The 57,671-nt window shown below is 70.7% G+C and carries 48 protein-coding genes and 1 pseudogene (1 of these 49 only partly in view); 30 read left to right on the plus strand and 19 right to left on the minus strand.

Going from position 1 to position 57,671, the window contains the following annotated elements:
- From glgA to ADL25_RS07220, 6 genes are all read left to right on the plus strand, one after another.
- On the plus strand, positions 1–273 hold the 3' portion of the coding sequence (glgA, locus tag ADL25_RS07195; protein ID WP_059126796.1) for a glycogen synthase. It extends 879 nt beyond the left edge of the window; 273 of the gene's 1,152 nt are visible here — the last part of the coding sequence; its start codon lies beyond the left edge, outside the window; it ends in the stop codon at positions 271–273.
- Positions 274–318: 45 nt separating this feature from the next.
- Positions 319–1,539, plus strand: a complete 1,221-nt coding sequence (gene glgC, locus ADL25_RS07200) for a glucose-1-phosphate adenylyltransferase (protein ID WP_059126797.1) — start codon at positions 319–321, stop codon at positions 1,537–1,539.
- A 617-nt stretch (positions 1,540–2,156) separates the two neighbouring features.
- On the plus strand, positions 2,157–4,487 hold the full coding sequence (locus ADL25_RS07205; protein WP_059126798.1) for a GH92 family glycosyl hydrolase: 2,331 nt from the start codon (positions 2,157–2,159) through the stop codon (positions 4,485–4,487).
- A 145-nt stretch (positions 4,488–4,632) separates the two neighbouring features.
- Positions 4,633–5,994: a wax ester/triacylglycerol synthase family O-acyltransferase gene (locus ADL25_RS07210; RefSeq protein WP_059126799.1), complete on the plus strand. Its 1,362-nt coding sequence runs from the start codon at positions 4,633–4,635 to the stop codon at positions 5,992–5,994.
- Positions 5,995–6,222: 228 nt separating this feature from the next.
- Complete coding sequence (locus tag ADL25_RS07215; protein WP_059126800.1) at positions 6,223–7,710, plus strand: SDR family NAD(P)-dependent oxidoreductase; 1,488 nt, start codon at positions 6,223–6,225, stop codon at positions 7,708–7,710.
- Between the two features lie 100 nt (positions 7,711–7,810).
- Positions 7,811–8,044, plus strand: a complete 234-nt coding sequence (locus ADL25_RS07220; RefSeq protein WP_059126801.1) for a hypothetical protein — start codon at positions 7,811–7,813, stop codon at positions 8,042–8,044.
- Between the two features lie 52 nt (positions 8,045–8,096).
- Here the strand turns inward: ADL25_RS07220 and ADL25_RS51800 are convergent.
- Positions 8,097–8,537: pseudogene (locus tag ADL25_RS51800) on the minus strand (hypothetical protein).
- 173 nt (positions 8,538–8,710) lie between these two features.
- On the opposite strand from ADL25_RS51800, the gene ADL25_RS07230 reads away from it, so the two are divergent.
- Positions 8,711–9,415 (plus strand): DNA polymerase beta superfamily protein, encoded by a 705-nt coding sequence (locus ADL25_RS07230; protein ID WP_059126803.1) that lies wholly within the window; start codon positions 8,711–8,713, stop codon positions 9,413–9,415.
- Here the strand turns inward: ADL25_RS07230 and ADL25_RS07235 are convergent.
- Both ADL25_RS07235 and ADL25_RS07240 read right to left on the minus strand, forming a co-directional pair.
- Positions 9,385–10,584, minus strand: a complete 1,200-nt coding sequence (locus ADL25_RS07235) for a glycosyltransferase 87 family protein (protein ID WP_063805582.1) — start codon at positions 10,582–10,584, stop codon at positions 9,385–9,387. The two genes, ADL25_RS07230 and ADL25_RS07235, sit on opposite strands and share 31 nt — an antisense overlap.
- Positions 10,585–10,846: 262 nt before the next feature.
- Positions 10,847–11,407, minus strand: coding sequence for an HD domain-containing protein (locus tag ADL25_RS07240; RefSeq protein WP_059126805.1), 561 nt, complete (start codon positions 11,405–11,407; stop codon positions 10,847–10,849).
- A gap of 513 nt (positions 11,408–11,920) precedes the next feature.
- Here ADL25_RS07240 and ADL25_RS49680 point away from each other — a divergent pair.
- Positions 11,921–12,097 (plus strand): hypothetical protein, encoded by a 177-nt coding sequence (locus ADL25_RS49680; protein WP_181923006.1) that lies wholly within the window; start codon positions 11,921–11,923, stop codon positions 12,095–12,097.
- Positions 12,098–12,151: 54 nt separating this feature from the next.
- A complete protein-coding gene (locus ADL25_RS07245) occupies positions 12,152–12,634 on the plus strand; it encodes a GNAT family N-acetyltransferase (protein ID WP_059126806.1) in 483 nt (160 codons plus the stop codon).
- 153 nt (positions 12,635–12,787) lie between these two features.
- Here ADL25_RS07245 and ADL25_RS07250 read toward each other — a convergent pair whose 3' ends face one another.
- From ADL25_RS07250 to ADL25_RS07265, 4 genes are all read right to left on the minus strand, one after another.
- Positions 12,788–13,153, minus strand: a complete 366-nt coding sequence (locus ADL25_RS07250) for a TraR/DksA family transcriptional regulator (RefSeq protein WP_059126807.1) — start codon at positions 13,151–13,153, stop codon at positions 12,788–12,790.
- A 34-nt stretch (positions 13,154–13,187) separates the two neighbouring features.
- Complete coding sequence (locus ADL25_RS07255; RefSeq protein ID WP_059126808.1) at positions 13,188–14,372, minus strand: alcohol dehydrogenase catalytic domain-containing protein; 1,185 nt, start codon at positions 14,370–14,372, stop codon at positions 13,188–13,190.
- An 813-nt stretch (positions 14,373–15,185) separates the two neighbouring features.
- On the minus strand, positions 15,186–15,491 hold the full coding sequence (locus ADL25_RS07260; RefSeq protein ID WP_059126809.1) for a hypothetical protein: 306 nt from the start codon (positions 15,489–15,491) through the stop codon (positions 15,186–15,188).
- A 44-nt stretch (positions 15,492–15,535) separates the two neighbouring features.
- A complete protein-coding gene (locus ADL25_RS07265) occupies positions 15,536–16,879 on the minus strand; it encodes an amidase (protein ID WP_059126810.1) in 1,344 nt (447 codons plus the stop codon).
- A gap of 269 nt (positions 16,880–17,148) precedes the next feature.
- Between ADL25_RS07265 and ADL25_RS07270 the strand changes: the two genes are divergently transcribed.
- Positions 17,149–19,494, plus strand: a complete 2,346-nt coding sequence (locus ADL25_RS07270) for an alpha-L-fucosidase (protein ID WP_059126871.1) — start codon at positions 17,149–17,151, stop codon at positions 19,492–19,494.
- Between the two features lie 151 nt (positions 19,495–19,645).
- Here the strand turns inward: ADL25_RS07270 and ADL25_RS07275 are convergent, their stop codons facing one another.
- Positions 19,646–20,725 (minus strand): LacI family DNA-binding transcriptional regulator, encoded by a 1,080-nt coding sequence (locus ADL25_RS07275; protein WP_059126811.1) that lies wholly within the window; start codon positions 20,723–20,725, stop codon positions 19,646–19,648.
- A 216-nt stretch (positions 20,726–20,941) separates the two neighbouring features.
- Here ADL25_RS07275 and ADL25_RS07280 point away from each other — a divergent pair, with 216 nt between their 5' ends.
- From ADL25_RS07280 to ADL25_RS07305, 6 genes are read left to right on the plus strand one after another with little or no spacing between them, the layout of a single operon-like run.
- Positions 20,942–22,237, plus strand: a complete 1,296-nt coding sequence (locus ADL25_RS07280) for an ABC transporter substrate-binding protein (RefSeq protein ID WP_059126812.1) — start codon at positions 20,942–20,944, stop codon at positions 22,235–22,237.
- 6 nt (positions 22,238–22,243) lie between these two features.
- Positions 22,244–23,137 (plus strand): carbohydrate ABC transporter permease, encoded by an 894-nt coding sequence (locus ADL25_RS07285; protein WP_059126813.1) that lies wholly within the window; start codon positions 22,244–22,246, stop codon positions 23,135–23,137.
- On the plus strand, positions 23,134–24,039 hold the full coding sequence (locus tag ADL25_RS07290) for a carbohydrate ABC transporter permease (protein ID WP_059126814.1): 906 nt from the start codon (positions 23,134–23,136) through the stop codon (positions 24,037–24,039). Before ADL25_RS07285 ends, ADL25_RS07290 begins: the two co-directional genes overlap by 4 nt.
- 36 nt (positions 24,040–24,075) lie before the next feature.
- A complete protein-coding gene (locus tag ADL25_RS07295) occupies positions 24,076–25,308 on the plus strand; it encodes a glycoside hydrolase 5 family protein (RefSeq protein WP_059126815.1) in 1,233 nt (410 codons plus the stop codon).
- 40 nt (positions 25,309–25,348) lie between these two features.
- Complete coding sequence (locus tag ADL25_RS07300; RefSeq protein WP_059126816.1) at positions 25,349–27,367, plus strand: endo-beta-N-acetylglucosaminidase; 2,019 nt, start codon at positions 25,349–25,351, stop codon at positions 27,365–27,367.
- 30 nt (positions 27,368–27,397) lie between these two features.
- Positions 27,398–30,415, plus strand: a complete 3,018-nt coding sequence (locus ADL25_RS07305) for an alpha-mannosidase (RefSeq protein ID WP_059126817.1) — start codon at positions 27,398–27,400, stop codon at positions 30,413–30,415.
- 123 nt (positions 30,416–30,538) lie between these two features.
- Here the strand turns inward: ADL25_RS07305 and ADL25_RS07310 are convergent, their stop codons facing one another.
- Positions 30,539–31,276: a FadR/GntR family transcriptional regulator gene (locus ADL25_RS07310; protein WP_059126818.1), complete on the minus strand. Its 738-nt coding sequence runs from the start codon at positions 31,274–31,276 to the stop codon at positions 30,539–30,541.
- Positions 31,277–31,439: 163 nt separating this feature from the next.
- Here ADL25_RS07310 and ADL25_RS07315 point away from each other — a divergent pair, with 163 nt between their 5' ends.
- The 8 genes from ADL25_RS07315 (at position 31,440) to ADL25_RS07350 (ending at position 39,346) form a co-directional block, all read left to right on the plus strand.
- Positions 31,440–32,525 carry a sugar ABC transporter substrate-binding protein gene (locus tag ADL25_RS07315; RefSeq protein ID WP_059126819.1) on the plus strand — a complete coding sequence of 362 codons (1,086 nt, stop codon included), beginning with the start codon at positions 31,440–31,442 and terminating at the stop codon, positions 32,523–32,525.
- Entirely contained in the window at positions 32,522–34,030 is a 1,509-nt protein-coding gene (locus ADL25_RS07320) for a sugar ABC transporter ATP-binding protein (RefSeq protein ID WP_059126820.1), read from the plus strand. Before ADL25_RS07315 ends, ADL25_RS07320 begins: the two co-directional genes overlap by 4 nt.
- On the plus strand, positions 34,023–35,048 hold the full coding sequence (locus tag ADL25_RS07325) for an ABC transporter permease (RefSeq protein WP_059126821.1): 1,026 nt from the start codon (positions 34,023–34,025) through the stop codon (positions 35,046–35,048). The genes ADL25_RS07320 and ADL25_RS07325 overlap by 8 nt, the downstream gene beginning before the upstream one ends.
- 75 nt (positions 35,049–35,123) lie before the next feature.
- Positions 35,124–36,464: an L-fuconate dehydratase gene (locus ADL25_RS07330; RefSeq protein WP_059126822.1), complete on the plus strand. Its 1,341-nt coding sequence runs from the start codon at positions 35,124–35,126 to the stop codon at positions 36,462–36,464.
- A complete protein-coding gene (locus ADL25_RS07335) occupies positions 36,461–37,216 on the plus strand; it encodes an SDR family NAD(P)-dependent oxidoreductase (RefSeq protein WP_059126823.1) in 756 nt (251 codons plus the stop codon). The genes ADL25_RS07330 and ADL25_RS07335 overlap by 4 nt, the downstream gene beginning before the upstream one ends.
- Positions 37,213–38,199, plus strand: coding sequence for an aldo/keto reductase (locus ADL25_RS07340; protein ID WP_059126824.1), 987 nt, complete (start codon positions 37,213–37,215; stop codon positions 38,197–38,199). Before ADL25_RS07335 ends, ADL25_RS07340 begins: the two co-directional genes overlap by 4 nt.
- Positions 38,196–38,510: an L-rhamnose mutarotase gene (locus ADL25_RS07345; protein WP_059126825.1), complete on the plus strand. Its 315-nt coding sequence runs from the start codon at positions 38,196–38,198 to the stop codon at positions 38,508–38,510. The genes ADL25_RS07340 and ADL25_RS07345 overlap by 4 nt, the downstream gene beginning before the upstream one ends.
- Positions 38,507–39,346: an amidohydrolase family protein gene (locus tag ADL25_RS07350; protein ID WP_059126826.1), complete on the plus strand. Its 840-nt coding sequence runs from the start codon at positions 38,507–38,509 to the stop codon at positions 39,344–39,346. Before ADL25_RS07345 ends, ADL25_RS07350 begins: the two co-directional genes overlap by 4 nt.
- Here ADL25_RS07350 and ADL25_RS07355 read toward each other — a convergent pair.
- Positions 39,334–40,758 carry a lipase maturation factor family protein gene (locus ADL25_RS07355; protein WP_059126827.1) on the minus strand — a complete coding sequence of 475 codons (1,425 nt, stop codon included), beginning with the start codon at positions 40,756–40,758 and terminating at the stop codon, positions 39,334–39,336. The genes ADL25_RS07350 and ADL25_RS07355 overlap by 13 nt on opposite strands.
- Positions 40,759–40,973: 215 nt before the next feature.
- On the opposite strand from ADL25_RS07355, the gene ADL25_RS07360 reads away from it, so the two are divergent.
- The 3 genes from ADL25_RS07360 to ADL25_RS07370 all read left to right on the plus strand — a co-directional run bounded on the left by ADL25_RS07360 (position 40,974) and on the right by ADL25_RS07370 (position 45,293).
- The gene (locus ADL25_RS07360) at positions 40,974–42,233 is read left to right on the plus strand and encodes a DUF6777 domain-containing protein (protein WP_059126828.1); all 1,260 of its coding nucleotides are present in this window, start codon (positions 40,974–40,976) and stop codon (positions 42,231–42,233) included.
- A 78-nt stretch (positions 42,234–42,311) separates the two neighbouring features.
- Positions 42,312–44,384 carry a SpoIIE family protein phosphatase gene (locus ADL25_RS07365; protein WP_059126829.1) on the plus strand — a complete coding sequence of 691 codons (2,073 nt, stop codon included), beginning with the start codon at positions 42,312–42,314 and terminating at the stop codon, positions 44,382–44,384.
- Positions 44,385–44,432: 48 nt separating this feature from the next.
- Complete coding sequence (locus tag ADL25_RS07370; RefSeq protein WP_059126830.1) at positions 44,433–45,293, plus strand: Fpg/Nei family DNA glycosylase; 861 nt, start codon at positions 44,433–44,435, stop codon at positions 45,291–45,293.
- A 181-nt stretch (positions 45,294–45,474) separates the two neighbouring features.
- Here ADL25_RS07370 and ADL25_RS07375 read toward each other — a convergent pair whose 3' ends face one another.
- The 9 genes from ADL25_RS07375 to ADL25_RS51510 all read right to left on the minus strand — a co-directional run bounded on the left by ADL25_RS07375 (position 45,475) and on the right by ADL25_RS51510 (position 52,655).
- On the minus strand, positions 45,475–46,131 hold the full coding sequence (locus ADL25_RS07375) for a zf-HC2 domain-containing protein (protein WP_059126831.1): 657 nt from the start codon (positions 46,129–46,131) through the stop codon (positions 45,475–45,477).
- Between the two features lie 144 nt (positions 46,132–46,275).
- The gene (locus ADL25_RS07380) at positions 46,276–46,788 is read right to left on the minus strand and encodes a hypothetical protein (protein ID WP_059126832.1); all 513 of its coding nucleotides are present in this window, start codon (positions 46,786–46,788) and stop codon (positions 46,276–46,278) included.
- Positions 46,789–46,923: 135 nt separating this feature from the next.
- On the minus strand, positions 46,924–47,469 hold the full coding sequence (locus ADL25_RS07385; protein ID WP_059126833.1) for a sigma-70 family RNA polymerase sigma factor: 546 nt from the start codon (positions 47,467–47,469) through the stop codon (positions 46,924–46,926).
- Between the two features lie 168 nt (positions 47,470–47,637).
- Complete coding sequence (locus tag ADL25_RS07390) at positions 47,638–49,062, minus strand: amino acid permease (RefSeq protein WP_059126872.1); 1,425 nt, start codon at positions 49,060–49,062, stop codon at positions 47,638–47,640.
- Positions 49,063–49,212: 150 nt separating this feature from the next.
- Positions 49,213–49,674: a universal stress protein gene (locus ADL25_RS07395; RefSeq protein WP_059126834.1), complete on the minus strand. Its 462-nt coding sequence runs from the start codon at positions 49,672–49,674 to the stop codon at positions 49,213–49,215.
- Between the two features lie 129 nt (positions 49,675–49,803).
- Complete coding sequence (locus tag ADL25_RS07400; protein ID WP_059126835.1) at positions 49,804–50,463, minus strand: class F sortase; 660 nt, start codon at positions 50,461–50,463, stop codon at positions 49,804–49,806.
- Positions 50,464–50,687: 224 nt separating this feature from the next.
- Positions 50,688–51,479 carry a hypothetical protein gene (locus tag ADL25_RS49685; RefSeq protein ID WP_199839120.1) on the minus strand — a complete coding sequence of 264 codons (792 nt, stop codon included), beginning with the start codon at positions 51,477–51,479 and terminating at the stop codon, positions 50,688–50,690.
- A 266-nt stretch (positions 51,480–51,745) separates the two neighbouring features.
- Positions 51,746–52,510: a DUF4239 domain-containing protein gene (locus tag ADL25_RS07410; RefSeq protein WP_234380686.1), complete on the minus strand. Its 765-nt coding sequence runs from the start codon at positions 52,508–52,510 to the stop codon at positions 51,746–51,748.
- Between the two features lie 16 nt (positions 52,511–52,526).
- Positions 52,527–52,655, minus strand: a complete 129-nt coding sequence (locus tag ADL25_RS51510; RefSeq protein ID WP_267889234.1) for a hypothetical protein — start codon at positions 52,653–52,655, stop codon at positions 52,527–52,529.
- A 725-nt stretch (positions 52,656–53,380) separates the two neighbouring features.
- On the opposite strand from ADL25_RS51510, the gene ADL25_RS07415 reads away from it, so the two are divergent.
- The 3 genes from ADL25_RS07415 to ADL25_RS07425 all read left to right on the plus strand — a co-directional run bounded on the left by ADL25_RS07415 (position 53,381) and on the right by ADL25_RS07425 (position 57,635).
- A complete protein-coding gene (locus ADL25_RS07415; protein WP_059126836.1) occupies positions 53,381–54,316 on the plus strand; it encodes an SCO0930 family lipoprotein in 936 nt (311 codons plus the stop codon).
- A 362-nt stretch (positions 54,317–54,678) separates the two neighbouring features.
- Positions 54,679–55,491 (plus strand): SAM-dependent methyltransferase, encoded by an 813-nt coding sequence (locus ADL25_RS07420; RefSeq protein ID WP_059126837.1) that lies wholly within the window; start codon positions 54,679–54,681, stop codon positions 55,489–55,491.
- Entirely contained in the window at positions 55,488–57,635 is a 2,148-nt protein-coding gene (locus ADL25_RS07425; protein WP_059126838.1) for a putative bifunctional diguanylate cyclase/phosphodiesterase, read from the plus strand. Before ADL25_RS07420 ends, ADL25_RS07425 begins: the two co-directional genes overlap by 4 nt.
- Positions 57,636–57,671 lie beyond the last annotated feature (36 nt).

Raw genomic sequence — 57,671 nt, forward strand, 5'->3', positions numbered from 1 at the left:
CTCGAGGCCATGGCATGCGGTACGGCGGTCGTGGCCTCGCGCACCGGGGGCATCCCGGAGGTCGTCGACGACGGTCGCACGGGTCTGCTGGTCGACGTGGACGACGACTTCGAGGAGCACCTCGCCCGCGCCCTGGACTCGGTCCTCGCCGACCCGGTGGCGGCCGAGCGCCTCGGAGAGGCCGGCCGGGAGCGCGCGGTGAAGCAGTTCGGCTGGGACACGGTGGCCCGCCGCACGGTTCGCCTGTACGAGGAACTCCTCGAGCAGGGGTAGTCAGTGAACAGAGAGCGGCACAACCGGGCTTAGAGGGGCGGCGGCATGCGGCGCGGTGGACCTTCGGTGCTGGGAATCGTACTGGCCGGCGGGGAGGGGAAGCGGTTGATGCCGCTGACCACCGACCGCGCGAAACCGGCCGTGACCTTCGGCGGAACCTACCGCCTCGTCGACTTCGTCCTGTCCAACCTCGTGAACGGCGACATCCTGCGCATCTGCGTGCTGACGCAGTACAAGTCGCACTCGCTGGACCGGCACATCACCACCACCTGGCGGATGTCCAGTCTGCTCGGCAACTACGTCACCCCCGTCCCGGCCCAGCAGCGGCTCGGTCCGCGCTGGTACCTGGGCAGCGCGGACGCCATCCTGCAGTCGCTGAACCTGATATACGACGAACAGCCCGAGTACGTGGCGGTGTTCGGCGCCGACCACGTCTACCGGATGGACCCGCGGCAGATGCTCGCCCGGCACATCGACAGCGGAGCGGGCGTGACCGTCGCGGGGATACGGGTGCCGCGCGCCGAGTCCCCCTCCTTCGGCGTGATCAGCCCGGGCTCGGACGGCCTGACCGTGGAGCGCTTCCTGGAGAAGCCCGCCGACCCGCCCGGGCTGCCGGACGACCCCGAGTGCGTCTTCGCCTCGATGGGCAACTACATCTTCACCACCAAAGCGCTGATCGAGGCGTTGCAGCGGGACGCCGAGGACCCGAACTCCGTACACGACATGGGGGGTTCGATCCTGCCGGCCCTCACCGACCGCGGTGAGGCGCAGCTGTACGACTTCAGCGCCAACCACGTGCCGGGCGAGACCAGCCGCGACCGGGGGTACTGGCGGGACGTCGGCACGCTGGACGCGTACTACGACGCCCATATGGACCTGATCGCGGAGCGGCCGGCCTTCAATCTCTACAACCGCAGCTGGCCGATCTACACACACTCCGGTCAGCTGTCGCCCGCCCGCTTCAACGCCGGCGGCATCGCCAGCGAGTCGATCATCAGCGCGGGGTGCCTGATCCGGGGGCAGGTGACGCAGTCGGTGCTGTCTCCGGGCGTCGTCGTGGACCCCGGTGCCGTCGTGCAGGGTTCGGTCCTGCACGACAACGTCCACGTGGGACGGGGCGCGATCGTGCGCGGAGCCATCCTCGACAAGAACGTCGAAGTGCCGCCGGGCGCGACGATCGGTGTCAACCCGGACCGGGACACGGAGCTGTACACGGTGTCGAAGGGCGGGGTGATCGCGCTGGGGAAGGGGCAGCACGTGCCGTAGGCGCTCCGGACCGTGTGCCCCCGCGGCAGCCGGGGCACACGGTCCGGCCACCCGAATGACGCACCGGAGGGGCCCTCGGCAGGCAGGGCCCGTCACCGGCCGCCTATCGTCGCCCATGAGCACTTGCCGATCGGCCCGGGAGCGCGGGGACGCTCCGGCAACGGGCCTCGGGCACATGGCGGGGGGACGACGAAAGCGAGGTCGGACATGACCGACGCAGGCGTGCACCCGCCTCTCCGCGGGCGAGCGTGTCCCCGGACGCGCTCCTCGCGCGCGGCCCCCACGACGCCGTCGGCGGCGGCATCCTCTCCCGGACCCCGAACGGTCCACCTGTCCTGACATCCCCACGGCGGCCCCGCCACCGATCCGGCCCGCCCCGAACCGCTCCCCGCCGCGGGACGGGACATCCGGACCCCGGACGGTGAACTCTTCCCGGCTCCTTGGGCGTTCCACGGCGGCAGACCGTCCTTCGCCGACTCCCCGCACCCGTGCTGCCCCGCTGCCGGGCACCGGTCTTCCGCGACGCGCCCCAGGTCAACCGCTTCGGATGCTCCGGAATCCGACACGGCGCCACCACCATGTGGACAACGATGTCGATCCCCCGGAGGTCTTCCCAGATGAGATGGACCCGGCGCCTGCGCCTCGCCGCCGCGGGCGCGGTCGCGGCCTCTGCCCTGTGCTCCCCGCCGGCCACCCCGGCCGCCGATCCGCCCGACGGCAGACTCACCGACCTGGTCAACCCTTTCATCGGCACGCAGAACGAAGGCAACACCTTCCCCGGTGCCGCCGTTCCCTTCGGCATGGTCCAGCTCTCCCCGGACACCGGGCACAGAACCGGCTACGACTACACCCAGCAACGGATCCGCGGCTTCTCCCTCGTCCACCTCTCCGGCGTCGGCTGCGCCATCGGCGGGGATCTGCCCGTGCTGCCGACGACCGGTGACGTCACGGAGACGGACTACGCCAAGTACGCGGCCACGTTCAGCCACGCCGACGAGCAGGCGAGCCCCGGCTACTACCGGGTCCGACTCGGCGACGGCATCCAGGCCGAACTGACGGCGACCGCACGCACCGGAGTGCAGCGGTACACGTTCCCGGCCACCGGCAAGGCCAATGTGCTGCTCAACGCGGGCCAGGCGCTGCACAGGAACATCTCCTCCAACGTAGAGATCCTCGACGACCGCACCGTGCGCACCACGATCACGGGCAGCGGCTTCTGCCGCTCCACGCGCCCGTACACGGTCCACACGGTCACCCGCTTCAGCCGCCCCTTCACGGCACACGGAACCTGGTACCAGGACTCGATCACCCCGAAGGCGACGAAGTCCTCGGGCCCCGGGCGCAACGGCGCCTACGTCACGTTCGACACCACCAAGGACCGGACGGTGGAGGCGAGGACCGCGCTGTCGTATGTGGACGCACGCGGCGCCGAGGCCAATCTCGCGGCCGCGCAGGCCGGTTCGTTCGACGAGGTCCGGGAGGCAGCCCGTCGCGCCTGGGAGGACCGCCTGGACGACGTCCGGGTACAGGGAGGCGACCGCACCCTGCGGACCACCTTCTACTCGTCCCTGTACCGGTCGTTCCTCGCGCCGAACATCGGCAGTGACGCCGACGGCCGCTACAGAGGCTGGGACCAGCGGATCCACCGCGTCAACGGGTTCACGTACTACCAGAACTGGTCCCTGTGGGACACCTACCGCACCCAGGCCCAGCTACTGTCCCTGCTCGCCCCGCGCGAGGCCCGCGACATGGCGCTCTCCGTGCTCGAGATCGACGCGCAGGGCGGCTGGCTGCCCAAGTGGGGCTACGGCACGGTCGAGACGAACATCATGAGCGGCGACCCGGTGACCCCGTTCCTCACCCACGCCTACCAGCAGGGGCTGCTGAAGGGATACGAGGAGCGGGCCTACCGTGCGCTGAAGAAGAACGCGGACGGCGTTCCCCCCGCCAACACCATGTACGTGGGCCGGGAGTCGAACCGGGAGTACATCGCGAACGGCTTCGCGCCCTACATCAAGAACCGTCCGTACTCCAAGCCGGGCGACTCCGACTACCACTACGGCGCCTCGGTGACCCTGGAGTACGCGCTGTCCGACGCGATGCTCGCCCAGATGGCACGCGACCTGGGCCATGACGCGGACGCGGCGCGCTATGCCGCCCGCTCGCGGAACTACCGGAACGTCTTCGACCGGTCGACCGGCTTCTTCCGCGCCCGGGACGCGTCCGGCGCCTTCGCGGGGCCGGCCGACCCGGCCAAGAGCGTGGGCTTCCACGAGGGCACCGCCTGGCAGTACCAGTGGCTCGTGCCGCAGGACCTGCGTGGCATGGTCGGTCTCATCGGAGGCGACCGCGCGGCCAACGACCGGCTCGACGCCTTCTTCGCCTACGACCGACTGCTCAAGGACCCCGTGGGGACCGCGCGCGATGTCTGGGTGAACGGGCCGTACGCCTACTACAACGCGGACAAGTACAACCCGCAGAACGAGCCCGACCTCATCGCCCCGTACACGTACCTCTCCACCGGCCAGCCCTGGAAGACGACCGACGTGGTGCACGCGGCGCTGACCCTGTTCACCGACGGGCCGACGGGCATGACCGGCAACGACGACCTCGGCACCATGTCCGCCTGGAACGTGCTCTCGTCGATCGGGATCTTCCCCGTGCAGCCCGGATACCGCACCTGGGGGCTGACCACGCCCGTGTTCGACCGGGTCGACCTGGCGCTGGACCGGGCGTACTACCCGGGAGGGCGACTGACCGTCACCGCGCCCGGCACGTCCGGCAGCCAGCGGTACATCCAGGGGGTGCGCGTCGACGGAAAGGCCCACGAACGGACGTACATCACCACCGACACATTGCGCCGTCCGAGCACGCTGGAGTTCACGGTCGGCGCGCGGCCGTCCGGGTGGGGCACGGCACCGAAGGCGGCGCCACCCGCGCTGAAGTGACCTCACACGTCTCATAAAGTCCCGCCTCTCTCGGAGAGGCGGGACTTTATCTGCTGTTAACTGAGCGTAGCCTGATCGTACTTGACCGTAATCGCCAGTCGGAGGTTGACTTCGTGTTCTCCCATCGTCGACGCGAGGCAAGCCATTGACTTCCGACCTGCTCGCACCACTCGACCTGGCGTTCTGGAACATCGAATCCGCCCGCCATCCGATGCACCTGGGCGCCCTCGGGGTGTTCGCGTGCAACTCGCCCACCGCGGGTGCCCACGCCGCCGATCTGCTGGCGGGTCGTGCCGCCGCGGTGCCCGGGCTGCGCATGCGGATCCGCGACGTGTGGCTGCCGGACGGACGGCTGAGGCGGGCCCTCCCCGCGGCGCGCCTCCCGCTCGCCCTGGGCGGCGCGGCCCGCGAGCCCGCACCCGACTTCGACCCCCTCGACCACGTAAGGCTGCAGGCGCCCACCGCCGACTTCCACGCCGCCGCCGGACGGCTCATGGAGCGCCCGCTGGAGCGCGGCCGACCGCCGTGGGAGGCGCATGTGCTGCCGGGGGAGTCCGGCACCTCCTTCGCCGTCCTGTTCAAGTTCCACCACGCGCTCGCCGACGGACTGCGCGCCCTCACGCTGGCAGCCGCGGTCATGGACCCGATGGACATGCCCGCGCCCCGGCCGCGCCCCCAGGCTCCTGCCCGCGGCCTTCTGCCGGACATGCGCAGACTGCCGGGTCTGCTGCGCGGCACGCTCGCCGACGTGGGCCGCGCCCTCGACATCGGCGCCTCCGTCGCCGTGTCGACCCTCGGGACGCGCTCGTCGTCCGCGCTCATCTCCGAGCCCAGCGGCACCCGCCGCACCGCCGGCGTCGCCGTCGACCTCGACGACGTGCACCGGGTGCGCAAGTCGGCGGGCGGAACCGTCAACGACGTCTTGATCGCGGTCGTCGCGGGCGCACTGCGCCGATGGCTCGACGAGCGCGGCGACGGCAGCGCCGGCGTCGAGCCCCGAGCCCTGATCCCGGTCTCCAACCGCCGCCCGCGCACCGCGCAGCCGCAGGGCAACCGGCTCTCCGGCTATCTGATACGGCTTCCGGTGGGCGATCCGGACCCGTTGCAGCGGCTGCGGAGGGTCCGCACGGCCATGGACCGCAACAAGGACGCCGGGCCCAACCGGGGCGCGGGTGCCGTCGCGCTGCTCGCCGACCATGTGCCCGCGCTGGGCCACCGGCTGGGCGGACCGCTCGTCAGCCAGGCCGCCCGGCTGTGGTTCGACATCCTGGTCACCAGCGTCCCGCTGCCGAGTCTCGGCCTGAAGCTCGGCGGCAACCCGCTCGCCGAGATCTATCCGCTCGCCCCGCTGGCCCGTGGCCAGTCCCTGGCGGTGGCGATCTCGACCTACCGCGGCCGGGTCCACTACGGGTTCGTCGCGGACGCGCGCGCGGTGCCGGACCTGGCGCGCCTGGCGCGCGCGGTGCCGGACGAGGTGGAGACGCTGCTGGCGGCCTGCCGCGTCTGAGCGGTTCGTCACACCCGTCGAGGGCGGCCGTGCCGGTGCGCGGCCGCCCTCGACGCTGTCCGGCCGCGAGGCGTGCGCCGATGCGGAGAGCTCCCGGGCCCCCGACCGGACCTGCCGCTGTTCGCTGATCATCACGGGTTTGGAGACCCGGCCGTGCGCTCCGTAAAATTCGCTGTTCGAAGGCGAGCGCGGTCGGAGCGCTGCGCGGGAGCGAGGAACGGCAGCGCGATGACGGTGACAGAGGACGGCCTGGCAGCCGCCGGCCCGGCGGCCATGGACGACACGGCGTACGGGCGCGGCATCGACCCGGAGCGACTGGCCGTCTGCCTCGGCGTGCTCGCGGAACTCGACGACCTCGACGTGGACCACCCGGACGCGATCAGGGTGCGCCGGGCCACCTCGCACATCTACCGCTCGGTCAAGCAGCGCCGCCGCCAGGAACGCCGTGCTGCCAAGACCGCCCACGACAAGGCGGTCACCGAGGCCACGGCGACCGGGTCCGCGCAGCGCATCGACGACGAGACCGAGGGCATCCTGCCGTCCTCCGTCACCGAGTCCGGCCAGATCGCCGGCATACTCCAGCGCCCGCGCTCCTGCTATGTGTGCAAGTCCCGCTATGTCGAGGTCGACTACTTCTACCACCAGCTCTGCCCGAACTGCGCCGACGAGAACCGGTCCCGCCGCGAGGCCCGAGCCGACCTCACCGGCAAGCGCGCCCTGCTGACCGGCGGCCGCGCAAAGATCGGCATGTACATCGCGCTGCGGCTGCTGCGGGACGGTGCCCACACCACCATCACCACGCGCTTCCCGAACGACGCGATCCGCCGCTTCAAGGCGCAGCCGGACAGCGACGAGTGGATCCACCGGCTGAAGATCGTCGGTATCGACCTGCGCGACCCGGCCCAGGTGGTGGCGCTGGCCGACTCGGTGGCCGCCGAGGGTCCCCTGGACATCCTGATCAACAATGCGGCGCAGACCGTGCGCCGCTCCCCGCAGGCCTACAGCGAACTGGTCGCCGCCGAGTCCGCCCCGCTGCCCGCGGGTGAACTGCCGTCCGCCGAGGTCATCGGCGCCTTCGGCTCCGGAGCCGTGGCCGCGCTGCCGGTGGCCGGCGGCGCACTGACGGCGCAGGACGTCACCGGTCTCGCCCTGGTCTCGGGTTCCGCCTCCCTGGAGCGGATCGCGGCCGGCACGGCGATCGACGCGGGCGGGCTCGTACCCGACCTGCACGACACCAACAGCTGGATCCAGGCGGTCGAGGAGGTCACACCGGTCGAGCTGCTCGAGGTGCAACTGTGCAACTCGACGGCGCCGTTCATCCTGATCAGCCGACTGCGGGCGGCGCTGGCCGGCTCCGCGGCCCGGCGGACCTACATCGTGAACGTCTCCGCCATGGAGGGCGTCTTCAGCCGCGGCTACAAGGGCGCCGGCCACCCGCACACCAACATGGCCAAGGCCGCTCTGAACATGCTCACGCGCACGAGCGCCCAGGAGATGTTCGAGAAGGACCACATCCTGATGACCGCCGTCGACACCGGCTGGATCACCGACGAGCGCCCGCATCCGGACAAGGTGCGGCTGGCACAGGAGGGCTTCCACGCTCCGCTGGACCTCGTCGACGGAGCGGCCCGGGTATACGATCCGATTGTGCGCGGCGAGCAGGGCGAAGACCTGTACGGCGTCTTCCTGAAGGACTACGCCCCCGGGAAGTGGTGATCCGGAAGCGGTCCGCAGGGCGGCGACGCGCCGCCCCCGGCGTGTGGCCCGCCGCCAAGTGGGAACTCGACCTGTCGTGAGTACCGCGCAAGGAGTTCTCATGGCCATTCCACACGAGATCGATCCACGCGCCACCGGCGATCCGCGAAACGTCTACACGAGCGACGAGCAGTTCTACCGGTCCGACCGTCCGGAGCAGCCCGTCCTGCCCGAGGACCGGCCGCGTGGTGGCAGGCCGGCCGACCCGGTGAGGCACCGCAGCACCTGGGCGACCGTGGCGCTGGTCGCAGGGATCATCCTCTTGGTCCTCGTCGGGATCGCACTGTTCCCGTGAGCGATCGCCACCTTTCGAGTCAGTCGTCACGAACGAGGTGACGCCCGTGACATCAGATCTGATGCGGCGCACATGAGCGCAATCGATGCTGGATGGCGTACGTCCCGGAGGCGAAGGACTCCGGGACGTACGCGGGTCCGACCCGAGGTCCGCCGTCGGCCGGCAGGTCCGCGCCGGTGATCCGGCCGGTCGCGTCCGACGCCGGTCGGAGCACGGCGCGCGATGTCCTCGGGCTCACCGATGCGGCCCAGCGGCAGCCCCGCGGCGACGGCGTCCTCGGCGTGCTCGCCCATCCAGGCCCGCCAGACGCACTGGACGAGCCGCAGCGGTGCCTCCACGTTGACGGTGAACGGCACCGCCCGCGGGTCCCGCGGGCGGTGACGCACACCTGGGCGCCGACCGCGGCGAGCGCCCCCGCCACGGCCCTTCCGATCCCGCGTGACCCACCGGTGACGACGGCCACCCTGCCCTGGAGCCCGTACGGCGACTTCATCCGCGTGCCGTCTCATGATGCTCCGTCAGATGACTGACCGGCGAGGTACGTCAGGACGAAATTCGCTGGCCGTTCCGATGACCGGCCGCCTAGCCTCACGCACAGTCCTCGCCCCGCCGGGCCGGCCCGGAGCCGCCGCCCGTACCGTCCGACCCCGAGGAAGGCCGCCGACCGTGAACGTCCCTCACATCCTGCTGTCCGGCATCGTCGGCTCGACGGCGTACGGGCTCGCGCACGCCGGCTCCGACGTGGACCGGCTCGGCGTCTTCGCCGTGCCCACGCAGAAGCTGCACGGCTTGCACCCGCCGAAGGAGTCCCTCGTCGGTACCGATCCCGACCGGACCTTCCACGAGGCCGCGAAATGGTGTCGGCTCGCGCTCGGCGGCAACCCCAGCGCGACGGAAGTGGTGTGGCTGGCGGACGAGTTGTACGAGGTCCGCACCCCGCTCGGCGACGAGCTGATCGGCATCCGCGCGTCGTTCCTGTCCGCCCGGCGTGTTCGGGCCGCCTATCTGGGCTACGCCACCCAGCAGGTCAGGAGGCTGGAGTCGAAGGGCGACCGGGACCCGTCGGCGGACGTGCGCAGGCGCACCGCCAAACACGCACGCCATCTGAAGCGGCTGTGCCACCAGGGACTGGAGCTGTACTCCACCGGACAGCTGACCGTGCGTCTGGAGGACCCGCAGGACTACCGCGCGTTCGGCGAGCGCGTGGCCGAGGACGCCACGGTCGCGCGGTCCTTGCTGCGGCACTACGAGAACGCCTTCGACGAGGCGCGCTGCGTGCTGCCGCAGGAGCCGGACGAGGCGGCCGCCGAGTCCTGGCTGCACCGGGTCCGTGCCCACTTCTACGCACCGGAGGCGGCCCTCACCCGCTGAAGCCCGGGCCGGTCGGCCGCCGTCCGTCCCGAGGCGGCGACGGCGAGCAGGGACAGCACGGCACAGGCGGCGTAGGCCGTGCCCGGCCACGCCAGCGGAGCCGGGTACGGCGTGGGGTGCGGCAGCCCGTCTTCCATGCGGATCAGGAACGGCACCAGGCGGGTGGCCGTGGCGGCGAACCAGGCCGCGGTCACCACCCGGCCGAGCAGCCGATGGCGCTGCGGCCCGTGGGCCGCCCACATCATGGCCGGCAGGCACCAGATCCAGTGATGGCTCCACGAAATGGGGGACACCAGCAGCCCGTACAGCTCGGCGGTGACCAGGACACCCAGCGGGTCCCGGCGCCGCACGGCGTTCCACAGTGCGCACGCGGCCAGTGCGGTGGCCAGTGCCAGGGCCGTGCACCAGGCGAGTGCGAGCGGGGCGTCCGGTCCCAGGAGCCTGCCGGCCGCGCCGAGCAGGGACTGGTTGCGCACGGACCACGCAGGTCCGATGCGCTGAGTCTGGGTCACCAGGCCGGACCAGTAGCGCGCCGACTCCCGCGGGGCGACCATCCAGGCCAGGGCCGTGGCCGCGGCCGCGGCCGTGACAGCCCAGACGGTCGCCCGCCATTGCCGGGTCGCCAGCAGATACAGCCCGCCGAAGGCCGGAGTGAGCTTCACCGCGGTCGCCAGACCGAGGGCCGCGCCCCGGGTGGTCGCCGCGCGCGGCACCGCCACCGCCGCGAGGACCAGGGCCGCAAGGAGCAGATTGACCTGGCCCTGGTCCAGGGTGTGCCGCACGGGCTCGAGCCACAGGCCCCCCGCCGTCCAGAGCATGACACGGGGCATCCGGGGACGGCCGCGGCCGGCGGACCGCAGCCGCTCGGCGCAGTGGACGATCACCCCCAGGGCCGCCACGGAGGCCGTCTGCCACAGGACGACCACGACCGTCCAGGGCAGGTGCGACAGCGGCAGGAAGACCAGCGCGGCGAACGGGGGGTAGGTAAAGGGCAGCAGCGGGATGGGCGGGCCGGTGTGCAGCCGGTAGTCGTAGAGGTGACCAGAGAGCACCAGGGGCGAGGCGTCCCGGTAGACGCGCAGATCCAGCGGCCCGGGGGAGAAGCAGACGGCAGCCAGTACGTGAAGGGCCACGGACGCGGCCAGGCACCAGCCGGCATGGCCGGTCATCCACTTTCCGATCACGCGGAGCCGTGCCGGGGCGATTCCGTGTCGGCGGCACACTTCGCAGAGTCTGTCGCCGCCAAATCGTCCTGCTCGGCCATTACGCCGACGGCGGCATGTCGGAGCCGGCCGGGAGGCGGAGACGCTCCCCTCAATGGGGGCCGTCCGGGACCGCCGTCACACGGCAACGGCCGTCGGCCCCGCGTCGACGCGGGGCCGGGCGCCCGGGGGCAGAACCGCCAGGGTCCTGGAACGGCCCGCGGAGAGGTCAGTCCATGACCCCCAGCCGGACGCGTCCGGCCGCCACCAGCTCCAGAACCGTGCGCCAGTCCTCCAGCACGCCGGCGTTGAGACCCATGACCTTGGCCGCGTCATCCGCCTGACGCAGAGTGACCGCGTCCTCGGCCAACGGGTCCCGCTCGAACGCGAGGACTTCCCGATGCGTCATGGGCCCGCCCTGACGGCGCAGGGTGAGCGCGCTCTGCGGGGAAAGCCCGCGCTCCGGGGAGACCGCGGCCAGATAGCGCTTGGCGGCCACGTGCAGGCGCACGAGGCGGGAGACCCGCTCGCCGAGCAACGGCCGTATCGCGTCGGCCGCGAGGTCGGCGTGTCCGGCGTCGTCGCCCGGCCGCAGCAGATGGCCGATGTCGTGGACCAGTCCGGCCACCTGGAGTTCCTTGTCCGCAGGGCGACTTCGGCGCAGCAGTGCGGCGGTCTGCAGGGCGTGGTCGTGCAGATCGACCTGGTCGCCGCTGCGGTCCGGGGTGTCCCATGCGCCCCGGCAGGCGTGCAGCAGATCCATCAGCTCCTCGACGCTGCGCAGCTCCATGCGTCAGTCCTCTCGCGAGAAAAGCCGTTGCCGAGTGTCAGCAGATCATGGCGAGCTTGCGACTCGGCCAACGGGACTTGAACTGAGCACGAGCCGGGCCGCGCCGGGTAGAGCCACGCCGGGGAACGGTGATCCGTACATGTGAGGGAGCGATGAGCAGTTCGACGATTGCTCCGAACGGGTGTACCCAAACGGGATGACAGGCAACAGATTGGTTAATAATGAATGCGAATGGGTGCCCGACGACTCAAGACAGTTACCTGGTTGTTTCAGCCCCATCGAGCGGCAGGCCGCTCATTTGGTTAACCTGGACCGAGCGGACAGCCATTGGGGTCCCACCCACACCCACGGTCCGTCCCGGGACAAGCCGCCTACCACGGCCTGCTCTCGTACGAGTTGCCGGCGCCACCGCGTCCGAACAGATTCGACCCAGACCCGAGCGGACGCGCGGGGCCACGGCAGCAGGCCGGGGCGGCACGTCCCGAGGGTTACCCGACACATAAGGAGTGCGCGGTGACACCGGAGAAGACGCATCACGATGACCGCCCCAAGGAACGCGTGGAGCGCGGCGGCCTACGGACGGAGAAGAAGCTCGGCAGCCTGGACGTCTGGGCACACTCGGCCCCGATCCGACTGGCGGGCTACGAGGACGACCTTGCCGAACCCCACATCCTGCCGAGCGTCGACTGACCCTGCAGGATCCGTCGTGATCGCCTGCGGCATGGGCGTGTCGGACACGCGCCCATGCTGATCAGGGAAGCCGCGGCCGGCGACTGGCCGCGCATCTGGCCCTTCTGGCACCGGATCGTCGCCGCCGGCGAGACCTACACCTGGGACCCGGACACCGACGAGGAGGCGGCCCGCGCCCTGTGGATGGCGCCGGCCAAGCGTGTTTACGTGGCCGAGGACGACTCCGGAGGGATCGTCGGTTCCGCCTTCGTCACCCCGAACTACGGCGGCCCTGCCGCCCGTATCGCGAACGCCGGCTTCATGGTCGACCCGGACCGGGCCGGACGCGGTGTCGGGCGTGCCCTCGCCGAACACATCCTGGCCTCGGCCGAGGCCGAGGGCTATCGGGGGATGGTCTTCAACGCGGTCGTCGAGACCAACCCCGCGGTCCGGCTGTGGATGTCCCTGGGCTTCACGATCGTCGGCACGATCCCCGAGGCGTACGACCATCCACGGTTCGGTGCGGTGGGGCTGCATGTCATGTACCGGGCACTGTGAGGGGGCGTAGCCGGCACGGGGAGGAATCGGAGGGGGGACTCGGCGGTAGGCGTGCCCGGCGATCGTCGTCGCCGCGCTCTCCCCTGGCTCGGTGGTATGCGGTATTCCGGAGGTTCCGGTCACTGGGGGCCCAGAATGCGGACCGCTGTCGGGTCATGGCCGCGCGCCGGTCCCGGCGCGGGCGCACACGATGCACAGCTCCGTGTGCGGCACCGCCAGCAGTCGGTCCCGGCCGATGACGTCGCCGCACACCGCACACCGGCCGAATCCCGGCGTCCCCACCCGGGGCAGGGTGGCGACGACCCGGTCCAGCAGAATCCGTGCGCGATCGGCGTCGGCGCGCAGGGCGGCGAGCGCGCTCACCCGGGCACCCACGTCGGCGGGGTCGAGGTCGCAGTCCGCGTAAAGGGCGGGCATCTTCGACTCGGCGTCCGCGAGTTCCTCGCGCAGTACGTCGGCCTCGACGGTGAGCCGATCCGTGATCGCCTTCAGATCGTCGGCCGACAGTGTCGTGGGCATGAGAACTCCAGGTCGATCGGTGGGCAGCGGGGTCTCAGGGCTCGAGGAGGGTCTTGATCATCCCGTCCTCCTTGGCCTGGAACATCGCGTAGGCCTTGGGGCCGTCCTCCAGCGGCACGGCGTGGGTCTTGAAGCGGTCGACGCCGAGCGGATCCTCGTCCGTGAGCAGGGGGAGGATGTCCTCCACCCAGCGCCACACGTTCGCCTGCCCCATCCGCACCTGGATCTGCTTGTCGAACATCGTGAGCAGGGGCATGGGGCTCGCGGTCCCCCCGTAGACCCCGGAAACGGACAGTGTGCCGCCTCGCCGCACCAGGTCGATGCCCGAGTGCAGAGCCCCGAGGCGGTCCACTCCGGCGTGTTCCATCAGGGGCTGCGCCACGGCGTCGGGCAGATGGCCGGTGACCCACTGCGCCGCCTTGGCGAACGGCGCTCCGTGCGACTCCATGCCCACGGCGTCGATCACGGCGTCCGGTCCCCGTCCGTCGGTCAGGTCCCGCACGGCCTCGGTCAGGTCCCTGCCGTGTCGGCGGAGGTCGAAGCAGGTGAAGCCGTTCGCCGCTGCTCGCTCCAGGCGCTCGTCCACCAGATCCACGCCGATGACCAGTCCGGCGCCGCGGTGACGGGCGATACGGGCGGACATGTCGCCGATGGGGCCGAGCCCCAGTACGGCCACGCTCCCGCCCTGCGGAACGGCCGCGTACTCGACGGCCTGCCATGCGGTGGGCAGCACATCGCTCAGATATACGTAACGGTCGTCCGGTGGGCCCTCGGGCACCTTGATGGGCAGCTTGTTGCCGAACGGGACCCGCAGGAACTCGGCCTGTCCACCCGGCACCTGTCCGTACAGCTTGGTGTAGCCGAAGAGCGCGGCACCGGATCCCCGCTCCTTCACCTGGGTCGTCTCGCACTGCGAATGCAGGCCCTGGTCGCACATGAAGCAGTCGCAGCAGGAGACGTTGAACGGTATGACCACGCGGTCCCCCGGCGAGAGGGTGTGCACCTGGGGGCCGACCTCCTGCACGATGCCCATCGGCTCATGGCCCAGGATGTCGCCGGGGTCGAGATAGGGGCCGAAGAGTTCGTACAGATGAAGGTCCGAACCACAGATCCCGGTGGACGTGATCCGCACGATGATGTCGTCGGGCTTCTCGATCCGGGGGTCGGGGACGGTCTCCACACGGACGTCCCGCCGGCCCTGCCAGGTGAGTGCTCGCATCGTCTCGCTCCTCGGTCTCGCGTGCAGGGATCGGGCCGTTCTTCCGAGTCCCCTGCGGTGCTCGCCTCGACACACCGTTCCCCGGGCGAGCGGGCGTCCGTCACGGAGCGTGGCGGATCGGTCCCGGCGGCGGTCGCCGCCCGACCGTCGTCCCACGTACCGCCACGGCCGCGGACGCCCAGCCGTGCCGGGCGGCCCATGGCGGCATCAGCGGCACAAGCGAGTCCGCCGGGCCGCAGCTCACAGCCGCTCGGGGCCCGTCCGCAGTTCGTGCGGTGGCCGCGGCGTTCTGCCGTCGGCGGCATCGATGTGTCGTGCTCGGGCGGACCGCATGGCCGCGGGGCGCGCCGCGTTGCGACGGGCACGCCGGCCCCCTGGCACACTCTCCCGATTCACATCCTGTTCGGCGTTGCCGGCCGGTGGTCTGCGCCGTCGTCAGTCCTCGCCTCTGACGATGTTCGACTCCGGTCCACGGCACGTCCTGGGAACCGTCCGGTCCTCGACGGCCGGTATGCAGGTACGCAGGGTGTTCTCACGCGGGATCCGGGACTGGTCCCGGCCCGGCTGAGGCGGGCGGACGACGGGTGTCTCGCTCGGGTGTGCGGTCACAACGCTTCATCTTCCTTCTGCATCCGATGGCGGCGAGGGCTCTCCCCACTCCGGCCGCTCGGCGCCAGTCGGTCGGGTCCCCAGCGACGGCTGTCCCAAACAACCATCGCGCCGGTCGACGTCGTTCCGTGGCGAACAAGTCACCGTCCGTGCGCGTCGCTCGGACGCCCTCCACCCGGACCGGTGAGTGAGGGGAAGCGCTCGTCACAGCCACTCGTCGACGGCCGCGACCGGCACGGTCGCCTCCTGGGGGACGGCGGGTTCGTCGTAGCGTGTGGTGACTGCGGATTCGTCAGACCCGGCCTCTCGTACGTCGATCACACCGTGCGCGTCGATCCACGGGCGGTCGGGCCGGGTGAGGGTTCCCCCTTTGCAGGCGAAGAGGGTGTCGCGCGCGGGTGAGGCGATCGACGTGCCGGTGGAGGGGGCGGGTGATGAGGGTGCCGTCTCCCTCGACTCGCCGATGCCGTTGTTCGCGACCTCACCGTCCGGTCGGCGGCCCGTCGCCACCGTGGACGGCCGACCGGTCAGGCCACCGGCGTCTGAAACACCCTTCAGCCCAGGGGCGCCGTACGCCGCCAGGGCTGCAGCGACTCCAGCCTGCCCGCCACATCCAGCAGTGCCGCCTCCGAGCCGGGCCGTCCGACCAGCTGCACCGCGCACGGCGCGCCGTTGGGGAACGTACCGAAGGGGACCGACATCGCGGGCCAGCCCGTAAGGTTCCAGGGCGGCGTCATGGGGGAGTAGTTGGTGTTGACAAGGATGTTGCGCACCCAGCCCCGCTCGTGCCACGGCTCCGCGGCCGGACTGCGGCGGGCGAGCGCCGGCGTCAGCAGGATGTCGTGCTCGGAGAAGAACGGCTCCAGGATCCGGCGCAACTGCTCGCGGCGGGAGCCGGAACGTGCGCCATGGACGAAGCGGCGGCCCACCGAAGCGTGCACCCGGGTACGGCGCGCCAGTCGTCCCGTGTCCAGGCCCTCGGCGTCGACCGCCGTACCGGCCGTCCAGTGCGCAAGGGAGGTGGTGCCCAGCCACCACGGGTAGGGCGGGTCGGCCGGGTGTACGTCATGACCCGCCTCGGCGAGCAGGGTCGCCGCGGATCGGGCCGCCTCCGCGTACGGACGGCTCACCCGCACGCCGAGCACGGGGCTGCGCAGGGAGAGCGCGATCGTGTGTGCGGCGGGCTGCTTCGTGCTCGTCTCCCTTCGGCCGGCCAGGACTTGGAACATCAGCCGGGCGTCCTCGACGCTCGTCGCGAGCGGCCCGTTCTCGGACATGCCGAACCAGTCGCCGTTGCCGATGCCCGCGGGGACCGTGCCGTGTCCCGGCTTGATGGTGACGAGCCCGCAGTTGGCGGCGGGGATGCGCAGTGAGCCCATTCCGTCGTTGCCGAGCGCGATCGGCACCAGCCCGGCGGCCACCGCCGCCGCACTGCCCCCGGAGGAGCCGCCCGCCGTGCGCGAGGTGTCCCATGGGTTGCGGGCGGCCCCGAACACCCCCTCGGTGGTGCCGAAGACACACAGCTCGGGCACGTTCGTGAGCCCGACGACGACCGCCCCCGCCGCGCGCAGCCGGGCCACCGTGACATGGTCGTGGTCGGCAGGCGTGTCCGGTGTCGCGGCCGAGCCGTTTCGGGTGGACTCCCCGCGTACGGCCAGATTGTCCTTGACCGCCACCGGGACGCCGGCGAGGGGGAGTTCGGCCAGATCGGTACGGTCCGCGACCTCGTCGGCCTCGGCCGGCGCGGCGTTCGCGCGCACTCGGCGGAAGGCGCCGACTCGACCGTCGAGTTGCTCGATACGCGCGAGGTGTTCGGCCACGACCTCGCGCGGGGTGATCCGCTTCTCGCGTACGGCGGCGGCGATCTCTGCGGCGGTACGGCCGACCCAGCTGGTCACGGGCGCTCCCTGTCGGTGCTCGGCGCGGTCGAGGCGTGCACGTACTGGCGAGTACGTGCAGAACTGTGCCCTGCCGAGGGCGCCACGTCGAGGGTCTGGTCGCGCCCTTGCCGCACGCGCTCCCCGGGTCACCGCCGGGATGGCCGTCGCCACTCACCCGGGACGGAAAGGTCATCCGATCACTGGCTCAAGTCCTATCGTTACGCGCCCCATTGACAGTCTCCCGGAGACAGCTCAATCATCAGACCTCCGATGAATTGGAGGTGCTCATGAACGCGTATCCAAGACGTCAGGTTCTCGGAGCCGCCGCGGTGGTGGCCGCGGGGGCGGCGCTCCCCCTCGCCGTCCCGGCCTCGGCCGGGTCCGCCGGCTCACCCGGCGCGGACGCCCACTGGGTTCCGGTTCCCGATCCCGTTCCCGTCGCCCTCGACGGCTACTTCGACAACGATGCCATCGACACCGCCTCCGCCCGCGGCGGCAACTTCGACGGTTCCGGCTACACCTTCCCGGGTGAGGAACTGCCCGCAGGGCGCGTGGTCGTCGACGGCATCCTCTTCGACTTCCCGTCCTCCGCAGCGGGAGCCGCCAACAACATCGTGGCCCTCGGCCAGCGCGTCGACCTGCCCAAGGGGCGTTACCTCTCGGCCCTGTTCCTCACCTCGGGCAGCTACGGCAACGCCTCCGGCCAGGCCACCGTGCACTACGCGGACGGCACGACGACGACCGGCGGGCTCGGCGGGTCCGACTGGTACGCGGCGGGCGGTTCGCTGTCGGCCCCGTACCGCTACGCACCGGACGGCAGCAAGGACGAGCACACCGTCGGCATCGGCACGGCCGAGGTCTGGATCGATCCCGGGCGCGAGGCGGTCGGCCTCACCCTGCCGACCACCAACCCGGCCGAGGAGGGCAAGGCATCCCTGCACGTCTTCGCGCTCTCCCTGCAACCGGTCGCCGAGGGACGGGCGCTGGCGCTGCGCGACGCGCACTCCACGTTCTCCCTTCTCGAGGCCGGCGGTGCCCAGAGCGTGGAGGCGACCGTGGTCAACGCGGGCACGGTCGCCGTACTGGCCGCTGACGAGGTGGCCGTGAGCGTCGACGTCCCGGGTGCCCGTACCGTCGAACCGGGCCGGGTCAGCCGTCTCGACCCCGGCGAACAGGCCCGGGTGCGGATCGGCATCCGCAACCGCGGCGGCACGACCCCCGGCACGGTGCGGTCCGGCACGGTCGCCGTCCACAGCGGCCGCCGCCAGGTCGGCGCCCGGACGGCGGACCTCACCCTCGGCGTGCCCGACTACCGGCCCACCGACGCCTCGCTCGCCGGGCACCAGGCGCCCTACTGGTTCCACCGTGCGAAGTTCGGCATCTTCATCCACTGGGGTGTCTACTCCGTGCCCGCCTGGTCACCGGTCGGCCAGCAGTACGCCGAGTGGTACTGGAACAACCTGCAGAGCGCGGACAACGCGGTGTACGCATACCACGCGCAGACCTACGGCGAGGACTTCGCCTACGACGACTTCATCCCGATGTTCACCGCGGCCAGGTTCGACCCGCGGGCCTGGGTGGAACTGTTCCGGGACGCGGGCGCCCAGTACCACGTGCTCACCTCCAAGCACCATGAGGGCTTCGCCCTGTGGGACACCAAGCTCTCCGACCGCAACGCGGTGAAGATGGGCCCGAAGCGCGATCTGATCCGGGAACTCTTCGACGCCTCGGCGAAGTTCACACCGGAGCTGCACCGGGGCCTCTACTTCTCGATGCCCGAGTGGTTCAACCCCGACAACCCGTGGATGGGTCACGCGCCGCGCAATCCGTACACCCTGGAGCCGGTCCCGTACACCGGATACACGGCGGGCAAGGACTATGTGAAGGACTACCAGGCCCCCCAGATGCTGGAGCTGATCCACCGGTACGACCCGGCCGTCCTGTGGTGCGACATCGGCGGTGCCAACGACAGCCTCGACGTCGTCGCCGAGTATTTCAACCACGGCAAGAACCGGCCGAAGCCGTACGAGGTGGCCGTCAACGACCGCTCGGGCATCGCCTTCCACGACTTCACGACCCCCGAGTACACGACGTACGACAACACCGTCGTCGCCAAGTGGGAGGCGAGCCGGGGTCTCGACCCGTTCAGCTACGGCTACAACCGGGCGACCCCGGACGACCGTTACATGACGACCGAGGAGGTCGTGCACAGTCTGGTCGACATCGTGTCGAAGAACGGCAACTTCCTCCTGGACATCGGTCCTCGCGCCGACGGCACCATCCCGGAGATCATGCAGACCCGGCTGCGTGAGACCGGCCACTGGCTGAAGACCAACGGCGAGGCGATCTACGACACGACGTACTGGTCCCGTATGGCGCAACTCGGAGAGGACCTCCGCTTCACGGTCCGGCAGAACGAGGCGTTCTACATCCACTCGCTGACACAGCCGGGCAGCACCCTGACGGTGGAGGCGCCCGTGCCGATCCGCGGCGGGGACAAGGTGACGATGCTGGGCCACGACCGGCCACTGAACTGGCGGGTGCGCAACGGCTCGCTGGTGATCGACGTGCCCCAGGCGGCGCGCAGGGCGGGCCGCCACGTCTGGGTGTTCAAGGTGGAGTGGCACAGCTGAGCGAGAAGGGCCGTCGGCGGCGAACCCCCGGGCGTCGTGCCCGGAGCGGAGCCGGTTCGTCGACGTTCGACGGTCCGGGAGGGGGCGGGGGAGTCCGGTCGTCGTCCGGCCGGGGTGATCCCCGCCGCCTCCCGCATGTCCACCGCCGTTCTCACCCGGCGGACCCGCTCCCCCGGGGCCGGGGCTGAGAGTCGAGCGCCGCCCCGGTGCTCTCCCGCTCGATCAGCCGCGGCACGGGTACCTGCACCGTGCGGGCCGGGCCACCGTCCAGCAGCGCCGTCAGCTCTTCCGCCGCCTTGCGGCCGAACCCCACCGTGTCACGGGAGAGTGCGGACAGCCACGGCTTGACCATGCGGCACAGCGCCGAGTCCTCCCACGAGATCACCGAGACGTCGGCGGGTACCGCGAAGCCCAGCTCGGCCGCCGCCGTGACGCCGGCGAGCGCCATCACGTCGTTGTCGTAGACCAGCGCGGTCGGCGGTGCGTCCTCGGCCAGCACGCGGCGGGTGACGGCGGCGCCCTCCGCGTCCGAGTAGTCGGTGGTCACCGACCGCACTTCGCAAAGGCCCCGCCGTTCGGCCTCCGTGCGCAGCGTACGGATGCGGCGCTCCGTATGCGCGAGGCCCGGAAGTCCCGCGATGTGCACGATCCTGCGGTGGCCCAGCGCATACAACTGGCCGACCACCGCCGCCATCGCGCCCGCGTCGTCGGCCCAGACCGTGGACAGCCCGGGATGCCGCGCGTCAGGCACCCCGCCGATCACCACCGCGGGCAGGCCCAGTTCGTCGAGCAGATCGGGGCGCGGATCGTCCGTACGCGGATCGACCACCATCACGCCGTCCACCCGGTGCTCGGCCCACCAGCGCCGGTAGACGCCGCACTCCGCGTCCACGTCCTCCACCACCTGGAAGAGCAGGCCCAGGTGACGCTCCGCCAGTACCTCCTGGATGCCGGAGATGAGTTGGAGGAAGAAGGAGTCCACGCCCAGCGTGTCCGCCGGACGCGCCACGACCAGGCCCACCGTGGCCGCGCCCTCCCCCGAGAGCTGGCGCGCCGCGGTGCTCGGCCGCCAGCCCAGCTGCTCTGCGACCCGGCGTACCCGGTCGCGGGTGACCTCGGAGACACCCGGCCGCCCGTTGAGCGCGAAGGAGACGGCGCTCTCGGAGACCCCGGCGCGCCGGGCGATGTCCTTCATGGTCGGACGGCGTGCGGGGGACCGCTTGGCGGGCACGGCGGCCCCTTTCTTTGAGTGGACTAATGCGCTTGAGTACCTAGACCCTAAAGCGCATTAGTGGGAGCGTGCAAGTACTCCTTGAGGGGTGCTCTGACCTGGACTAATGAGGTACGTATTTCATTAGCTGAGGCGAATCCATTGACTTCTCTCGAACGTGCCGTGCATGGTCGCTGGCGACACCAGCCGCCGACGCCGCAAGGGAGCCGTGTCACCGTGCCCACTCCATCCCGCAGAACATTCGCCGTCGCCGCCCTCGCCGCCCTCGTCCTGCCGCTGAGCGCCTGCGGTTCCTCGGACGACGGCAGTGGATCCACCGACGCGTCCGGCAAGGTCGAGGGGGACATCACCTTCCAGACCTGGAACCTGCGCGCCAACTTCAAGCCGTACTTCGACGGCCTGATCGCCGACTTCGAGAAGAAGTACCCCGGCACCCACGTGAAGTGGATCGACCAGCCCGCCGAGGGCTACGCCGACAAGCTCAGCGCGGACGCGGCGGGCGGGACCCTGCCCGATGTGGTCAACGTCTCGCCCGACCTGCTCGCCCCCCTGGTCAAGGCGGGGCTCGCCCTCGACCTCGACAAGGCGGCGGCCAAGTACCGGCCCGAGTACCTCGACGGTGCCTGGACGGGGCAGCAGATACCGGGCGTAGGCGGTACCTACGCCTTCCCCTGGTACCTGAACACCGGCCCGATGTTCTACAACAAGGGCCTGTTCAAGAAGGCCGGACTCGACCCGGACTCGCCCCCGAAGACGTACGACGAACTCTTCACCGACGCCCTGCAGATGGCGCAGAAGAGCAACGGCAAGGTCGCCACCCTCGCCAATGTGCCCACCGTCGAGGACTTCGGTCGCTACGGCGTCGAGCTGATGAACAAGCAGGGCACCGGCTTCGCCTTCAACGACGCGAAGGGTGTCGAGCTCCTCACCAAGTACAAGGAGCTGTACGACGCCAAGGCGCTCGACCCGCAGGCCCTGACCGCCACGCCCGAGTCCTCCGGGAAGATGTTCCTCACCGAGGCCGTCGCCATGAACCCGGGCAGCGCGCTGGACCTGGAGAACTTCAAGAAGCAGGCGCCGAACCTGTACAAGAACATCGGGATCACCGACCAGATCACCAGCACCGGTCACGTCAACATGTACGTGATGGGCGTGATGGTCAACTCCCGTACCAAGCACACCCCGGCGGCCGTCGCCTTCGCGCACTACGTGACCGACGCGCAGAACCAGATGTCGTTCGCGAAGCAGGTGGCCATCTTCCCGAGCACCGCCGGCTCGCTCGACGACCCGTACTTCACCAAGGAGGACGGCACGGACGAGACGCGGGTGCGGATCGCGGCCGCCAAGTCCCTGAAGAACGCGGTCAACTACACGCCCGTACTCTTCAGCGACCAGATGAAGACAGCACTGCGCAACGAGGTCGCCAAGGCGCTCCAGGGCAAGGAGAGCCCCAAGGCGGCACTCGACAACGCTGTCAAGGCCTGCGACCAGCTTCTCCAGCAGCAGGGCTGAACCATCATGGCCACATCCACCGTGTCGCGGGTGCGGCGCCAACTCCCCACCAGTCCCTGGCTCTTCGCCGTGCCGGGGCTGGTGGTGACCGGCGTCTTCATCCTCTATCCGTTCGTCTCCACCGTGGTGAACGCCTTCACCGACCGCCGCACCCTGATCCCGGGCGAATTCGTCGGGCTCGCCAACTTCCGCGAGCTGCTCCATGACGACATGTTCTGGATCGGCCTGCGCAACAGCGCGCTCTACGTCCTCGGGGTGGTCCCCGCGCTCGTCCTGCTGCCTCTGCTGCTCGCCCTGCTGGTGCAGAAGAACATCCCCGGTATCGCGTTCTTCCGCTCCGCCTTCTACACCCCGGTGGTCGCCTCCATCGTCGTCGTGGGCCTGATCTGGGTGTGGCTGCTGGACGAGCGCGGTCTGGTGAACTCGCTGCTGGAGACGATCGGAGTCGGCCGGGTCGGCTTCCTCAGCGACCAGTGGCTGCTCCTGCTGAGCGCCATGGCCGTCACGGTCTGGAAGGGCCTCGGCTACTACATGATCATCTACTTGGCCGCTCTCGCCCATGTCCCCCGTGAACTGCACGAGGCCGCGGCCGTGGACGGCGCGGGTGCCGTGCGTCGCTTTCTGACGGTCACCGTGCCCGCGCTCCGCTCCACCATGGTGCTGGTCGCCGCGCTCTCCTCGGTCGCCGCATTCAAAGTGTTCTCCGAGGTGTACCTGATCGCCGGTCCCACCGGTGGCCCGGCCGGGGAGGACACGACCCTGGTCATGCTCGTCCAGCGCACCGGCACGGGCCTGACCGGCCGGGTCGGCTACGCCTCGGCGATCTCGCTCGTCGTGTTCGTCGTCACCGTGGCGCTGATGCTGCTCGTCCTGCGCGCGGACCGGAGGGAGGAGTCATGAGTGTCGTGGAGAAGGCACCGCCGGCTCCCGCGCCCGCCGTCGTGCACCGCGGACCGGTCACCGACGAGCACGGCCGCCGCATCCGGGTGTGGGAACTGGTCCTGAGGTACGTGCTGCTGCTGTTCGTGCTGGCGCTGACGGTCGGCCCGTTCCTGTGGCAGCTGTCCACCTCGCTCAAGGGCCCGACCGAGGACATCTTCAGCTCCCCGCCCTCCTTCCTGCCCGCCCACCCGACGCTGCACAACTACGCGCGCGTCTCGGACACCATCCCCGTGTGGGACTACGCCCTCAACTCGCTGAAGGTCGCCACCGCCAACGTGGTGACCAACTGCGTCGGCTCGGCCCTCGCGGGCTACGCGCTGGCCCGGCTGCGCTACCGGGGCCGCAGGGTCGCCACCCTCGTCTTCATCCTGGCGATGCTGGTCCCCGCGGAGAGCATCATCATCGCCCAGTTCACCACCATGCGGGAACTCGGTCTCAACAACTCGCTGGTCGGCGTCGTCCTGCCGGGCAGCGTCGGCGCCATGAACGTGCTGCTGATGCGCAACGCCTTCCTCAACCTCCCCTTCGAGATAGAGGAGGCCGCGTTCGTCGACGGCGCCAACGTCTGGCAGCGGTTCGCCAGGATCGCGCTGCCGTCGGTCAAAGGCACCCTCGCCGTCGTCGCGATCTTCGCGTTCATGTTCTCCTGGGACGACTTCCTGTGGCCGCTGATCGTGCTGAGCGACCCGTCGAAGTTCACCCTGACCATCGGACTCAACTATCTGCACGGCACCTTCGCCAACGACGAGCGCCTCGTCGCCGCGGGCACCGTCATCGCGGTGGCGCCCCTCATGGTCCTCTTCGCCTGCCTGCAGCGCTACTTCTTCCGCGGCGTGGGCGAGGGCGCCGTCAAGGGCTGAACCTCCGTACGTGCACCACTGTCTGAAGGAATCCGCATGCCGCCTGCCGTGCGCTTCGGCGTCAACTACACCCCGAGCGAGGGGTGGTTCCATCACTGGCTCGACTTCGACCTGGACTCCGTACGCGCCGACCTCGACTCGATCGCCGCGCTGGGCCTCGACCACATCCGGGTCTTCGCGCTGTGGCCCTACTTCCAGCCCAACCGCACTCTGATCCGCCCGCGCGCGGTCGAGCAGCTCCTCTCGCTTGCCGACGCGGCGGCCGAACGCGGACTGGACGTCAATGTGGACGGTCTGCAGGGACATCTGTCGAGCTTCGACTTCCTCCCCGCCTGGACGCAGACCTGGCACCGGCGCAACATCTTCACCGATCCGGAGGTCGTCGAGGGAGAGGCCGCTTACCTGCGGACGCTCGCCGCAGCCCTCGCCGACCGGCCGAACTTCATCGGCATGACGATCGGCAACGAGGTCAACCAGTTCGCCGCAGGCCCGCATCCGGACCCGGACCGCATCACCCCGGAGCAGGCCGGGCGGTGGCTGACCCGGTTGCTCGCCGCGTGCGCCGAGGGCGCCCCCGGCAGACTGCATCTGCACGCCTCGTACGACGCCGCCTGGTACCAGGACGACCAGCCCTTCACCCCCGAGCACTCGGCCCGCCTCGGCGATCTCACCGCCGTGCACTCCTGGGTGTTCAACGGCACCGCCCAGCGCCACGGCCGCACCGGAACCGCCACCGAGCACCACGCGGCCTACCTCGTCGAGCTCTCCAAGGCCTGGGCGGACGACCCGCACCGCCCCGTATGGCTTCAGGAGGTCGGTGCGCCCGCCCCGCTGATCCCCCCGGAACACGCCGCGGCCTTCACCGAGGCAACCGTCACCAACGCGCTCGACTGCCCGGACCTGTGGGGCGTGACCTGGTGGTGCTCGCACGACGTCAGCCGTGATCTGGGCGACTTCCCCGAACTCGAATACGGTCTCGGCCTCTTGACCAACGACCGGCGGCCCAAGCCCGCGGCGGCGGCGCTCGCGCGGATCGCCGGTGCACAGCGGGCGGCCGAGCCGGCTCCCCGCACCACCGCACTGGCCGTCGACACAACGGCCGGCCGCTCCGTCTGCGCTCCCGGCGGCCCCGTCTTCGAGGCCTTCGCCCGGCTGACCGCCGACGGGGCCCGGCCCACCACAGTTCTCGCGAGCCGCGCCGACGACAAGGAGCACCTCGCGGCCCGTGGCATCACCGAAGTCGTCACCCCCGATCAGGTCACCGAGTAGCCCGTCCCCACACCGTCCCCACGACGAAACGGAGCACACAGTGAACCTCAGCAGACGCGCGGTCCTGCTCGCCGGAGCGGCAACCGCGCTCACCCCCGTGCTGCCCACGTCCGGCGCCTCGGCGGCGACCCGCGACCTCCAGCCGTACGCCTCCTACTGGTACCCCGACTCCCTGCCCTCCGGCACCCCGGGCACCGGCATCACCTGGCGCAGCCTGAAGACCTGGAGTGCCGCCACCGACACGGACCTGGCCTTCAACACCGCCTCCGTGCCGCTCGCCGCCCGCTTCACCCCCACCCCCGCGAACACCACCGCACGCTCCGGCCAGGCCCGCGTCCAGTCGCTGGTCTCGTTCGGGCCCACCTCGGCCAACCCCTCCCAGGGCGCGCCCACCGCCGACTACTACGCCCCGACCCACTGGGCGTATGTCGACGAACTGGTCTTCTGGGGCGGTTCGGCCGGCGAGGGACTGATCCTCGCACCCAACGCCCCGATCGTGGACGCGGCCCACCGGCACGGCGTACCCGTCCTCGGCAACATCTTCCTGCCGCCCGTGGCCTTCGGCGGACAGCTCCAGTGGACACGTGACCTCGTTCAGAAGGACGCCGCGGGGCGTTTTCCGCTCGCCCGGCAGCTCGTCGCGGTCGCGCAGGCGTACGGCTTCGACGGCTGGTTCGTCAATGCCGAGACCGGTGGCGGGGACAGCGCGCTCGGCGCCGACATGCTGGGGTTCGTCAAGGAGTTGAAGGCGCTCAGCGCGGCGAAGGGGCTGCGCGTCACCTGGTACGACGCGATGACCGTGAACGGAACGGTTTCGTGGCAGGGCGCCCTCGACAGCCAGAACCAGGCGTTCTTCCAGTCGGCGGACACCATGTTCGTCGACTTCAGATGGTCGAAGAGCTCGCTGGCGTCCTCGGGCACGCTGGCCGGGCAGCTCGGGCGCAACCGCTATGAGCTGTGGGCGGGCGTCGACGTGGAGTCGGGCGGCACCGGCACCTCGGTGAACTGGGACGCGATCGTGCCGGCCACCGCCGCGCACGTGACGTCGATCGGCTTCTACAGGCCGGAGTGGACCCGTAACCACCTGCCCGCGAACCGCACGCCCGGCGACTTCCATGCCGCCGACGACCTGTTCTGGACCGGTGCGTCGCTCGACCCGTCCCGCCCCGACACCACGGCGAGCTGGCGCGCCCCGGCCCTGTCGGTCGCCGACCGGTCCACCGTCGACGCGCTCCCGTTCGCGACCGTCTTCAACACCGGGCACGGACTGAAGTGGTACGAGGACGGCGAGGCCACCTCTGCCACCCCCTGGAACCACCTCGGCCTCCAGGACCGGCTGCCGTCCCGCCGGTGGGTCGTCCGCACCAGCGGCACCCGCCCCTCGGTCGCCTTCGACTTCGCGGACGCCTGGCGCGGCGGCAGCAGCCTGCTGGTCTCCGGGGCCCTCGACGCACCGGCCACCCTGGAGCTGTACGCGACCCGGCTGCCGATCGGCCCGAAAACGGTCGTGGAGGTGACCCACCGGGCCGACGCGGGCGACGTCCGCGCGGAGCTGGCGGTCGCCACCACGGAGCCGGGCGCGGCGGGCCAGGCGCCCTCGTACACCTTCTTCCCGCTGTCGGGCGGCGCCGGCTGGCAGACCACGACCGTGCCGCTGACGGGCCTGTCCGGCAGGGTGCGCAGGCTGGCCGTGCGACTCACCGGCAGCGGCGGCGAGGTGCGCTGGCGCCTCGGGCGGCTCGCCGTCCGCGACGCGGTGACCGCTGCGGCCGCCCCGGCCGGGCTGCGCGTCATCGACGCCGAAGGCGGCGATCTGCGGTTCGCCTGGCAGGCGGCCCCCGCCGCCCACAGGGCCGGGGCCCCCGGGGTACGGCACTACGAGCTGTACCGGATCCTGCCCGACGGGACGCGCCGTTTCCTCGGGGGCACCTGCCAGTCGGCGTACTACGCCGGCGGGCTCACGGCGGAGCAGGGCGAGAATGCCGCACGGTTCGAACTGCGCGCTGTCGGGGAGCTCTACAACGTCTCGACTCCGGCCACGACGACCCACCGCTGGTAACACCCGCACCCACACCCCACGGAGCACCCCATGCATGACGACCGCACCCTGGTCGAAGCCCGCCTGCGCCGCGTCCTCGACGAGCGCATCCGCCCCGCCGTGTACCCCGAGTCCGTGCCGCTCCAGGTCGCCGTGTGGCACGCACCCGGGGAACCGGTACCGGTCGCCGAGGGCCTGGCCGCTCCCGTCGAACCGATCGCGGTGGGCGCTCGCTGGGGCGCCCCGTGGGGCACCAGCTGGTTCCGGGTGACCGGGACCGTGCCCGAGGCCTGGGCGGGCAGGACCGTCGAGGCCCTGCTGGACCTCGGCTTCGACGAGAACATGCCCGGCTTCCAGTGCGAAGGCCTCGTCTACCGGCCCGACGGCACCCCGGTGAAGGGGCTCAACCCGCGCAACCAGTGGGTGCGGATCGGGTCCCCGGCCGAGGGCGGCGAGCAGGTCGAGCTGTGCATCGAGGCCGCCTCGAATCCCGTCATCCTGGACTACCACCCCTTCCGGCCCACGCAGCTCGGCGACAAGGAGACGGCGGGCGCCGAACCGCAGTACCGGCTGGAGCGCATGGATCTCGCGGTGTTCGACGAGTCCGTCTGGCAACTGGTCCTCGATCTCGAGGTGCTCGGCGAGCTGATGGCCGAACTGCCGGTGGACTCGGCGCGGCGCTCGGAGATCCTGCGCGCGGTGGACCGAGCGCTGGACGCCGTCGACCTCCAGGACGTCAACGGCACGGCGGAACACGCCCGTTCGCAGCTCGCCGAGGTCCTGGCGGCCCCCGCCGCGCCCTCCGCCCACCGCATCAGTGCCGTCGGGCATGCGCACATCGACTCGGCGTGGCTGTGGCCGCTGCGTGAGACGGTGCGCAAGGTGGCCCGTACGACGTCCAACATGACCGCGCTCATCGAGGACGAGCCGGAGTTCGTCTTCGCCATGTCCCAGGCCCAGCAGTGGGCGTGGGTCAAGGAGCACCGGCCCGAGGTGTGGGCGCGGGTGAAGAAGGCCGTGGCGGAGGGGCGGTTCGTGCCGGCGGGCGGCATGTGGGTGGAGTCGGACACCAACATGCCGGGCTCGGAGGCGATGGCCCGTCAGTTCGTGCACGGCAAGCGGTTCTTCCTGGACGAGTTCGGCATCGAGAACGACGAGGCGTGGCTGCCCGACACCTTCGGTTTCGCGGCAGGACTTCCGCAGATCATCAAGGCGGCCGGGTCCAAGTGGCTGCTCACGCAGAAGATCTCGTGGTCGCAGACCAACAAGTTCCCGCACCACACGTTCCTGTGGGAGGGCATCGACGGGACCCGGATCTTCACCCACTTCCCGCCCGTCGACACCTACAACTGCTCGATGAAGGGCAGCGAGATCGCCCACGCCGCAAGGAACTTCAAGGACAAGGGGGTCGCCAGGCACTCGCTGGCGCCGACCGGCTGGGGTGACGGCGGCGGTGGCACGACGCGGGAGATGGTCGCGAAGGCGGCACGTCTGCGGGATCTCGAGGGCTCGGCGACGGTGGTGTGGGAAACGCCGGAGAAGTTCTTCGAGAAGGCGGAGCGGGAGTACGCCCATCCGCCCGTCTGGGTGGGCGAGCTGTACCTGGAACTGCACCGCGCCACGCTGACCAGCCAGGCCAGGACCAAGCAGGGCAACCGGCGCAGCGAACACCTGCTGAGGGAGGCCGAGTTGTGGGCGGCCACGGCGGCCGTGCGGTCCGGATTCCGCTACCCGGCCGAGGACCTGGACCGCATCTGGAAGACGGTCCTGCTCCACCAGTTCCACGACATCCTGCCCGGCTCCTCGATCGCCTGGGTGCACCGCGAGGCGCGGGCCACCTACGAGCGGATCGCCGGCGAACTGAACGGGATCATCGAGGCCGCGCAGCGGACGCTGGCCGGTGAGGGGTCGGTGCCGCTGGTGTTCAACGCGGCCCCGCACTCCCGGGCGGGGGTCCCCGCCGGCGGGGCAGGCGAGCCGGTCGCCGCGGGCGAGGTGTCGCTGACGGCACGCTCCGACGGCGGCTTCGTCCTGCACAACGGGCTGCTGCGCACGGAGATCGACGCTCGGGGGCTGGTCGTCTCCGTGTACGACCTCCGGGCCGAACGTGAGACCGTCGCACCCGGATGCGCCGCCAATCTCCTCCAACTCCACCCCGATTTCCCCAACATGTGGGACGCCTGGGACGTGGACGCGTTCTACCGCAACTCGGTCACCGATCTGGTCGAGGCCGACGAGGTCGGGCCGGGCGAGGACGGCGTGTCGGTGCGCGTCGTGCGGTCCTTCGGCGACTCACGGGTCACCCAGGTGCTGTCGCTCGCGCCCGGGGAGCGGCGGCTCGAGATCGACACGGAGGTCGACTGGCACGAGACGGAGAAGTTCCTGAAGCTGGCGTTCCCCCTGGACGTGCATGCCGAACGGTACGCGTCCGAGACCCAGTTCGGGCACTTCCACCGTCCCACCCACACCAACACCTCCTGGGAGGCGGCCAAGTTCGAGGCCTGCAACCACCGGTTCGTGCATCTGGAGGAGCCCGGCTGGGGTGTCGCGGTGGTGAACGACTCCACGTACGGCCACGACGTGACCCGCACGGTGCGGGACACCGACTCCGGTACGACCACCACCGTCCGGGCCTCCCTGCTGCGGGCCCCGCGCTTCCCCGACCCGGAGACCGACCAGGGTGTCCACCGTTTCCGGCACGCGCTGACGCCGGGAGCCACGATCGGGGACGCGGTGCGCGAGGGTTGGCGGATCAACCTGCCCGAACGGCGGGTGGACGGTGAGCGCGCGGTTCAGCCGCTGGTGACGGTGGCGCAGGACGCGGTCGTGGTGACGGCGGTCAAGCTGGCCGACGACGGCAGCGGTGACGTCGTCGTGCGCTTCCACGAGTCCCGCGGCGGTCGCACCGAGGCCACGCTCACCGCGGGGTTCGAGGTGGCGGCGGTGGTGCCGACGGACCTCTTGGAGCGGCCGCTCGGCGATGCGCCCGCACCGCACCGCGAGGGCGGCCGGATCACGCTGCGGCTGCGTCCGTTCGAGCTGGTGACCCTGCGGTTGAAGCGGGCCTGAGGCGGGCGCGGGGCATCGCGCGTTCGGCGCGCGGTGCCCCGCCGGGAGCCCGCCGGAGGTTGTGCCCCTTCGATCACAGGACGGCGGTGGGCACTCGATGGTGATCGTCCCGGGCAGGGCCGCCTAAGGAGTGAGCTGCGCCCGCAGCCACTGCTCCACCTCGCCCACGTGCGCGGCGGCCGCCGCCCGGGCCGCCTCCGGATCGTGGGCGACCAGGGCCCGGTGGATCGCCGCGTGTTCGCGGCGGGTGCGGGCGAAGGCGCCCTCCTCCTGGTAGCCGCGCCAGACACGGGCCCGGAAGGTGCGTGAGGACAGGCCCTCCAGTATCGCGGCCATGGTCTCGTTGCCGGCGGCTGCGGCGATCTCGCGGTGGAAGGCGAGGTCGTGCGCGAGGATCTCCTCCGGGTCCTCCGTCGCGTTCATCGCGGTCAAGTGCTTCTCGACCTCCACGAGTTGATCGCCCGTGATCCGGGCGGCCGCGAGGGCCGTGGCCGTCGACTCCAGGATGCGCCGGACCTCGAGCAGCTCCACCAGGCGCGGTCCGCGCGAGAGATCCGCCACCACGCCGAACGTCTCCAGGAGGTCGCCCGCCTCCAGCAGGGTCACATAGATGCCCGAGCCGTGCCGCGCCTCCAGCACGCCGAGGACCGTCAGCGCACGGATCGCCTCCCGCATCGAGCTGCGTGAGATGCCCAGCTGGACCGCCAGATCCCGTTCCGTCGGCAGCCGCTGGCCGGGCTCCAGCCGGCCCTCGGCGATCATCGCCTTGATCTGCTCGATGGCGCGCTGCGTCACCGTCCCCTTCTGCGGAGCGTTCGCAGTCTTCTCCGGCTCCGTCTCCTCGGTCGGTGTCCCGTCCACGCCACTTCCTCCCGTTGCCGTGCGCGGCAGTCTAATCACTGATGTGGTCCGACCACTACGGTCGGATTACCGGAAATCTTGCCGTCGAAGGGTGTTGTGCGGGCCGAGTGGTCTGATAAGTATGCGGGCAACTGGTCGATCACGCTCGATGAGGAGCCGACAGATGGCCCGCAGGACAGTGCGGTACGGACGGCAAGGCAGGCGACTCTCCTCGTGGGCGGTGCGCGCGACGGCCACGGCCGCTTGCGGCACCTTGGCGCTCACGGCATGCGGCAGCACGAAGGACGCCGGACCGGCCAGCGCCGGAGGCGACGGCACCGGGAAGGTCGGGGTGATCCTGCCCCTGCTGACCTCGCCGTTCTGGCAGTCCTACAACGACTACGTGCCCAAGATGGCGAAGTCGGAGGGCGTCGACGCCCTGAAGACGGTCAACTCCAACAGCGACCCGTCCCAGCAGATCACCGACATCAACAACGAGCTCAATCAGGGCGTGAAGGGGCTGGTGGTCGCCCCGCTGGACAGCGCCGCCATCGAGGCCGGGCTCGACCAGGCCGAACGCAAGGGCGTCCCGGTGGTCGCCGTCGACGTCGCGCCCGACAAGGGCAAGGTGGCGATGGTGGTGCGTGCCAACAACGTCGCCTACGGCGAGAAGGCCTGCGACTACCTCGGTCAGCACGTCACCAGCGGCAAGGTCGTGCAGATCATGGGTGACCTCGCCTCGGTCAACGGCCGGGACCGCTCGGAGGCGTTCCGCGACTGCGTCAAGAAGAAGTACCCCAAGCTGAAGGTCCTGGAGATCCCCGCCAAGTGGGAATCCGACACCGCGGCCTCCAAGCTCGACACGCTCCTGAACGCCAACCCCGACATCAAGGGCATCTACATGCAGGCCGGCGGCGTCTACCTCGCGCCCACGCTGCAGACCCTCAAGTCCAAGAACATGCTGAAGACGGCGGGCCAGAAGGGCCACATCGCCATCGTCTCCAACGACGGCATCCCGCAGGAGTTCGACGCGATCCGCAAGGGCGAGATCGACGCCACCGTCTCGCAGCCGGCGGACTCCTACGCCAAGTACGGCATGTACTACATCAAGGCCGCCATGCAGGGGAAGACGTTCAAGCCCGGCCCCACCGACCACGACTCCGAGATCGTCAAGCTGCCCAGCGGCATCCTGGAGGACCAGCTGCCTGCCCCGCTGGTCACCAAGGACAACGTCGACGACCCCAAGCTCTGGGGCAACACGGTCAAATGAGCACACCAGTCGTCACCCCCCTGGTGGAGGCGCGGGGGATCGTCAAGCGGTACGGCCCCACGGTCGCCCTGAGGGAGGGGCAACTCACCGTGCTCCCGGGTGAGTCCCATGCCCTCGTCGGTCGCAACGGCGCCGGCAAGTCCACCCTCGTCAACGTCCTCACAGGCCTGCAGGCCGCCGACGAGGGCATGATCCGCTTCGACGGCGAGCCGGCGCCCCCGCTCGCCGACCGCGACGCATGGCGGCGCAAGGTCGCCTGCGTCTACCAGAAGCCCACGGTCGTACCGGAGTTGTCGGTCGCCGAGAACCTCCTGATCAACAGGCAGCCGACCGGTCGTGGCGGACTCATCAGCTGGCGCAGGCTCAAGGCCGAGGCGGCCGAGGTCCTCGCCACCTGGGACGTGCACGTCGATCCGGACGCCCGCACGGCCGACCTCAAGGTCGAGGACCGCCAGATGGTGGAGATCGCCCGGGCGCTGAGCTTCGGCGCCCGCTTCATCATCCTCGACGAGCCGACCGCGCAGCTCGACAACCGGGAGATCGAGCGCCTCTTCACCCGCATGCGGGCGCTGCAGGAATCCGGTGTCACCTTCCTGTTCATCTCGCATCACCTCCAGGAGGTGTACGAGGTCTGCCAGACCGTCACGGTGCTGCGCGACGCGCGCTGGATCACCACCGCCCCCGTCGCGGATCTCTCCCGGGCGGCCCTGGTGGAGGCGATGGCGGGCGAGATCGTCGCCGAGCGCGCCGTGTCGGCGCGGGACGCCGTGGCGGACGACGCCCCGGTGGCCCTCGAGGCGCGGGGGCTGACCTCCGAGTCGTACGACGGCATCGACCTCTCCGTGCGCCACGGAGAGGTCGTGGGACTCGCCGGTTCCAGCGGCAGCGGGAAGATCGAACTCGCGGAGACGTTCGCGGGACTGCGCACCCCGACCGGCGGCACGGCCCGTCTCGACGGCAGGCCCCTGCCGTTCGGCGATGTGCAGGCCGCGCTCGGGGCGGGCGTCGGCTGCGTGCCCCGGGACCGGCACGAACAGGGGCTCGTCGCCGGGATGACCGTCGGCGACAACGCCACCATGAGTGTCCTGGGCCGCCTCGGCAGGTACGGGTTCATCGGCACCCGGCGCAAACGCGTCTTCGCCGCCGATCTGATCCAGCGTCTCGACATCCATGCCGAGGGCCCGGACCAGCCGGTCTCCGACCTGTCCGGCGGCAATGCGCAGAAGGTCGTCATGGCCCGCGCCCTGGCCTCCGAACCGCGTCTGCTGGTCCTCATCAACCCCACGGCGGGCGTCGATGTGAAGTCCAAGGAGTCGCTGCTGGCCCGGATGGACAGTGCCCGTGAGGACGGCACCGCCGTGCTCGTCGTCTCCGACGAGCTCGACGACCTGCGGCGCTGCGACCGCGTCCTCGTTCTCTTCCACGGCCGGATCGTCGCCGAGCACCCGGCGGGCTGGCACGACCACGAGCTGATCGCTTCCATCGAAGGAGTGGACCATGGCTGACACCAAGGCCCAGCCGCTCACGCCCGTCCCGGTCCCCGAGGCGCGTTCGGCCAGGACCGTGCTGCTCCGCCGGGCCCGCGAACTCGCCCTTCTCCCTGCACTGTTGCTGCTCATGGTGCTGGGCGCGTTCGTGAACGACTCGTTCCTGACCGAGCGGAACATCATCTCGATCCTGGGTGCCTCGGCGGCCCTCGCGATGGTCGTACTGGCCGAGTCGCTCGTGCTGATCACCGGCAAGTTCGACCTGTCCCTGGAGTCGGTGGTCGGTATCGCCCCGGCGGTGGGCGCGCTGCTCGTCCTGCCCGCCGCCCAGTCCGGCTGGGGCACCGAGTGGCCCGCCGGACTCGCCCTCGTCGCGATCCTCGTCGTCGGTGCGGCTATTGGCGCCTTCAACGGCATCCTCGTGGTGAAGTTCAAGCTCAACGCGTTCATCGTCACCCTCGCCATGCTGATCGTCCTGCGGGGCCTGCTGGTCGGTGCGACCAAGGGCAAGACGCTGTTCGGGATGCCCGACGCGTTCTTCACCCTGGCCACCACGACCTTCCTGCGCGTCCCGATGTCCGTGTGGCTGGCCGCCGTCGCCTTCGCGGTCGCCGGTCTCGTCCTGCGCTACCACCGCGTCGGCCGCGCCCTGTACGCCATCGGCGGCAACGCGGACGCCGCCAGGGCCGCCGGGATCCGGGTGGAGCGGGTGATGCTCGGCGTGTTCGTCGTCGCCGGCTGCCTCGCCTCGATCGGTGGGATCATGCAGACCGGGTACGTGGGCGCGATCAGCGCCAACCAGGGCAACAACATGATCTTCACGGTGTTCGCGGCGGCGGTCATCGGCGGGATCAGCCTCGACGGCGGCAAGGGCACCATGCTCGGCGCGCTGACCGGTGTGCTCCTGCTGGGCGTCGTACAGAACCTGCTGACCCTCGCCCAGGTGCCGTCGTTCTGGATCCAGGCCATCTACGGCGGAATCATCCTGGTCGCCCTCATGATCGCTCGTGTGACGACGGGCCGTGCCCAGGACTGACCTCCCTCGTTGGCGTAGATCGCCGTACGACGTACGACCTCGCACGACCTCGTGCCCCGGACCGAAAGGCCTCTCGTGTCCCCAACTGCCGCCCGTATCACCGCGGTCGACACCTTCGACATCCGTTTCCCCACGTCCCGCGAGCTCGACGGCTCCGACGCGATGAATCCGGACCCCGACTACTCGGCCGCCTACCTCGTGCTGCGCACGGACGCCGCCGACGGCCTCGAGGGGCACGGATTCACGTTCACCATCGGGCGGGGCAACGAGGTACAGGTCGCGGCGATCGAGGCGCTGCGCGGACACGTCGTCGGAAGGGACGTGGACGAACTGTGCGCGGACCCCGGCTCGCTCTTCCGTGCCCTGATCGCCGACAGCCAACTGCGCTGGCTGGGGCCGGAGAAGGGCGTGATGCACATGGCGATCGGCGCGGTGGTGAACGCCGTGTGGGACATGGCCGCCACCCGTGCGGGCAAGCCCCTGTGGCGGCTGCTCGCCGAGGCCGAACCGGAGTGGCTCGTCCGCCAGATCGACTTCCGCTACATCACCGACGCGCTCACCCCCGAGGAGGCCCTGGACCTCCTGCGGCGCGGCAGGCAGGGCACCGAGGAGCGCACCGCTCGGCTGCTGGCGGAGGGCTACCCGGCCTACACGACCTCCGCGGGGTGGCTCGGCTACAGCGACGAGAAGCTCACCCGGCTGGCCGCGCAGGCGGTCACCGACGGCTTCCGGCAGATCAAGCTGAAGGTGGGTGCGGACCTCGCCGACGACGTGCGCCGGTGCCGGGTGGCCCGTTCCGTCGTGGGACCGGACGTCCGCATCGCCATCGACGCCAACCAGCGCTGGAACGTGGACGAGGCGATCACCTGGACCCGGGAGCTCGCCGAGTTCGACCCGTACTGGATCGAGGAGCCGACGAGTCCGGACGACGTGCTCGGTCACGCCGCGATCCGCAAGGCCGTCACGCCGGTGAAGGTCGCGACCGGCGAACACGTGCAGAACCGTATCGTCTTCAAGCAGATGCTCCAGGCCGGCGCCATCGACGTCCTCCAGATCGACGCGGCCCGCGTCGCCGGCGTCAACGAGAACCTGGCGATCCTGCTGCTGGCCGCCAAGTACGGGGTGCCGGTCTGCCCGCACGCGGGCGGGGTCGGGCTGTGCGAACTGGTCCAGCACTTGTCGATGTTCGACCTGGTCGCGCTCTCGGGCACGACCGACGACCGGGTCATCGAGTACGTCGACCATCTCCACGAGCACTTCATCGACCCGGTGGTGATCAGGGAAGGCCGCTACTCGGCGCCCACCGCGCCGGGCTTCTCCGCGGCGATGCGGCCCGAGTCCATCGCTCAGTACACCTTCCCCGGCGGTACCTTCTGGGCCGCCGACCTCGAACAGAAGAAGGGGCACGCGGCATGAGCGACTTCGAGGGCCTCAAGGCCCTGGTGACCGGCGGGGCCTCCGGGATCGGCCGGGCCACCGCCGAGCTTCTGGCGGCGCGCGGTGCCGAGGTGGCCGTACTGGACCTCGACCCCTCGTCGGTGGACAAGCCGCTGCTCGCCCACCGGGCCGATGTGACCGACGATGCGTCCGTCCGCGCGGCCCTGTCCGCCGCGGTCACCGATCTCGGCGGCCTGGACGTACTGATCAACAACGCGGGTATCGGCGCCCAGGGAACCGTCGAGGACAACGACGACGAGCAGTGGCGGCGGGTGCTCGACGTCAACGTTCTGGGCATGGTGCGCACGACCCGCGCCGCGCTGCCCCATCTGCGGGAGTCGGCGCACGCGGCGATCGTGAACACATGCTCCATCGCCGCGACGGCCGGGCTCCCGCAACGGGCCCTGTACAGCGCCAGTAAGGGCGCCGTCCTCTCGCTGACTCTCGCCATGGCCGCCGATCACGTCCGCGAGGGCATCCGGGTGAACTGCGTCAACCCCGGCACGGTGGACACCCCTTGGGTCGCCCGCCTCCTCGACGCCGCCCCCGACCCGGCCGCCGAACGCGCCGCGCTCCAGGCCCGCCAGCCCGCCGGCCGCCTGGTGACGGCAGCCGAGGTGGCCGGTGCCATCGCCTACCTGGCGAGCCCTCTGTCGGGCTCCACCACCGGCACAGCCCTCGCGGTCGACGGCGGCATGCAGGGCCTCCGGCTGCGGCCGGTGGGCCAGTGAGCACCCTCGGCGGCAGCGGCGTCGAGGTCGGTCCACTGGCCTTCGGCGCCGCCGGCATCGGCAACCTCTACACCGAGGTGAGCGAGGAGCGCGCGTACGAGGCGGTCCAGGCCGCCTGGGACAGCGGGATCCGCTACTTCGACACGGCCCCGCACTACGGACTCGGTCTGTCCGAACGCCGCCTCGGCGCGGCCCTGCGCGAGCACCCCCGCGCCGGGTACACCGTCTCGACCAAGGTCGGCCGTCTGCTGGAGCCCGCGGGCGCGGGCGGCGACGACCTCGCGAACGGCTTCGCCGTACCGGCCACCCACCGCCGCGTCTGGGACTTCAGCGCGGACGGCGTGCGGCGCAGCCTGGAGGACAGCCTCGAGCGGCTCGGCCTCGACCGTGTCGACGTGGCGTATCTGCACGACCCGGACGACCATGCCGAACAGGCGCTGCGGGAGGCCGCTCCGGCGCTGGAGAAACTCCGCTCACAGGGCGTGGTCGGCGCGATCGGCGCCGGCATGAACCAGGCAGGGATGCTGACCCGGTTCGTCCGTGAGACGGATGTGGACGTTGTGCTGTGCGCGGGCCGATACACCCTGCTCGACCAGCGGGCACTGGACGAACTGCTCCCGGCGGCCGCCGACCGCGGCGTCTCCGTGGTCGTCGGCGGCGCGTTCAACTCCGGTCTGCTGGCCGACCCGAGACCCGACGCCACCTACGACTACGCGGCCGCGCCGGCCGAACTGCTGGACCGTGCACTGCGGATGAAGGCAATCGCGGAACGGCACGGCACCACGCTGCGCGCCGCGGCGCTGGCGTTCTGCGGCGCCCACCCGGCCGTGGCGAGCGTGCTCGTCGGCGCGCGCTCGGCGGCCGAGGTCCGCGACTGCGCCGAGCAGTTCGCGGCGACCGTCCCGGCCGCGTTCTGGGAGCAGTTGAAGGATGCGGACCTGCTGCCGGCCCATGCCCCCGTCCCCGCCGAGGAGCCGTCATGAGAGTCGCCCTGCACACCAGGGTCCGCGCCGATCGCATCGAGGCGTACGAGGCCGCCCACCGGGACGTGCCCGAGGAGCTCACCCGGGCGATCAGGGCGGCCGGGGCCACCTCGTGGACCATCTGGCGCAGCGGGACGGACCTCTTCCATCTGCTGGAGTGCGAGAACTACCCACGGCTGCTGGCCGAGCTGGAGGCTCTCCCGGTCAACGTGGCCTGGCAGGCTCGGATGGCGGAGCTGCTCGACGTCGTGCACGACTACTCGCGCGAGGGCACGGACGCCGGTCTTCCCGTCGTATGGGAGCTGCCGTGACCATCGACGCCCACCACCACGTCTGGGACCTGTCCGTCCGCGACCAGGACTGGATCACCGGACCCGCGCTTCGGCTCCTGCGGCGGAACTTCACCATGGCGGACCTCGCGCCCGAGGCACGCGCGGCCGGCGTCGACCGGACCGTGCTGGTGCAGACGGTCACGGTGGCGGAGGAGACCCCGGAGTTCCTGGCGCTGGCGCAGGACGACGACCTCGTCGCCGGGGTCGTCGGCTGGACCGATCTGACCGCACCCGATGTCAAGGACACCCTGGACCGGCTGCGCGAACTGCCTGGCGGCCCGTACCTCCGCGGGATCCGGCACCAGGTCCAGGGGGAGCCGGACCCCGAGTGGCTGCTGCGCCCCGACGTACGTCGGGGTCTGGAGGCGGTCGCGGCGGCGGGCCTGGTGTACGACCTGGTGGTCCTGCCCCACCAGCTCCCGGCGTGCGTCAGGGTGGCCGCCGATCTTCCCCAGCTCACCTTTGTCCTGGATCACTTGGGCAAGCCACCCATCGCCTCCGGGGAACTCGAACCCTGGGCGTCCCGCGTGCGGTCGCTCGCCGACCTGCCGAACACGGTGTGCAAGCTGTCGGGGATGGTGACCGAGGCCGACCATCAGGCCTGGAGCCCGGCGGATCTGCGACCGTACGCCGACACCGTGCTGGACGCCTTCGGCCCCGACCGGCTGATGTTCGGCTCGGACTGGCCGGTGTGCACGCTGGCGGCCACCTATGCCGGGGTGTCGGAGGCTGCGGGCGTGCTCACTCGAGGTCTCGGGGATCCCGAACGTGCCCAGATCTTCGAGAAGACCGCCGCCCGGGTCTACCGGATCTGAGCCGCCTGGGCCGCCAACCGTGTGGGCGGCAGGAACTCGCGGACATAGGTGCGTTCCCAGCATGCTCCCGTGCTGCGCAGTTCCTGCCAGGTCGTGTACCGGTAGCGGAAGAGCCGTGCCCGGACGAAGCGCGGTGGGGCGTCCGGCGGGAACGGGGAGCGGCGCAGGAGCCGCAGTGTGTCGCGGTCGTTCTCCAGCAGGCGTTCGATCAGTCCGCCGAACCAGGATCCCGCGTAGGCGGGGGAGAGCGCCGCGAACCACATCAGCCAGTCCAGCCGCAGATGGTACGGCGCGAACTGGCGCGGCCAGCGTCGAGGATCACCCGGTTTGCCCTTGAACTCGTACTCCCGCCAGTCGGAGTCCTCACGCGGCAGTGCCTCCGCCGTGCCCTCGATCACCACCTCGTACCGGATCCGGCTGACGCTGCCGAACGCCCCGTAGGTGTTGACGAGATGCAGCGGATCGAAGGAGCGGTTCATGACCTGGCCGCGGGAGACCATGTTGCGCACGGGGTGGTAGCTGAGGACGACCAGGCCCGCCGCGACCGACAGCACCACGATCTCGTACCACAGCGGCGGCGCGGCCACCCCGGGAGCGGCGGCCGGGAACCGGATCGCCGACAGGGCGAGCACGATGGTGATCCAGTTCAGCCAGGCGAAGTTGCCGGACAGGACCAGCCACAGCTGGGTCACGATCATCAGGGACGCGGCCACCGTGGCGATCGGCTGCGGGGTGAACAGCAGGACGGGGACGAGCAGCTGGGTGACGTGATTGGCCGCCACCTCGACCCGGTGCAGCGGCCTTGGAAGATGGTGGAAGAACCAGCTCAGCGGGCCCGGCATCGGCTGCGTCTCGTGGTGGTAGTCGAGGCAGGTCAGCTTCCGCCAGCAGGCGTCCCCGCGGATCTTGATGAGGCCGGCGCCGAATTCGACCCGGAAGAGGATCCAGCGCAGCAGGAACAGCACGACGACCGGCGGGGCCACCTTGTCGTTGCCCAGGAAAGCGGCCAGGAAGCCCACCTCGAGGAGCAGTGACTCCCAGCCGAACGAGTACCAGGTCTGACCGACGTTGACGATCGACAGATACATCGCCCACAGGGCCAGCCAGAGCACCATGCCCGCCCAGAGCGGCAGTTGGGAGTCGAGCCCGGCGACCAGCGCCACCGAGACCGCGCACCCCGCCCATGACCAGGCGGCGAAGAACCGGTCCGAGTAGTGGAGGTGGAAGACACTCGGGGCGTGCTTGAAGGGCATCCGGGCCAGATGGCGCGGCACGGGCAGTATGCCGCGCTCCCCGATCAGCGCGCGGAACTGAAGAGCGGCGGAGAGAAAGGCGAAGAGGTACACGACGGCCAGGGCCCGCTGGAACACCAGCCGGCTGAGCCAGTACTCGGGTGCCACGAACCAGTCCACGGTGACCGCTCCTCTCCCTCCAGTGTGACCCGGTACCCCGGTCCGGGCCGAGGGCCCCGTGACTCTCCGTGCTGATGCGCTCCGCTTGCGCGACTCGAGCGAGTGAAGCAGACATGTAGTGACGAATCGTCCTGGACGAAGCGGAGAACGCGGTGAAGACGCCCACCCGGTCGCTGAGGGCACCCCTCAGGACACCCCATCCAGCCATCACAAGGATGAAGGCGCCCGCCAGGGCACTGGCAGCCGCCTGCTCGCTGTCGGCGGCGACCCTACTGTGCGCCGGATGCGGCGGGAAGGGACTCATACCGGGTCCCCCAGCCGGGGGTGAGGTCTTCCTCCAGTCGGCCGCGGCCCGCGGCCCCGACCCCTTCACCGACTCGACGGTCCGCTCCGGTGCGTCGCCCACGTCCGTCACCCGGGCGCCGCAACCGGTGGCGTACAGGACCGGAGGGGCCGCACGGTCCGTTTCCGGCGCCACGCCCGGCCTGTACGCCGGCACCCGCTCCGTCGGCAGCTGCGACGTGGAACGGCAGATCGCCTATCTGACCGCCGACCCGGTGAAGTCCCGCGCCTTCGCACAGGCCTCCGGCATCCACCAGGTGTCCGTCCCGGCCTATCTGCGCGGCCTGACATCGGTCGTCCTGCGCGCCGACACACGCGTCACCGACCACGGTTTCCGCGACGGACGCGTCGCCGGCCGCCAGTCCGTCCTGGAAGCGGGCACATCCGTCCTGGTCGACAACCGCGGCGTGCCCCGGGTGCGCTGCGCCTCCGGCAGCCCGATCGGCGAGCCCACGTCACTGAGGGGCACCCCGACGGCCCACGGCCGCCCCTGGTCCGCCTACCGGCCCGCCCAGGTCGTCGTCGTCACCCCGGCTCCGCAGATCATCGCCAACATCACGCTCATCGACATCGACAACACGAACACGTGGATAGTGCGCACGACGGGGGACGACGGGCGCCAGGACATCGACGTCCGGCCGCCCCAGGCCGATGTGCGGCCTCCGCAGGTCGACGTACGGCCCCCGCGCGCCGACGTACGGCCGCCGAGGTCCGATGGGCAGGGCGCCGCGCCGAGGCAGTTCGGGACCTCCTTGCAGCCCGCGCCGATCCCGAGCGGCATCCCTCCCCTCGAGAACCCGGACCCGGACAGGAGCGACGCCCCGCACGAGAAGAACCTGACGCTGAGGCGGCCCGGAGGCGACTGCGTGCTGCCCAGCGTGACCGTCACCACCGCGCCGTTGACGACGCGCGAGACCCGGGTGCCGGGGGATGTCCCGCCCGGGGACGTCGACTGTCCCACCGCTTCCATCGCCGCCGCCACCTCTGCGCCGGCCGCGCCCGGGGCGGTCACGCCGTCCGCTCGGCCGTCCGCGCCCAAGCTCGACGCGTCCGACGGCGGCCGTCCGGTCCCCGGCGACACGAGCACGGAGAGCCCGCTGTTCGACAGCCCGGCCGACGCGGTCGGCCACTGAACCCTCCGGGGCGGCCGCGGTCCCGGGGGCCACCGGGCAGAAGTCGAAGATTCCGGCAAATCCTGACATCGTGGGCCCATGGCTGATCGGGCAGCGAGCGCCCTGTCACGGCCGCAGGGTCGGCCCGCCCCACCGGATCCGATCCTGGCGCTCAACCGCATGGGCAGCTTCGACTGGGACCTGGACACCGGGCTGTTCCACATGGACGCCCAGGCCTACGACATCCTCGATCTGTGCCCCGACGAATACGACGGCCGCCGCGAGAGCCTCTCGCTGCGCATACCGCCGATCGAGGGCAGCCGCCTCGACGCCGTCGTCGCCCGTTCGATCGAGGACGGCAGCGCGAACTACGGAACCTACTTCCGCATCCGCCGCCGGGACGGCACCCTGCGCTGGACGCACAGCCAGGGCTATATCCATCGGGACGAGACGGGCAGGGCGCACCGGATCGTCGGCATCCTCCGCGACGCCACCCAGGAGCTGCGGGACGGCCGGACCCGCGGCGAACAGACGCCCCAGGACGAGGCGCTGCGCCGGCAGACGGACGTCGTCCAGATCACCACCGCGGCCCTGGCCCACGCCCGCACCGTGCAGGACGTCATCGACGTCCTCAAGGACAGCCGGGGCCTGACCCACCTCGGGGCGATGTCCCTCGTGGTGGGGATGGTGGAGAGCAGTCGCATCAAGATCGTCGCCGAGGGTCCCGATGGCCGCTCCCTCCCCGGAGCCGGCGTCACGCGCATCGACGAGCCGTATCCGATGAGCGAGGCGATCCGGAGCCTTTCACCGCAGTTCATCGAGTCACCGGAGGAGTTCGCGGAGCGCTACCCGATCCTGTGGCCGTACCTCAGGCACCTGGGCATCACCTCGGCCGCCTATCTGCCGCTGATCGTGCAAGCGCGCCCCATCGGCGCCGTGGGTCTGCTCTACGACGACCGGTACGGATTCACCGCCGAGGACCGCAACGTCCTCGTCGCGCTGGGCAGCAGCATCGCGCAGAGCCTTCAGCGCGCCATGTTCTACGAGCAGGAGAAGGACCTCGCCCAGAGCCTGCAACAGGCGATGCTGCCGCGTTCCATACCCAGCGTGCCCGGCGCCGACATCGCCGTCCGCTACCGTTCGGCCTCCCTCGGCCGGGACATCGGCGGCGACTGGTACGACCTGATCCCGCTTCCCGGCGGCCGGGTCGGCGCCGTCATCGGCGACGTACAGGGCCACGACACACACGCCGCCGCAGTCATGGGCCAGCTGAGGATCGTCCTGCGCGCCTACGCCGCCGAGGGCCACACACCGGCCACCGTGATGGCCCGCGCCTCGGTCTTCCTCAAGGAGCTCGACACCGAGCGCTTCGCGACCTGTCTGTACGCCGAGGCCGACCTGTCCAGCGGGGTGGTGCAGCTGGTCCGCGCCGGCCATGTCGATCCACTGCTGCGGACGACGGAGGACTGCTGCCGGCGGCTGTCCGTCGAGGGCGGGCTCCCGCTCGGGCTGTCCGCGGAGTTCGGCCGCCTCGAGTACCCGGTGACCACCGCCGAGCTGGACCCCGGCCAGACCCTGCTCCTGTGCACCGACGGACTGATCGAACAGCCCGGCACCGATCTCGACGACGGCATGCGGACTCTGCGGGACCTTGTCTGCACCGGCCCGGGCGATGTGAGCGACCTGGCCGACCGGCTCATCGCATCGGCCGAGGAGCGGGGTGGCCACGACGACGTCGCACTGCTGCTCCTCCGGCGCCGGGGCCTGGCCCAGCGGTCCGGCGGCCGACTCCAGCACCACGTCGGACCCGGTGACCCGCAGGCGCTCGGCGATGCCCGTCGCATGATCCGCGCCGCCGTCCGCGCCTGGGGCGTGGGGGAGCGCTCCTACGAGATCGAACTGGTCGCCGACGAGCTGATCACCAACGTGCTCCTGCACACCGAGGGATCCGCGGTCGTCACACTCAGGGTCCTCGCCGGCCACGACCGCAGGCTGCGGGTGGAGGTCGAGGACTCCTCCAGCGCCCTGCCCCGCCGCCGGGAAGCGGGCGAGTCCGGTGTCTCGGGCCGCGGGCTGCTGCTCGTCGACCGGCTCACGGATGTGTGGGGGGTGGAGGCGCGGGGCGGCGGCAAGGTCGTGTGGTGCGAATTCATGGTTCCGCGACGCGGGTGAGACGCCTGGCCGGTCGTGAAGCCGGGCAGGGGTGGCACTCTGGTACACATGCCGGAACTGCCCGAGGTCGAAGCGCTCAAGGATTTCCTGTCCGAGCATCTCGTCGGCCACGAGATGGTACGCGTGCTGCCCGTCGCGATCAGCGTCCTGAAGACGTACGATCCGCCGGTCACCGCCTTCGAGGGCCGCGGGGTCACAGCGGTGCACCGGTACGGCAAGTTCCTCGACGTGGAGGCCGGCGGACTGCACTTCGTCACCCATCTGGCCCGAGCGGGCTGGCTCCAGTGGAAGGACCGCCTCCCCGACGGCGTGCCGCGGCCCGGCAAGGGGCCGCTCGCCCTGCGGGTCGCGCTGGAGACGGGCGAGGGCTTCGACCTGACGGAGGCGGGCACCCAGAAGCGGCTCTCCGTCTACGTCGTCCACGATCCGCAGGACGTGCCCGGCGTCGCCCGGCTGGGCCCCGATCCACTGGCCGCCGACTTCGACGAGCAGCGCCTCGCGAAGCTCCTCGAGGGGGAGCGCCGTCAGATCAAGGGCGCACTGCGCGACCAGACCCTGATCGCCGGTGTCGGCAACGCTTACAGCGACGAGATCCTGCACGCCGCGAAGATGTCCCCGTTCAAACTGGCCGCGTCGCTCTCCCCGGCGGAGACGGGACGTCTGTACGAGGCTCTGCGCAGCACGCTCACGGAGGCGGTCGAGCGCTCCCGGGGTCTGGCGGCCGGCCGCCTGAAGTCTGAGAAGAAGAGCGGCCTGAGGGTCCACGGCCGGACCGGCGAGCCCTGCCCGGTGTGCGGCGACACGATCCGCGAGGTGTCCTTCAGCGACTCCTCGCTGCAGTACTGCCCGACCTGCCAGACGGGCGGCAAACCGCTGGCGGACCGCAGGTTGTCACGGTTGCTCAAGTAGGCCCTGCGCCCGGCGCGGACGAACGACCGGAACCGTTCCCCCGGCCTGTCGACTGCTGTCCGGCGGACACATGCGGGAGATCCGGACGTCTCACGACGCCGACCGGAAGCGGTGCCCGTCCTTCCGACCCGGCCGAGTGTCAACGGGCGTCGCCGCTGGTGTCGTCGGTGCGGAGAAGGCGTCAGTGGGACTTCAGCGTGACCAGGTGCTGCCCGTCCCTGGTACGCACCTCGAAGTGGTCGATCTGCCGGGACTGGAGCGCGGCGCCTCCGTGCACGGTGGTCGCATCTCCGTCCTCCGCGGGCACCATCCAGCTCGTCACCGTCTGCTCCGAGCCGTCCTTGCCCACCGCGACGAGCCGGCAGGGGTGCGGCCCGGACCCGTCCTTGACCGTCACATCCACCTGGCTGCCCCAGACCCGGTCCTGCGTGCTGATCTCCGCCCAGACGCCGGTGTCCGGGTCGGTCGCGCTCATGGCGGTCGTGTCCGAGGACCCGCCGTGTCCGGAGACGAGCGCCAGCGACGGGCCGCCGACCGCGAACAACACGGCGGCCGCGACCGCGTAGCGCAGGCGCTGTCGCCCGCTGCGCCGTTTGGCCGTCACCTCGTCGAGCACCCGCTCCAGCAGGCGGGGCCCAGGGGCCGCGAAGGGACTCACCGACCGCGGGGTCGCGTTGCGGTACAGCATCAGCTGTCGTGCGGCGGGACGGAACTCGCTCACATGCGCCTTACAACTGGCGCATTCCATGAGGTGGTCCTCGAAGCGAAAGGCTTCCGTCTCATCCAGAACGCCGAGCGCGTAGGCGCCGACGTCGCGATGGCGTTCCAGGGACCTCATACCAAATCCTCATGACCGGTGAGCGGGGTGGGGGTGGTGCTGCTGTTGCCCACCGGTACGGACCAGACTGCCGAATCACTCAAGGCCGTTACCGAATCGCGGCCAATACATTCGGAGCCGTCGGTCCGGCGGATTGGTCCCGGTTCAAAAGAGATGGATGGCGAGGTGTCCGAGGGGGAGTCCCAGCTGCCAGGCCGCAGTCCAGACCTTGGGGCCGTCCTCCTCGCCCACGGCGACCCCGCCGGGCACCGCGTCCAGATCGGGGGCGAGCAGCTCGGTCTCCTCCAGCCAGCGCCAGGCCGCCGACGCGAGCTCCAGGTCCGGGGCGGGCCCGCCGCACTCGATCGCCTCGGCGGCCAGTTGGGCCATGCGCCGGCGCACCCAGTCCTGCCAGGGCTGGTCGTATGCCGTCAGCGAGAGCCAGGTCTCCAGCTGTGAGACCACACGGATGCCGGACAGCTCGCCGCCGGTGTCGGACAGGAAGATGGTCAGTGCCAGGGCGTCGCGCCCGGCACGGAACTCGAAGGACGTCGGCGGCATGAGGTCGCCCGTGCGGAGCAGTTCGTCCGCGATGTACTCGGCATACAGCCACGCCATGGGGACGGCCAGTTCACCGCCGCCGGTGCCGTCCGTGCTCTCTTGGCCTCTGTGCAGCATCCCTTCCTGCCTTCCTCCGGTACGTGCGCGTCGCCCGAACCCGGGCCCCAGTGCGGAACACGGATGAAGCAAGCTGATTGCTCAACCATGGTCGGCAGCAAGGCGCTTTACGGAGGCTTGACCCGACCTACGGTTTCACCGCAGGTCGGCCGCGTATCCCGGTAAAACTCGGCGCAGGGCGCGCAATGCGTAGTACGCGCGAGACTTCACCGTACCGGGCGGAATTCCCAGAGCCTCGGCGGCCTCCGCCACACTGGCCCCTCGGAAATACACCTGCACCAGTACATCCCGGTGCTCGGGAGTGAGTGTCTTCACAGCCTCGCGTACATCGAGCATCGCGGCGGATCGTTCCGCATGGTCGGCGATCACCCTCGCGTTCTCCAGTACGGCGTCCCCGACCTCGGCAGGTCTCGCCTGGCGGGCCCGCCGCGCGTCGATCGCGAGCCGCCGGCCGACGGTCAGCAACCAGGGGCGCACGGAGTCGAAATCATGCGCGCGAAGCGCTTCGGGGTGTTGCCAGGCGCGTACGAACGTCTCCTGCAACAGATCCTCGGCGCGTTGCCGGTCGCCGTCCGAGAGCCTGAGCAGCAGGGCGAAGAGGGGGCGGCCGTGCTCGCGCTGCAGCTCGGCCAGCTCGTGCTCGGCGGTCGTCCCGGTCGGGGTGGTGGTTACGGCCGTCATGGGCGTATGGCAACGCGGGCCACGCCGCCCGCACAGGTCCGGGACCGGGCCGTGCGGTGGGCGGTCGCTGTTCGTCGGTGAACGGTTCGGCGAGCGGTCGACCGCCCTGCGCACGGGCGTGGCGCCGCTCTCCCCGGACTGCGGGAGGGCGGCGGGGCCCGGGCGACGTCAGGAGGTTCCGACGGTCCTGGCCAGCTTGGAGCGCTTGTACGAGTAGCCGAAGTAGACGACCTGGCCGATCGCGAACCACACCGCGAACCGCACCCACGTCTGCCACTGGAGAAACGTGATCAGCCAGATCGAGAAGACCACGCCGAGTGCGGGTACGAACGGCATCCACGGCGTGCGGAAGGAGCGCGGCAGATCCGGTTGCCGGTGGCGCAGGACGATCACCGCGGCGCACACCAGCACGAACGCCAACAGGATGCCGATATTGGTCAGTTCGGCCGCCTCGCCGATGGGCAGGAACCCGGCGATGGCGGCGGAGGCGATTCCGACGATCCAGGTGACGCGGGTGGGGACGTGACGCGTGGGATGCGTCTTCGCGAACCATCCGGGCAGCAGTCCGTCCCGGGACATCGAGAACCACACCCGGGTGACGCCCAGCATGAAGGCGAACATCACCGTGAGGATGCCGATGATGGCCCCGACCGCGATCACGTCCGCCAGCCCGCTGAGCCCCACGGCCTTGAACGCGCTCGAGAACCCGCTCTCCTTGTCGATGTCCTTGTAGTCCTGCATGCCCGTCAGCACCAGGCAGGCCGCCACGTACAGGACCATGGAGATCCCCAGCGAGTACAGGATCGCCTTCGGCATGTGCCGCTGCGCGTCCCTGGACTCCTCGGCCGCGGTCGACATGGCGTCGTACCCGAAGACGGCGAAGAAGACCGTCGCGGCCCCGGTGAACGCTCCGCCGACGCCGTAGGGGAAGAAGGGGTGGTAGTGACCGGTGTCGATGTGGAAGACGCCGACTCCGATCACGAGCAGAACCACAAGGATCTTGAGGGCCACCACCGTCGTCTCGAACCGGGCCGCGTTGCGGATGCCGAGGTTGAGCAGCCATGCGATCAGCAGGCACAGGACGACCGCGAACAGATCGACCCGGTGGCCCGTACCCGTGCCCGGCGCGCCCAGCATCCAGGCCGGCAGATGCGCGCCCGTCTCGCCGACGAGGAAACCGAAGTAGCCCGAGATGCCGATCGCGACCACGGCCACGATCGCCGTGTACTCCAGCAGCAGATCCCAGCCGATGAACCAGCCCGCGTACTCGCCGAGCACCGCGTACCCGTAGGTGTACGCCGAACCGGCCTTCGGGATGAGTCCCGCGAACTCCGCGTAGGACAGTGCCGCGCATGCGCTCGCCACCCCCGCGACGAGGAACGATACAAGGACCGCGGGTCCCGCCGTGCCGTTGGCGACGGTGCCGGCCAGGGTGAAGATGCCCGCGCCGATGATCCCGCCCACACCGATCGCGGTGAGCTGCCACAGTCCGAGCGATCGGTCGAGCCTCGTGCCGTCGTGGACTTCCGTCTCTTCGATGCGTTCGATGGGTTTGCGGCGGAGAATCCCCTCACCCATCCTGAGCCCGGCCATGAGCTTCACCCCTTCGCATACGGCAATGGGCTGACGGCGGATCATGATGGCGCAGGGGACGGCAGGGGCGGAAGACCGCATGCGTGCCCGGCCGGGACGAGCGCCCGCCGAGCGCGGTCGGGTCCGGCACCGCGGGCGCCGGCGGCGCAGCTACGGAACGACCGTGACCGGCCAGCGCCCCGCCTTGACCAGCCGGATCGCCACCGAACCGATGATGCGGTGGCCGGCCTGCTCGGAGGCGCCCACCACCACCGCGTCCGCCTTCAGCTCGTCGGCCGCCTTGACCAGCCCGTTGTAGGGGTCGCCGCGGAAGGTGTGGAACTCCCAGCGCACCTCGAATATCCCTCTGACGCGCTCGGTGGCCTCGCGGATGTACTTGACCAGGTCCTCCGCGATCGCGTCGGTGGTGTCGGCCACCGGGACCCCGAGCGCCGCCCCCGCCGCCATCACAGGCTGCACGTAGACGACGGCCAGCAGTGCACGCTGCCGACGGGCGAGACCGCCGGCGTAGGCGGCCGCCCGGAGCGAGGAATCGGAGCCGTCGACGCCGACGACGATGACTTTGGGCCCATCCGTTCCTCGCTCGAACTGATGCGAGTGCTGTTCCGTCACGGCGGTGAGGCTATCGGAAACCGCAGGTCCGGGGCCCGTTCGGGCGCCGGGGAATTCCACGCGGGTCGGCGGGACACGGTGGCTTGCGCCGATCCGTCCCGGGCTGTCCGCCGTCCGCTCCGATCGCACTCACCGCACTTCGACCATGCGGGCGAACACCACCACGTTCCCCGCGTAACCGTGCTCCTCGGAAAAACCTCCTCCGCAGGTGATGACGCGCAGTTCCGGGGCGCCCTTGTTCCCGTAGACGCGGCTGCCGGGGAAGTTCTTCTTGTCGAAGACCTCGTTGCCATAGACCTCGAACACGGCCGTCTTGCCGTCCAGGCGCCGTACCTCGACGCGGTCGCGCTGCTTCAGGGCGCCCAGTCCGTAGAACACCGCCGGGCCCACGTCGTTGTCGACGTGGCCCACGATCACCGCCGTGCCCTTCTCACCGGGAGAGACCCCGCCGGTGAACCAGCCCGCGAGGTTCGTGTCCTCGGGCGGTGGCGCGCTCACCCAGCCGGAGGCGTCGAGGCCGACCGGTACGACGGGCGCGTCGACCTGGATCGCCGGGATACGGACACGGCTGACCACGGAGTACTGCAGCGCGGCGGGTGTACCGGCGTGGCTCAGGGCGCCGGTGGTGCCCGCGGCCGCCGCCGAGGCCGGCTGCGGCGGGCCCACGTCGACGTGACCGGAACCATTGCGGACGAGGGCGAGGCCCGTCAGCAGGGCCATCGCCATCATGCCCCACGGGGCCCGTTTCTTCTGCCGGTCCTCCGTCCCGGTCGACCCGGACGCAGACATTCGCCAATCCCCTCTCGACGCGGCCGTCACCACGTCGGTCACGATCAACAGCACGCCAAGCGCGCAGGAATGAGTGAGCGACGGGGAGGCGGCGAACGGGTGTCGGCCGTCGGGGGTGCGACGGCCGGGATCCTTCTGACGGATCGTGACCTGTGGTGTGTCTCCCGGGCGGGAACACCCTCGCCCCGGATCCGTTCGGGACCCGGGGCGAGGAGATCCGGCTTTCAGTCCCGGGGAGGGGTGCGCCGGCGTGCCATGTGCCAGGCCGTGCCGACCGTACCGATGATCAGGGCGGCGCCGAGGCCGACCTCCTTGAGATGGAACCCGCGGACGCTGCCGCCGACACCGGCCTGTACGCCGTGCTGCTCGTACCCGCCTCCGCCTTCACCCTTTCCATAACCTCCGCCGCCGCCTCCACCGTTTCCATAACCTCCGCCGCCTCCACCGTTTCCATAACCTCCGCCGCCGATGCCTCCGCCGTATCCTCCGCCGCCGATGCCTCCGCCGTATCCTCCGCCGCCGATGCCTCCGCCGTACCCTCCGCCGCCGATGCCTCCGCCGCCGATGCCTCCGCCGTACCCTCCGCCGCCGATGCCTCCGCCCCCGTAGCCGCCTCCGCTGTCGGGCGCACCCCCGCTGCCGCTCTGCTTGGATCCCGCGGTCTCGCTGTGAGCGGCACCGATGGTGAGCTTGCGGTGGCCGTATTCATGACCGCACCGGAAGGCCACGTCGTAGGAGGTACCGGGGCGTGCGTTCCGGTCGATCACCGCCGTGGCCGAGGTCCCGCCCTTGGGGACGGTGACCGTCTGGAACACGCCGGAGGTGACCGTGGCCTCCTCCTTGCAGCCCTGTACGGGCAGCGAGAGCCGGCCGCCGGGAGCGACCGTCTCCGGCTGGAGGTTGTAGCCGAAGCCCGGGTTGCCGACGTCGTCGCCGGCGGCGGCCGAGGTGCATGCGGTGAGGGCGAGGGCGCCAAGGCCCAGCATTGCGGCCGAGAGTGCGCGTATCGCGGGCATGGAAGCCTCCAGGTCCCCGAGGAGCCTTGCTGCGGACGGATTCCGCTTGCGCCTGAAATGCACCTCGATGATCGAAACAGTAGGAAGGCCGCTTCGGGGGCGCGATCTCAGTCGTGCGAATGGGGCAAGTGCATGGGCCGCCCAGGGGACCCCGGCCGTGAAAGGGGGCGGGCCGGTGCGGCGGGAGGGAGCGCACGGGAGGTGGCAGGGGCGGGAGTCCTGTGACGGACCGCCCCTGCCGCCGGTGCGCGGCGGCGCCGGTGCCGTCACCCGTGCGCGTGCGGGAACAGCGTCAGGAAGGGCTCCGCGGACGCCGCGATGCCCCGGCTGTAGGGCGTGTCGAAGTCCCAGATCAGGAAGAGGAGGAAGGCGATGAGTGCGGAGAACAGCCCGGCGAGGACCAACTCGCGTGGCGTACGCTGGATCTGGAGTGCGAACACCATGCCGATGGTGATCACCGCACCGCCGATCAGCCCGAACCAGACCACCGTCGGCATGGTCGCACCCGTGGAGTCGGCCCGGGCAGCCCGTGCCGTGTCGGCCGCGGCCACCTGATCGAGGAGCGGCTGGTAGGACTGGGCCTGGAAGTCCGTCTTCGGCTGATAGTCGGTGACGTCCTGACGGATCCGCTGGAGCAGTTGGGCACCACGAGGGGTCACCTTGCCGTGATCCGTCATGGCCTTCCACTCGGCGGTCACGACATGGCCGACGTACGCGTCGATGTCGTCGCGGACGCGGTCGCGGACGTCGGGCGGATAGACCCGGACGCGCTCCGAGATCTCGTGCAGCGCCTGAGCCTCGGCCTGCACATGGTCCTGGGCGGCGCTGCGGGCCTCCCAGACACCGGCGATGGCGAGTCCCAGCACGATGGCGTACACCACGCCGATCCACATCGTCATGTACTCGATCACATCCGGTGTCTCGGACGGATCGTCGTCCTCGGCGGCGGTGCGATGCCGAAGCAGGGTCACCGCGACCACGACGGCACAGGCGGCCGCCATCGCGAGGGCGAGAACAAGCCATTCCGACAAGAAGTGCCTCCAGGGGTCAGCGCGGACGCAGCGCGGCCACGGCGAATACCGCGGGCGCGGCGATCAGCAGGGTGAACATCAGCGGTGAGGGAGCGTCGTGCGGAGGGCGCGGCCGGGACACCGAGTGGTACCGGGGGTAGTGCACGGGAGTCGCCGACGGGCGTGGGCTCGGCCGGTGCGAGGGGGGCGGGGCCACCGGTGGGGGGGGCGGCGGGGGCACCCGGACCGGTACCGGTCGTGGTGGCGGGGCCACAGGGGGCGGTGGCGGAGGGGGCGATACGGGTCTCGGTGTCGGCCGTGGTTCGGGTGGCGGTGTGGGGGTCGGGGTCGCCGTCGGTGTGGGGCTCGGCGTCGGGGTCGGTGTCGGGGTCGGGGTGAAACACGGGGAAAGGGGCCAGTGGTCGCCGCCCGCGACCGCCACCGCGTCCGTGCCACCGGGGCCCGTCGAGGCGTAGGCGCACGCGTCGGCCGACGCCGCTCCGGCAGGGGCGCCCACAAGGATCCAGACCATCGCCACCAGGGCCAACGCCCGTGGAACGAAGGTGGATCGGGGCCGTTCGGGTCGATGCACGACCGAGATCATCGGCGCGCGCGGGCCCCTCTACGCGCAGGCACCGACGAATTGCCCTGAAGGGGGGAGATCCACCATCCAGTGGTTTCGTCAACCATGTCCGTCGTGACCACGGTTGTGTACATGTGCGCGAGGGGGTCCGGGTGTGTCCGGGGCGGGTGACGGACGACGGGTCACAGGTTCCGGAAAGAAATCTGTGGACCGATTGAACACATCAGGCGGTCCCGTCCGTACCTAGGGCCAGACGCGGCGAGGAGCAGAGGAAGCCGCAACACCCAAGCGGATAGCGGGAGTTGAGAATGAAGACATCCTGGCGGAGCGCCTCCCTCGTGGCGACAGCTGCGGCCGTGCTGGCGCTCACGACGGCGTGCGGTCAGGAGAACGGCACCCAGTCGACGGGGAGCCAGAACGTGGGCGCGACCACGGCCGCAGGCGGCTACACGGACCCCGGAAACGGCTACGGTGCCGACTCCACCACGGCGCCGAGCGCCGCGGCCGCCGCGGGGCAGTCCGCGGGCCAACTGGCCGTCGCCGAGGACGCGAAGCTCGGCAAGATCGTCACGGACAGCGCCGGATTCACCCTTTACCGCTTCGACCAGGACACGGCCTCACCGCCGAAGTCCTCCTGTGACGGGGACTGCGCGACGACGTGGCCGCCGGTGCCCGCCGACGGCGCGTCGGTCGCTTCCGGCATCGACCGGTCCCTGCTCGGCGAGGTCACCCGTTCGGACGGCACCAAGCAGCTGACCGTCGCCGGTTGGCCGATGTACCGCTACGTCAAGGACACCAAGGCCGGTGACACCAACGGCCAGGGAGTGAAGGGCACCTGGTTCGCGACCGCGCCCACCGGCAAGAAGGCCGGCGCGGCACTGCCCGGCCTGTCCGTCCGCAACGACCCCAAGCTGGGCCAGATCGTCGTGGACAAGAACGGCATGACGGTCTACCGCTTCATGAAGGACAAGGCGTGGCCCAAGTCCGTGTCCAACTGCACGGGCGCCTGCATCGAGAAGTGGCCGGCCGTCGCGCCGGTCGCGGCCAACGACACCAAGGGCGTGCAGAAGAAGGGCCTGATGGGCTTCACCCGCCCCGACGGCACCAAGCAGATGACCGTCAACTGCTGGCCGATCTACACCTTCTCCGGTGACACGGCACCCGGTGACACCAACGGCCAGGGCGTGGGCGGCACGTGGTACGCCGTCGCGCCCGACGGAAAGCCGGTCGGCGCGCCGAAGTAGGGATCACCCCTCCCCAGGTTCGATCCATCACCCCGCCCGGTCGGTCGCACGACGCCGAAGGGAGTGGACACCCGGAGCGACAGAGTCGGCCGAACGGGACACCGGCGCGCAGGACCAGGCCCGCCCCCTCTCCACCGCACGGAGGGGGCGGGCCGCTTCGGCATGTGCGGGGAAGGCCCGCGCCGGTGCGCGTGAGGGCTCGACGAGCGACCCCGTCCCACTGCGGCGGAGCACCGGAAACGGCGCGCTGACCGGGAACGGATGGTCAATTTCCGTTTTTACTCGCTCCGTTGGCGGACGATCAGTAGCCTCTGCTCGAACACCGGATCGGCGACACTGTCGTCTACGCCTTGGAGAGCTGCATGGAGCGTCCCGCCTGGGCCCCGCGGAGCATCGACATCTCCGTGCCGAGCGTGTCCCGCATGTACGACTTCTACCTGGGCGGCTCGCACAACTTCGAGGTCGACCGGGTGGCGGCGCGCAGGGCGATGGAGTTCATGCCGGGCCTCCCCAAGATCATGCAGGCGAACCGGGCGTTCATGCGCCGGGCGGTCCGCTACGCCGTCGAGGAGGGCATCACCCAGTTCCTCGACATCGGCTCGGGCATCCCGACCTTCGGCAACGTCCACGAAGTGGCGCAGCAGGCGCACCCCGGCGCCCGTGTCGTGTACGTCGACCACGACCCGGTGGCCGTCGCCCACAGCCAAGCCGTTCTCGAGGGGAACGACGACGCGGACGTCGTCGCGGCCGATCTCCGCAAGCCCGAAGGAATCCTGTCGAGCCCTCAAGTGGAGCGCCTGATCGACCGGAACCGGCCGGTCGCGCTCCTTCTGGTTGCCATACTGCACTTCGTGGAGGACACGGACGACCCGTACAGTGCGGTGGCCGAACTGCGTGACGCGCTCGCGCCGGGCAGCCTGCTCGTCGTCACACACGCGTCGTACGACGGGATCCCGTTGCCGCAGGAGCGGGCCGAGGGCACGGTCGACGTGTACAGGAACATCCGCAATCCGCTGATCATGCGCTCGCGCGACGAGATCGCGCGGTTCTTCGAGGGGTACGACATGGTGGAACCCGGGCTGGTGCCGATGCCGAAGTGGCGGCCCGACACGGCATCCGAGGACGAGGATCCGTATTCCTTCGCGGGGTTCGCCGGCGTGGGGCGCTCGGCGTGACCGCCGAGCCGGGGGGACCGGAGGACAGACTGCGCAGGTTCGCGACGATCTGGAGCCGGGCGGTCTTCCCGGTCACCTCCACGTCGCTGACCCGACCCGATTTCGAGGAACTGCTGCTGCCGCTGGCCCACCGGCTGCGCGATGCGCTGCGGGCAAGGGCCTTCGACGCCGCCGCGGCCAAGGGGATCGGCGCCGCGCTGATCGAGGCGCACTGCACCGACCCGGAAGCGCTCAGCCGCACGCTGGACTGCGTCGACGCGTACCTGGTGCTCTACTGCGGTGATCCGGACGCCCCCGCCGAGGCGCAGGAGGCGCTGCGCACCCGGTGCTCGCGGTTGCAGCACGCGATGGCCGCCGGGTTCGCCGAGGCCCTGAGGGAACGGACGCTGGCCGAGCAGGAGACCATCTCGCAGGCCGCCCTCACCGCCCAGGGCGCCGTCGCGCACGCGCTGCACACCAGCGAGGCACGCTTCCGCGCGGTGTTCGAGGGCGCGGCGATAGGTATCTGTATCTCCGACCTCGACGGCAACGTCCTTCAGGTCAACGGCGCGTTGCTCCGTATGTTCGGCGGGTCCGAGAACCTGGTGCGCGGGCGCAACGTCGTGGAGTGGACCCACCCCGACGACGCCCCGCAGGTCTGGCGGCTGTACGACGAACTCGTCCGCGGCCAGCGGGAGCACTACCACGTCGAGAAGGCCTTCTATCGGCCCGACGGAACGGTGCTGTGGACCAATCTGACGGTCTCCCTGCTGCGGGACGCGGACGGGCGCCCGCAGTACCAGCTCGCGCTCATGGAGGACACCACCGAGCGGCGCCTGCTGAATCTGCGGCTGCGCTACGAGGCCACGCACGACGCCCTCACCGGACTGCCGAACCGCACCCTGTTCTTCGAGCGTCTGGAGAAGGCGCTCGCGGCGGGCGAGGGGCAGCGGTTCGGCCTGTGCTACCTGGACCTCGACGGCTTCAAGACCATCAACGACAGCCTCGGGCATGCGGCGGGCGACCGGCTGCTGGTCGAGGTGGCCGACCGTCTGCAGTCCTGCGCCACCGCGCCCGGTGAGATGGTCGCCCGTCTGGGCGGCGACGAGTTCGTGGCGCTGACCACCGGGCCCGACACCGAGCGCAAGGTCGACGAGCTCGCGGGGCGGATCATGAACGCGCTGGTCACCCCGATCAGCGTCGACGGCCGGGAACTGACCGTGCGCGGCAGCATCGGCATCGTCGAGGGACCGGTGGGCGAGCGCGGTCCGGCGGAGGTGCTGCGCAGCGCCGACATCACCATGTACCGGGCCAAGTCCGCGGGCGGCAACCGCTTCGAGCTGGCAGACCCCGAGGCCGACGCCCGGGCCATCACCCGGCACGGGCTGACCACCGCGCTGCCGACGGCTCTGGACCGCGGTGAGTTCTTCATCGAGTACCAGCCGTTGGTCCACCTCGGCGACGGCACCGTGCACGGTGCCGAGGCGCTGGTGCGCTGGCTGCATCCGCAGCACGGTGTGCTCGGCCCCGACCGGTTCATCCCGCTCGCCGAGCGCACCGGGCTGATCGTGCCGCTGGGGCGCTGGGTCCTCGAAGAGGCGGTGCGGCAGGCCCGTTCCTGGCAGGAGAGACACGACCGCTCGGGTCCGCTGCGCATCAACGTCAACCTGTCCCCGTGCCAGCTCACCCACCCCGGTCTTGTGGCCGACACCGTGGCCATCCTGGAGCAGGCGGGACTCGAACCGGACGCGCTCTGCCTGGAGGTGACGGAGTCGGCGCTCATCGGCGCGGACGACAGCCTCCTCAAGCCGCTGCGGCGCCTGGCCGAGATGGGGGTGGACATCGCACTCGACGACTTCGGCACGGGCTACTCCAACCTCGCCAACCTGCGGCGGCTGCCGGTGCGGGTCCTGAAGCTCGACCGCTCCTTCACCCAGAGCATGCAGCAGTACCCGGCGGATCCCGTCGACCTCAAGATCGTCGAAGGGATCGTCTCCCTCGCGCACAGCCTTGACCTCGCGGTCACGGTCGAGGGCGTGGAGACCGGCGCCCAGGCCGAACAACTGCGCATCCTGGGCTGCGACACGGCGCAGGGGTGGTACTACGCCCGCCCCGGCCCACCGGAGCGCCTGCACGAACTGTCGCTGCTGGACGCGACGGGCTGATCCCGGGTCGCCCGGAGACCCGCGGAACGCCCCGAC

The organism is Streptomyces sp. NRRL F-5122 (assembly GCF_001507435.1).
GTDB lineage: Bacteria > Actinomycetota > Actinomycetes > Streptomycetales > Streptomycetaceae > Streptomyces > Streptomyces lannensis.

Bases quoted from the DNA above. Each gene is read 5' to 3' on its own strand.
- glgC (WP_059126797.1), top strand. From the start codon at position 319: ATGCGGCGCGGTGGACCTTCGGTGCTGGGAATCGTACTGGCCGGCGGG.
- ADL25_RS07205 (WP_059126798.1), top strand. From the start codon at position 2,157: ATGAGATGGACCCGGCGCCTGCGCCTCGCCGCCGCGGGCGCGGTCGCG.
- ADL25_RS07215 (WP_059126800.1), top strand. From the start codon at position 6,223: ATGACGGTGACAGAGGACGGCCTGGCAGCCGCCGGCCCGGCGGCCATG.
- ADL25_RS07220 (WP_059126801.1), top strand. From the start codon at position 7,811: ATGGCCATTCCACACGAGATCGATCCACGCGCCACCGGCGATCCGCGA.
- ADL25_RS07235 (WP_063805582.1), bottom strand. From the start codon at position 10,584: ATGACCGGCCATGCCGGCTGGTGCCTGGCCGCGTCCGTGGCCCTTCAC.
- ADL25_RS07240 (WP_059126805.1), bottom strand. From the start codon at position 11,407: ATGGAGCTGCGCAGCGTCGAGGAGCTGATGGATCTGCTGCACGCCTGC.
- ADL25_RS07245 (WP_059126806.1), top strand. From the start codon at position 12,152: ATGCTGATCAGGGAAGCCGCGGCCGGCGACTGGCCGCGCATCTGGCCC.
- ADL25_RS07250 (WP_059126807.1), bottom strand. From the start codon at position 13,153: ATGCCCACGACACTGTCGGCCGACGATCTGAAGGCGATCACGGATCGG.
- ADL25_RS07255 (WP_059126808.1), bottom strand. From the start codon at position 14,372: ATGCGAGCACTCACCTGGCAGGGCCGGCGGGACGTCCGTGTGGAGACC.
- ADL25_RS07270 (WP_059126871.1), top strand. From the start codon at position 17,149: ATGAACGCGTATCCAAGACGTCAGGTTCTCGGAGCCGCCGCGGTGGTG.
- ADL25_RS07285 (WP_059126813.1), top strand. From the start codon at position 22,244: ATGGCCACATCCACCGTGTCGCGGGTGCGGCGCCAACTCCCCACCAGT.
- ADL25_RS07290 (WP_059126814.1), top strand. From the start codon at position 23,134: ATGAGTGTCGTGGAGAAGGCACCGCCGGCTCCCGCGCCCGCCGTCGTG.
- ADL25_RS07295 (WP_059126815.1), top strand. From the start codon at position 24,076: ATGCCGCCTGCCGTGCGCTTCGGCGTCAACTACACCCCGAGCGAGGGG.
- ADL25_RS07305 (WP_059126817.1), top strand. From the start codon at position 27,398: ATGCATGACGACCGCACCCTGGTCGAAGCCCGCCTGCGCCGCGTCCTC.
- ADL25_RS07315 (WP_059126819.1), top strand. From the start codon at position 31,440: ATGGCCCGCAGGACAGTGCGGTACGGACGGCAAGGCAGGCGACTCTCC.
- ADL25_RS07320 (WP_059126820.1), top strand. From the start codon at position 32,522: ATGAGCACACCAGTCGTCACCCCCCTGGTGGAGGCGCGGGGGATCGTC.
- ADL25_RS07325 (WP_059126821.1), top strand. From the start codon at position 34,023: ATGGCTGACACCAAGGCCCAGCCGCTCACGCCCGTCCCGGTCCCCGAG.
- ADL25_RS07335 (WP_059126823.1), top strand. From the start codon at position 36,461: ATGAGCGACTTCGAGGGCCTCAAGGCCCTGGTGACCGGCGGGGCCTCC.
- ADL25_RS07345 (WP_059126825.1), top strand. From the start codon at position 38,196: ATGAGAGTCGCCCTGCACACCAGGGTCCGCGCCGATCGCATCGAGGCG.
- ADL25_RS07360 (WP_059126828.1), top strand. From the start codon at position 40,974: ATGAAGGCGCCCGCCAGGGCACTGGCAGCCGCCTGCTCGCTGTCGGCG.
- ADL25_RS07365 (WP_059126829.1), top strand. From the start codon at position 42,312: ATGGCTGATCGGGCAGCGAGCGCCCTGTCACGGCCGCAGGGTCGGCCC.
- ADL25_RS07370 (WP_059126830.1), top strand. From the start codon at position 44,433: ATGCCGGAACTGCCCGAGGTCGAAGCGCTCAAGGATTTCCTGTCCGAG.
- ADL25_RS07375 (WP_059126831.1), bottom strand. From the start codon at position 46,131: ATGAGGTCCCTGGAACGCCATCGCGACGTCGGCGCCTACGCGCTCGGC.
- ADL25_RS07380 (WP_059126832.1), bottom strand. From the start codon at position 46,788: ATGCTGCACAGAGGCCAAGAGAGCACGGACGGCACCGGCGGCGGTGAA.
- ADL25_RS07385 (WP_059126833.1), bottom strand. From the start codon at position 47,469: ATGACGGCCGTAACCACCACCCCGACCGGGACGACCGCCGAGCACGAG.
- ADL25_RS07390 (WP_059126872.1), bottom strand. From the start codon at position 49,062: ATGGCCGGGCTCAGGATGGGTGAGGGGATTCTCCGCCGCAAACCCATC.
- ADL25_RS07400 (WP_059126835.1), bottom strand. From the start codon at position 50,463: ATGTCTGCGTCCGGGTCGACCGGGACGGAGGACCGGCAGAAGAAACGG.
- ADL25_RS49685 (WP_199839120.1), bottom strand. From the start codon at position 51,479: ATGCCCGCGATACGCGCACTCTCGGCCGCAATGCTGGGCCTTGGCGCC.
- ADL25_RS07415 (WP_059126836.1), top strand. From the start codon at position 53,381: ATGAAGACATCCTGGCGGAGCGCCTCCCTCGTGGCGACAGCTGCGGCC.
- ADL25_RS07420 (WP_059126837.1), top strand. From the start codon at position 54,679: ATGGAGCGTCCCGCCTGGGCCCCGCGGAGCATCGACATCTCCGTGCCG.